At 46.3% G+C, this 49,929-nt stretch carries 42 protein-coding genes; 24 read left to right on the top strand and 18 right to left on the bottom strand.

Annotation, left to right across the window (positions count from 1 at the left end; all coding sequences use genetic code 11):
• Positions 1-980: 980 nt before the first annotated feature.
• Both L5M10_RS14670 and L5M10_RS14665 read right to left on the bottom strand, forming a co-directional pair.
• Complete coding sequence (locus L5M10_RS14670; protein ID WP_006083558.1) at positions 981-1,886, bottom strand: helix-turn-helix transcriptional regulator; 906 nt, start codon at positions 1,884-1,886, stop codon at positions 981-983.
• Between the two features lie 69 nt (positions 1,887-1,955).
• Positions 1,956-2,828 carry a formate dehydrogenase accessory sulfurtransferase FdhD gene (locus tag L5M10_RS14665; RefSeq protein ID WP_113940335.1) on the bottom strand — a complete coding sequence of 291 codons (873 nt, stop codon included), beginning with the start codon at positions 2,826-2,828 and terminating at the stop codon, positions 1,956-1,958.
• A 337-nt stretch (positions 2,829-3,165) separates the two neighbouring features.
• On the opposite strand from L5M10_RS14665, the gene L5M10_RS14660 reads away from it, so the two are divergent.
• From L5M10_RS14660 to L5M10_RS14595, 14 genes are all read left to right on the top strand, one after another.
• Positions 3,166-3,630, top strand: coding sequence for a DUF3305 domain-containing protein (locus L5M10_RS14660; protein ID WP_105250549.1), 465 nt, complete (start codon positions 3,166-3,168; stop codon positions 3,628-3,630).
• Entirely contained in the window at positions 3,630-4,307 is a 678-nt protein-coding gene (locus L5M10_RS14655) for a DUF3306 domain-containing protein (RefSeq protein ID WP_263162295.1), read from the top strand. Before L5M10_RS14660 ends, L5M10_RS14655 begins: the two co-directional genes overlap by 1 nt.
• 185 nt (positions 4,308-4,492) lie before the next feature.
• Positions 4,493-6,154 (top strand): 4Fe-4S binding protein, encoded by a 1,662-nt coding sequence (locus tag L5M10_RS14650; protein WP_263255477.1) that lies wholly within the window; start codon positions 4,493-4,495, stop codon positions 6,152-6,154.
• Between the two features lie 10 nt (positions 6,155-6,164).
• Entirely contained in the window at positions 6,165-6,842 is a 678-nt protein-coding gene (locus L5M10_RS14645; RefSeq protein ID WP_263182587.1) for a molecular chaperone, read from the top strand.
• Between the two features lie 177 nt (positions 6,843-7,019).
• Positions 7,020-7,211: a twin-arginine translocation signal domain-containing protein gene (locus L5M10_RS14640; protein WP_113940320.1), complete on the top strand. Its 192-nt coding sequence runs from the start codon at positions 7,020-7,022 to the stop codon at positions 7,209-7,211.
• A 24-nt stretch (positions 7,212-7,235) separates the two neighbouring features.
• The gene (locus L5M10_RS14635; protein ID WP_113940319.1) at positions 7,236-10,088 is read left to right on the top strand and encodes a formate dehydrogenase subunit alpha; all 2,853 of its coding nucleotides are present in this window, start codon (positions 7,236-7,238) and stop codon (positions 10,086-10,088) included.
• 26 nt (positions 10,089-10,114) lie between these two features.
• The gene (fdh3B, locus tag L5M10_RS14630) at positions 10,115-10,711 is read left to right on the top strand and encodes a formate dehydrogenase FDH3 subunit beta (RefSeq protein WP_006083566.1); all 597 of its coding nucleotides are present in this window, start codon (positions 10,115-10,117) and stop codon (positions 10,709-10,711) included.
• A 49-nt stretch (positions 10,712-10,760) separates the two neighbouring features.
• On the top strand, positions 10,761-11,789 hold the full coding sequence (locus L5M10_RS14625; protein WP_113940318.1) for a formate dehydrogenase subunit gamma: 1,029 nt from the start codon (positions 10,761-10,763) through the stop codon (positions 11,787-11,789).
• Positions 11,790-12,185: 396 nt separating this feature from the next.
• Positions 12,186-12,386 (top strand): twin-arginine translocation signal domain-containing protein, encoded by a 201-nt coding sequence (locus tag L5M10_RS14620; RefSeq protein ID WP_105250556.1) that lies wholly within the window; start codon positions 12,186-12,188, stop codon positions 12,384-12,386.
• Between the two features lie 17 nt (positions 12,387-12,403).
• Complete coding sequence (locus L5M10_RS14615; RefSeq protein WP_263162299.1) at positions 12,404-15,256, top strand: molybdopterin-dependent oxidoreductase; 2,853 nt, start codon at positions 12,404-12,406, stop codon at positions 15,254-15,256.
• 29 nt (positions 15,257-15,285) lie between these two features.
• Positions 15,286-15,855 carry a formate dehydrogenase FDH3 subunit beta gene (fdh3B, locus tag L5M10_RS14610; protein ID WP_105250558.1) on the top strand — a complete coding sequence of 190 codons (570 nt, stop codon included), beginning with the start codon at positions 15,286-15,288 and terminating at the stop codon, positions 15,853-15,855.
• 79 nt (positions 15,856-15,934) lie between these two features.
• On the top strand, positions 15,935-16,918 hold the full coding sequence (locus tag L5M10_RS14605; protein ID WP_263255476.1) for a formate dehydrogenase subunit gamma: 984 nt from the start codon (positions 15,935-15,937) through the stop codon (positions 16,916-16,918).
• A gap of 449 nt (positions 16,919-17,367) precedes the next feature.
• Complete coding sequence (locus L5M10_RS14600; RefSeq protein WP_263237326.1) at positions 17,368-18,951, top strand: methyl-accepting chemotaxis protein; 1,584 nt, start codon at positions 17,368-17,370, stop codon at positions 18,949-18,951.
• Between the two features lie 493 nt (positions 18,952-19,444).
• Positions 19,445-20,836 carry a tetratricopeptide repeat protein gene (locus L5M10_RS14595; RefSeq protein ID WP_263162308.1) on the top strand — a complete coding sequence of 464 codons (1,392 nt, stop codon included), beginning with the start codon at positions 19,445-19,447 and terminating at the stop codon, positions 20,834-20,836.
• Between the two features lie 72 nt (positions 20,837-20,908).
• Here L5M10_RS14595 and L5M10_RS14590 read toward each other — a convergent pair whose 3' ends face one another.
• A complete protein-coding gene (locus tag L5M10_RS14590; RefSeq protein WP_263162311.1) occupies positions 20,909-21,820 on the bottom strand; it encodes a bile acid:sodium symporter family protein in 912 nt (303 codons plus the stop codon).
• A gap of 380 nt (positions 21,821-22,200) precedes the next feature.
• On the opposite strand from L5M10_RS14590, the gene L5M10_RS14585 reads away from it, so the two are divergent.
• From L5M10_RS14585 to L5M10_RS14575, 3 genes are all read left to right on the top strand, one after another.
• Positions 22,201-23,538 (top strand): coproporphyrinogen III oxidase family protein, encoded by a 1,338-nt coding sequence (locus tag L5M10_RS14585; RefSeq protein ID WP_263162313.1) that lies wholly within the window; start codon positions 22,201-22,203, stop codon positions 23,536-23,538.
• 132 nt (positions 23,539-23,670) lie between these two features.
• Positions 23,671-23,904 (top strand): hypothetical protein, encoded by a 234-nt coding sequence (locus L5M10_RS14580; RefSeq protein WP_011787794.1) that lies wholly within the window; start codon positions 23,671-23,673, stop codon positions 23,902-23,904.
• A gap of 46 nt (positions 23,905-23,950) precedes the next feature.
• A complete protein-coding gene (locus tag L5M10_RS14575) occupies positions 23,951-24,892 on the top strand; it encodes a DUF4424 domain-containing protein (protein ID WP_263162316.1) in 942 nt (313 codons plus the stop codon).
• 53 nt (positions 24,893-24,945) lie between these two features.
• On the opposite strand, the gene L5M10_RS14570 is transcribed toward L5M10_RS14575, so the two are convergent.
• On the bottom strand, positions 24,946-26,946 hold the full coding sequence (locus L5M10_RS14570) for a ligand-gated channel protein (protein WP_263162318.1): 2,001 nt from the start codon (positions 26,944-26,946) through the stop codon (positions 24,946-24,948).
• Positions 26,947-27,070: 124 nt separating this feature from the next.
• Between L5M10_RS14570 and L5M10_RS14565 the strand changes: the two genes are divergently transcribed.
• On the top strand, positions 27,071-28,084 hold the full coding sequence (locus L5M10_RS14565) for a LysR family transcriptional regulator (protein ID WP_263255474.1): 1,014 nt from the start codon (positions 27,071-27,073) through the stop codon (positions 28,082-28,084).
• Positions 28,085-28,161: 77 nt separating this feature from the next.
• A complete protein-coding gene (locus L5M10_RS14560; protein ID WP_263255473.1) occupies positions 28,162-29,043 on the top strand; it encodes a patatin family protein in 882 nt (293 codons plus the stop codon).
• Here L5M10_RS14560 and L5M10_RS14555 read toward each other — a convergent pair.
• Positions 29,027-29,968: a LysR family transcriptional regulator gene (locus tag L5M10_RS14555; RefSeq protein WP_198572366.1), complete on the bottom strand. Its 942-nt coding sequence runs from the start codon at positions 29,966-29,968 to the stop codon at positions 29,027-29,029. The genes L5M10_RS14560 and L5M10_RS14555 overlap by 17 nt on opposite strands.
• A 28-nt stretch (positions 29,969-29,996) precedes the next feature.
• On the bottom strand, positions 29,997-30,854 hold the full coding sequence (locus tag L5M10_RS14550; protein ID WP_131525530.1) for a DMT family transporter: 858 nt from the start codon (positions 30,852-30,854) through the stop codon (positions 29,997-29,999).
• A 193-nt stretch (positions 30,855-31,047) separates the two neighbouring features.
• Between L5M10_RS14550 and trmL the strand changes: the two genes are divergently transcribed.
• Positions 31,048-31,512 carry a tRNA (uridine(34)/cytosine(34)/5-carboxymethylaminomethyluridine(34)-2'-O)-methyltransferase TrmL gene (gene trmL, locus L5M10_RS14545; protein WP_263255472.1) on the top strand — a complete coding sequence of 155 codons (465 nt, stop codon included), beginning with the start codon at positions 31,048-31,050 and terminating at the stop codon, positions 31,510-31,512.
• 31 nt (positions 31,513-31,543) lie between these two features.
• On the opposite strand, the gene L5M10_RS14540 is transcribed toward trmL, so the two are convergent.
• Positions 31,544-32,095: a hypothetical protein gene (locus tag L5M10_RS14540; protein ID WP_263255471.1), complete on the bottom strand. Its 552-nt coding sequence runs from the start codon at positions 32,093-32,095 to the stop codon at positions 31,544-31,546.
• Positions 32,096-32,307: 212 nt separating this feature from the next.
• Between L5M10_RS14540 and L5M10_RS14535 the strand changes: the two genes are divergently transcribed.
• On the top strand, positions 32,308-34,335 hold the full coding sequence (locus L5M10_RS14535) for an alpha/beta hydrolase family protein (RefSeq protein ID WP_263255470.1): 2,028 nt from the start codon (positions 32,308-32,310) through the stop codon (positions 34,333-34,335).
• Between the two features lie 75 nt (positions 34,336-34,410).
• Here the strand turns inward: L5M10_RS14535 and L5M10_RS14530 are convergent, their stop codons facing one another.
• The 8 genes from L5M10_RS14530 to L5M10_RS14495 form a co-directional block, all read right to left on the bottom strand.
• Positions 34,411-35,889 (bottom strand): M16 family metallopeptidase, encoded by a 1,479-nt coding sequence (locus tag L5M10_RS14530; protein WP_263255475.1) that lies wholly within the window; start codon positions 35,887-35,889, stop codon positions 34,411-34,413.
• Between the two features lie 11 nt (positions 35,890-35,900).
• Entirely contained in the window at positions 35,901-37,232 is a 1,332-nt protein-coding gene (locus tag L5M10_RS14525) for a M16 family metallopeptidase (RefSeq protein WP_263255469.1), read from the bottom strand.
• A gap of 137 nt (positions 37,233-37,369) precedes the next feature.
• Complete coding sequence (locus tag L5M10_RS14520) at positions 37,370-38,767, bottom strand: amidohydrolase (protein ID WP_263147488.1); 1,398 nt, start codon at positions 38,765-38,767, stop codon at positions 37,370-37,372.
• 258 nt (positions 38,768-39,025) lie between these two features.
• Positions 39,026-39,442 (bottom strand): hypothetical protein, encoded by a 417-nt coding sequence (locus L5M10_RS14515; RefSeq protein ID WP_113940298.1) that lies wholly within the window; start codon positions 39,440-39,442, stop codon positions 39,026-39,028.
• A gap of 311 nt (positions 39,443-39,753) precedes the next feature.
• Entirely contained in the window at positions 39,754-40,200 is a 447-nt protein-coding gene (locus tag L5M10_RS14510; RefSeq protein ID WP_263143266.1) for a DUF6985 domain-containing protein, read from the bottom strand.
• Between the two features lie 11 nt (positions 40,201-40,211).
• A complete protein-coding gene (locus L5M10_RS14505; protein WP_212599568.1) occupies positions 40,212-40,763 on the bottom strand; it encodes an SMI1/KNR4 family protein in 552 nt (183 codons plus the stop codon).
• Between the two features lie 108 nt (positions 40,764-40,871).
• Complete coding sequence (locus L5M10_RS14500; protein ID WP_263162347.1) at positions 40,872-41,540, bottom strand: class I SAM-dependent methyltransferase; 669 nt, start codon at positions 41,538-41,540, stop codon at positions 40,872-40,874.
• 105 nt (positions 41,541-41,645) lie between these two features.
• Complete coding sequence (locus tag L5M10_RS14495) at positions 41,646-42,017, bottom strand: hypothetical protein (RefSeq protein ID WP_173497729.1); 372 nt, start codon at positions 42,015-42,017, stop codon at positions 41,646-41,648.
• A 292-nt stretch (positions 42,018-42,309) separates the two neighbouring features.
• On the opposite strand from L5M10_RS14495, the gene L5M10_RS14490 reads away from it, so the two are divergent.
• On the top strand, positions 42,310-44,430 hold the full coding sequence (locus L5M10_RS14490) for a putative bifunctional diguanylate cyclase/phosphodiesterase (protein ID WP_173497730.1): 2,121 nt from the start codon (positions 42,310-42,312) through the stop codon (positions 44,428-44,430).
• A gap of 558 nt (positions 44,431-44,988) precedes the next feature.
• Here the strand turns inward: L5M10_RS14490 and L5M10_RS14485 are convergent.
• Positions 44,989-45,609, bottom strand: coding sequence for a tRNA-uridine aminocarboxypropyltransferase (locus L5M10_RS14485; RefSeq protein WP_263162354.1), 621 nt, complete (start codon positions 45,607-45,609; stop codon positions 44,989-44,991).
• 226 nt (positions 45,610-45,835) lie between these two features.
• Here L5M10_RS14485 and L5M10_RS14480 point away from each other — a divergent pair, with 226 nt between their 5' ends.
• Positions 45,836-46,669, top strand: a complete 834-nt coding sequence (locus L5M10_RS14480; RefSeq protein WP_263162358.1) for a hypothetical protein — start codon at positions 45,836-45,838, stop codon at positions 46,667-46,669.
• 170 nt (positions 46,670-46,839) lie between these two features.
• Here the strand turns inward: L5M10_RS14480 and L5M10_RS14475 are convergent, their stop codons facing one another.
• The gene (locus L5M10_RS14475) at positions 46,840-48,048 is read right to left on the bottom strand and encodes a multidrug effflux MFS transporter (RefSeq protein WP_113940291.1); all 1,209 of its coding nucleotides are present in this window, start codon (positions 48,046-48,048) and stop codon (positions 46,840-46,842) included.
• 113 nt (positions 48,049-48,161) lie between these two features.
• Between L5M10_RS14475 and L5M10_RS14470 the strand changes: the two genes are divergently transcribed.
• Positions 48,162-49,151, top strand: a complete 990-nt coding sequence (locus L5M10_RS14470; protein WP_263255468.1) for a LysR family transcriptional regulator — start codon at positions 48,162-48,164, stop codon at positions 49,149-49,151.
• On the opposite strand, the gene L5M10_RS14465 is transcribed toward L5M10_RS14470, so the two are convergent.
• A partial coding sequence (locus tag L5M10_RS14465) for a methyl-accepting chemotaxis protein (protein WP_263255467.1) occupies positions 49,075-49,929 on the bottom strand: 855 nt, incomplete at its 5' end. The two genes, L5M10_RS14470 and L5M10_RS14465, sit on opposite strands and share 77 nt — an antisense overlap.

Here is a 49,929-nt window from a genome sequence, read left to right as displayed (position 1 = left end):
CAATCTGAGCCATGATCAAACTCTTCAATTAAAGTTTTGTTGCTTCCGTCTTGCGACTTCAGCGGCTCAATGAATTCTGATTTTTTGTTTCTAACTAAAGAAACAAACTGTACATATTACTATGAACACTCATTGTTACATTGATTTAAATTTTTGACTGCCAACCCGAAGGTTAAGCAGTTTCGATTAACTCAACACCTGTGAGTGTCCACACAGATTTCTTGTTTTATCTTGTTAAAGAGCAACTCARTATTCGTAAGAGAACTTGAGTACCACACTGAGCGTCGAACGCTTCCAGTTGGCTAGGGCTGCGTATTCTACGCATTTCCCGTTTCGCGTCAAGGAGTTTTTTACAACTTCTTGCTGCGCTTGAATTAAGTGCTTAAAAGCGACTCAATTCAACCTAACTCGTCAGCCTGCTTTCGCTGTCTGCCGTGTCAGTGGATGCGCATTATAGGCAGCAGAGAATTTTGTGCAACCCCTATTTTAAGGAAATTTGCAGTTAATTCTAATTATCTAATCTAGCCACAAGATACACACCACTTACCCCCAAAGTTATCCACAAAATAGCGCTTTATCTGTAATTTGGCCTAATTGATTGCCAGCGTACAGTATCAAGACAAAGGGATCATGAGCATGAATGCTATCAGATTTAAATGAGAATAACGGCTGCTCGAACCGGAATATCTCACCTCCACTTTTATATAGAGTCGTTAATGGGAGAATGACGGGGAACAACAGAAGAAGATGACACTCTGAGTGTATTTGGCGATAAAGATACTTTACCTATATATAGTAGTTGCCTCCCACCAACCCACCATAGAAAGTCGAAACGACGTAATCCGCAATAGAAAGAGGGTCTCTTTGATACTTATTCGTTAGTAGCTGACTACATTAGATATCAGCATGTAGTAGCAGTAATAAGTAGTTCAGAGGCCATTCAACTCTATTCACCTTAATCCATTATCGAGTTGAGTGGATTAGCTCGCACTCCATAGCAGTTGTCCACAGTCTGTAAGATCATAGCCACCAAGTAGTGCCGCCATTTGCCTCGAGTGACCGCTCGCCAACATAGTAAAAAGTTGTTGAAGTTGACGACGGAAGTAAATACTTTGCGGCATAACGAAATCGAAAGACTCTTTAATCAGCGGCACGAAACTTAAACCACTTTCCAAAGCCACAGATTGACAACCAAAACCAATATCGGCATCCCCCCTAGCGATATAACCCGCCAACTCGCGTTCACTATAGGCAGTTAGCACGACATTAAGTTGATCTAAGCGAGCACCTTGCTTTAACAACCAATGCTCTAAGTGCTGTTGGCTACCTGCGCCCCCCTGACGACTCACCCAACGCCAAGGCAAGTTCACGACTTTATCTTCTTCTTGGCATCTGTGGTGCATATCGGCACGCATGATCAACCCTTGCTGACGGGAGTAACCATGCACCATGATCCATTGCTGATGATTGTTATAACCTTTAAGTAAAGCTGGGTGGCGAATATTTCTATCCTCCATGCTACCCCAGTGTAAGGTGCACACATCGGCATAACCTTTAGCAAGCAACTCTAACCCTAAGCGTGAACCTGTTGCGCTGTAGCTTATCAACTCACGGCTACCAACTTGCGCCATCAAACGCGCCACCAGCATAGATAATAGTGGATCGTCACTACCAGTGATCAATAAACGGTCGGTCAGCATGCCACTGTGGCAAGAATCCATTACCCAACGGTCGATTAACACTTTCGGAAATAGCCATTTACCGGTGATTTTAGTGGCGGGGAGAATTCTGTCATTAGCCATGGCGTAGACTTTTTTCTCATTAAGATCTAAATACTCGGCCACTTGCTTCGCGCTCATGTAGACCAATTCACTGGCAGACGTCATCTTGTTTCCTTGTCTTATTCTTCGTTACTGCATGTAAGTTTTAGCATTACTGTCTTGGCTAACTTGGGGCTAAGGAGCCGTATTGGCATCAAACTGCAGATTTTCACTACCGTGGTACACCAAAAAGTGACGACCTTTGGCGCGGGCAATAATAGTAATACCCAACTGCTGCGCTAGTGCTAAGCCCATCTGAGTCACGCCACTGCGTGATAGCAAAATAGGGATCCCCATTTTGGCGACTTTAATCACCATTTCCGAAGTTAAGCGGCCAGTGGTATAAAATATCTTATTATCGCCGCGATCCTGAGTCAGCCACATATCCCCAGCCAAAGTATCTACGGCATTATGACGGCCAACATCCTCGACGAAAGCCATAATTTTATCGTCTTCGCACAAGCCACAACCGTGTACAGCACCCGCATTTTTATAGGTTTCATTATATTCGTTGATATTTTTCAATAAGCTATAAAGGGTGCTTTGCTTAAGACTTGGCGTTGGTAAATTGATGCCGTCTAAATCTTGCATAAAACTGCCATAAACCGTGCCTTGACCACAGCCTGATGTCACCGTTTTTTCGGAGAGTTTCTCATCCAGATCGGCGGTTTGTTCACGGGTAACCACGGCTGCAGAACTCACATCCCAATCGACAATAACCGAGTCCAATAGACTGACATCCGAAATAAAGCCTTGGTTCTTAAGATAACCTAACGCCAGTGACTCAGGTTTCGCCCCTAGGGTCATAAGTGTCACTATTGGTCGCCAGTTCAAATACACGGTAAGCGGACGTTCGCAGGCGACAAATTTATCCAACACTTCCCCGGCTTCATTCACTGCTTTTACAGCAATGGTTAGCGGTACTTCCACTTGAGTTCTCACAAAAGAACACTGATGCTGAGTTTTTTGAGAAGGATTGGCTGCCGCTATTTCGCTATCTGTGCTCATGTTGTTATCAGGAATAGTGATATTTTCAGAGATCATAATGTTACCGCTTAACGAGTCATGGCCAGAGCATAGCAATATTTATACCTAGACATAAAAATTGGGGTTAAATGCGTGATCTGCCGCAATGCTGATTTTTCATTAGCCCTTTTATGTCCCAAACAAAATCCTGTACTGGACAAAATGTCCAATTTATAGGGTGTTTTTGATGATCTAGCTCAAACTAATCCACTATGTTTACTGGCACCAATATTGCAGTGACCTTTTATCGCAATTTGTTGGTAAAACCGAACCGTTCACTCTACGGTTTGTCCATCAACACGGCTGAGACGGAGAGACAATGCAACATACAACTAGTGTTTGGCCTATGTACGTTTCACTCAAGAAAGTAGAGAAGCAAGTTGGCCGCTGGACCTCAGTACAATGGGAAATTGATCACCTACTTCCCGCCACCCATCAAGCCCCAGACGATGCAACCTTAGTGCTACTCGAACTGCACAAAGACGAACGCGCCAGCTATCGCCTCAATCTCGATTTAGATAACGCCATGCTGTATTTAGTATGTGATGAAACGGCCGATGGCACTTGGATACCGGCGGCATTATCGGCGGATCAGAATGTCGCGGCGGGTTGTCTTGAGGGCAATACCCCTGTCCTCAACTTATTGATGCCAAAAGCTATCGCTTGTTGGATTGAAGCCTTTATCACCCAATATGGTGAAGTCGAAATTGCCGCTCATCGCCGTAAACATGTCGATGGCCGTAATAATCAAGGCCCAAGTCACGATCCATTGCGGAGGGACTAATGGCTGAATCCATACAAAAAACAGGCGGGCTACTGAGTCGCTGGAACCAACGGCGCGAACAAGTTGCAGCAGAGGAAGCGCGAGCTGACGGGGAAATCACACCTCAGGAGACCATCGTAGCCGAGCCCACTATGGCAGTTGAGCAGCTTCAACCCACAGAGTCAGCCATTGAACCTAATACTACAGAGCATGACGATCCTAATCGCATCCTCACTGCAGCGGATTTACCCAATCCCGACGAAATTGAAATAGGCGGCAGCTTTGCGAGTTTTATGGGTGCTAATGTTGACCCTGCGGCTAAATCAGCAGCGCTACGTGCATTGTGGAAACAACCGCATTTCAACGAGATAGATGGGCTTTTGGAATATGCACTCGATTACAGTAATCAACCGAAACTCAGTGCAGAAGTCTCAGCTGAATTGATGCAAAAAGTCTTCCGTTACATAGCCGAAGACAGCGAGACCTCGGATGAAGAATCAGCTGCTTTAGCCAAACAAACTGAAGAAAGCAATCCATCCGTGAGTCTTGATGTAAGCGAAACAACAACTCATGAGACTAATGAAGTCGAAATCGAATGGGCAGTTGAGCCGATAACGGACAATTTGGATGGGGAGACTGATGACCTACCCCAAAATGCACCAGAGCCCTTAGCTCAGGCACATACCCGAGTTGTTTAACGTCAGTTTAGCTAATTTTAATGTCCGTAACTTTGGTATGTGAATTGCTGTACTAAGTAAAAAGCTTAGATAAAAGCAGAAAAGGCAATGACTTACTTATTACCAGCCGCCTAAATCTGCCCAGATACAGTAAAACAAGAAACAGCCAAAGTACTGTTCAGGAACGCAATGTGAGCACTTATTTGATGACCAATCAAACCCAAGAAGCGTTAAAACAAGCGCGACAACAGGTATTAACGCAAACTCAGATGTTGCAGAATCTGATCCCGCCAACTGTCAGCTATACCACCGAAGGCAATGTTCTTATTATTGGCCCAGAAGATCTGGCTCGCCTCGCCGCGGACAAATTGTCCACTATGGCCCATCGGGTGATTTTAGCCAACGAAGCCATTACCAGCCAAGATGAAGCACACCTAGAACGTGTCATGGCGGCGGCAACTGATATCGAAAGCTATTACAACAAACTCATTGGTGTAAAAGGCTTTTTAGGCCAATTTCAAGTCAGTGTTGAACATCAAGATGGTGCTGCCGAACTCAGTTTAGTGTCAATCCGTAAACCCCATTTCGATATCGTGCTCGATTTGAGCAGCGCAGCTTGTTTGAACTTAGAAATGCTGCCACCCGGCTATTTTTACGTAGGCCAAGACGCTGAAAAACTCGAAGATGCCCTTGCGCAAATTCCCGATCTCATCGGCCAATTTGATAAGCCGCGCTACGTCAAAATTAACCCAGATATCTGTGCCCACGACCGCAATGGCATCAATGGTTGTAATCGTTGCCTCAACTTCTGCCCGGCAGATGCGATCAGCAGTGTCGCAAAGAAAATTGAAATCGATCCATATCTTTGCCATGGCGCAGGCAGTTGTACCAGTGCTTGCCCAACTGGTGCCATCAGTTACGATTTACCTACGCCGCAAGCTTTGCATTCATACCTGAACAAAGTCGTTAGCCGTTTCCGCGAACAAGCCCAAACCGCACCGGTGATTTTGTTCCACGATAATGCCGTCGGCGCCGACTTTGTCACCGACGATCTAGCGGGTGATGTTATCCCCGTCGCCTTAGAAGAAATTACCGTTGCTAGCGTAGATCATTGGTTGTCAGTACTCGCTTGGGGCGCGCGCCAAGTGCTGATCCTCAACACAGACGCAACAGCGCCAACCCTAACGCAAATGCTTAAAGGCGAACTGTCGTTAGCCAATAGCATTTTAGATGAAATGGGCCAGCCACAACGCATTAGCCTCATCGACCCGAGCATGCTTGCCGATTTACATTCGATGCTCGATATCAGCTTAGATTGGCCCGTGATCGTGCCCGCTGCATTTGCCTCGACCACTAAACGCAACACGCTATTTGAAGCGATAGATCACCTCAATAGCCAAGCGGGTGAAATCGATACTTGCCTCAGCCTCAACAATATTCCCTTTGGCAAAGTCAGTGTAAATGTAGAAAAGTGCACTATGTGTATGTCCTGCGTGGCAATTTGTCCCACGATGGCATTACAAGATGGTGGCGACAAACCTGCACTACACTTCATCGAGCAAAACTGCGTGCAATGTGGTTTATGTGAGGCAGCGTGTCCTGAAAAGGTTATCAGCCTTACCCCGCAAATTAACTTTAATAAAGCTGCCCGTCAGCAACAACACACCCTGAAAGAAGAAGCCCCCTTCGAATGTATTCGCTGCGGCTCTCCTTTTGCGACCCAATCTATGGTGCATCGGATGCTGGATATGGTCGGCGCGCACAGCGCATTTTCTGCCAATATTGAACGCTTGAAAATGTGTGGCGACTGCCGGGTAAAAGACATGTTTGAAGACATTCTTCAAGATCCTGAAAAGCAACTGCGATAAGAGATCCGCTATGACCGAATCAGTAAGACAAGTTTCAGAAAACGATCAGTTGAGAGCCGATATCTATCAACTGTTAGCCGCCCTATTGCGCCGTCAGCCAAGCCCTGAACTGCTACAGTTTTTGGCCAATCTTGAAATTGATGCCAATGAAGACAACGAGATGACTAAAGCTTGGTTATCACTCCAACTCGCCGCACAGCAGTTCAACAGTGCACAACTAGAAGACGAGTATTTTGCCCTGTTCCTCGGTGTAGGTTGCGGTGAGATCCTGCCCTACGGCAGCTGGTTTATGACGGGCTCATTGATGGATAAACCACTGGCATTGCTACGCCAAGACTTAATGCAACTGGGGTTTGAACGCGAAGACAACGTCAAGGAACCCGAAGATCACGTTGCTGCCCTGTGTGAAGTGATGGGTACCCTGATTTTAGAAGCGCCAAGTTATCGCCAATTGGCTTTTTACCAACGCCATATCGGCAGCTGGATTGGCCGTTTTTGCGACAATTTAGCCAAAGCGCCAAGTGCGGCGTTTTACGCCACGGTTGCACAGCTAGCAAAAGCTTTTTTTGCAATGGAAGCCAGTGCTTTTGAGCAATTAAGCTTAGATATTCCAGTCAATTGCCCAGGCAGCGCAGACTTACAGCCAGCCACCAGCGATTTAGCAAAACCAGTAGAGTTAATGAACTAAGACTAAACTGAGTGATAGCGCGGCATGTGCGTGCTAAATGTAAATGTTAGAGATGAGTTCAAACTGCGAAGGTGAGATTAATGTTCACCTTCGCAACAATAACTGAAGCTTAGGCTTCCACAATAACCGAGGTGGTAGCCGTTTGTACCACCTTATCCAGTAACACAAGGAGACACTATGAAGAAGCCAGCTTCCGACATGGGCCGTCGTCAATTGCTTAAAGCATTGGCACTCGGCAGTGCGGCAGGCGCAGTGGTCACTGTGAGTAGTCAAGCGTTAGCTTCGACAAAAACGGCAGCAACCACAGAGCCTAAAAGTGAGAACTACCGCGAAACCGACCATATTCGTAGCTATTATGCGTCGCTTTAAAACTAAAATAGAGGAGAGTGTGTGATGCGATTAACCCGCAAAACAGACCAGGTTGTCGAAGCTAAAGCGCCAGCACTGGGTCTCAATCGTCGTCAATTCTTAAAATCGGCAAGTCTTGCCACAGGAGGGATCGCTGCGGCGTCCATGCTGGGCACAGGCATGATGCGTAAAGCACAGGCCCAAGAAGATATTGGCCACAATGTTCCCACCGAAGTCAAACGTACCATCTGTTCTCACTGTGCCGTAGGTTGTGGTGTGTATGCAGAAGTACAAAATGGTGTATGGACGGGTCAAGAACCCGCATTCGATCACCCGTTCAACGCTGGCGGTCACTGCGCGAAAGGTGCTGCACTGCGTGAACATGGTCACGGCGAAAAACGCCTGAAATACCCCATGAAGTTAGAAGGCGGAAAATGGAAAAAGATCTCTTGGGATCAAGCGATTAATGAAGTCGGCGATAAAATGGCTTCAATTCGTCAAGAGTCAGGCCCAGATTCAGTCTACTTTATGGGTAGCGCTAAGTTCTCTAACGAACAAGCTTATTTATATCGCAAATTTGCGGCATTGTGGGGTACGAACAACGTCGACCATTCTGCCCGTATTTGTCACTCTACCACGGTAGCCGGTGTTGCTAACACTTGGGGCTACGGTGCGCAAACCAACTCAATCAACGATATTCGCAACTCTAAGTGCATCATGTTTATTGGGGCAAACCCCAGTGAAGCGCATCCTGTTGCCATGCAGCATATTTTGATTGGTAAAGAACGCGGTGCCAAAATCATCGTTGTTGATCCACGTTTCACCCGTACTGCAGCGAAATCTGACGAGTACGTGCATATCCGTCCTGGCACAGACATCCCCTTCATTTATGGCCTGTTATGGCACATATTTGAAAACGGCTGGGAAGATAAAGAGTTTATCAAACACCGTGTCTATGGCATGGATCGTATCCGCGAGGAAGTGAAGAAGTATACCCCTGAAGAAGTTGAGTTAGTTGCGGGTGTACCAAAGGCGCAGATGTACCGCGTCGCCAAAATGATGGCTGAAACCAAACCCGGCACCATTATTTGGTGTATGGGTGGAACTCAGCACCACGTGGGTAACTCGAACACTCGCTCCTACTGTCTTTTACAGTTAGCACTGGGCAACATGGGTGTACCTGGCGGCGGCACTAACATTTTCCGTGGCCATGATAACGTGCAAGGCGCAACCGACTTTGGTTTGTTATTTGATAACTTACCGGGTTACTACGGTTTAACGACTGGCGCTTGGGCCCATTGGAATAATGTGTGGGATCTCGACCCTAATTGGGTAGCGAGCCGTTTCGATCAAGGCGAATATCTAGGACAAAAACCGCAAACCTCTGCGGGTATTCCTTGTTCGCGATGGCACGATGGCGTGTTAGAAGATAAAACCAAGATAGCGCAAAAAGACAATATTCGTCTGGCGTTCTTCTGGGGACAATCGGTCAACACTGAAACCCGTGGCCGTGAAGTGCGTGAAGCCTTAAACAAAATGGACACCGTCGTCGTTGTCGATCCATTCCCAACCATGGCGGGTGTTATGCACCAACGTCAAGATGGGGTTTATTTACTTCCTGCGGCAACCCAGTTTGAAACCTACGGTTCAATCTCTGCGACTAACCGCTCAGTACAATGGCGTTCTAAGGTCATAGAACCCCTGTTCGAATCCCTGCCTGATCATGTGATCATGTACAAACTCGCCAAAAAAGTGGGTATAGATAAAGAGCTATTCAAGCATATTAAAGTCAATGGTGAAGAGCCTTTGATTGAAGATATCACCCGCGAATTTAACACAGGTATGTGGACTATCGGTTATACCGGACAAAGCCCAGAGCGTTTAAAAATGCACCAAGAAAACTGGGGTACTTTTGATGCTGACAGCTTAGAAGCCCCCGGTGGTCCTGCCAAAGGCGAAACCTACGGCTTACCTTGGCCTTGTTGGGGCACACCAGAGATGAAACATCCTGGTACCCAAATTCTGTATAACGAAGCCAAACATGTGAAAGACGGTGGCGGTAACTTCCGTGCTCGCTATGGTGTGGAACATGAAGGCAATAATATTCTTGCCGAAGGTACTTACTCTAAAGGCAGTGAGATCCAAGATGGCTATCCTGAATTTACCGCCGATATGCTTAAGCAATTAGGTTGGTGGGATGACCTGACCGAAAACGAGAAAAAACACGCCGAAGGCAAAAACTGGAAAACTGACATTTCCGGCGGTATCCAACGTGTTGCTATCAAGCACGGCTGTATCCCTTACGGTAACGCTAAAGCTCGTTGTATTGTATGGACATTCCCAGACGATATTCCACGCCACCGCGAACCACTTTACACGCCTCGTCGTGACTTAGTCGCTAAATACCCCACCTACGAAGATCGTATGGTTGCTCGTTTACCGACACTGTATAAGTCAATTCAAGACAAGGATTTTGCTAAAGACTTCCCATTGGCACTCACATCAGGCCGCCTAGTGGAATATGAAGGTGGTGGTGAAGAATCCCGTTCTAACCCTTGGTTAGCTGAACTACAACAAGAAATGTTCATCGAAATGAACCCTGCAGATGCAGCGGATCGCGGTATTCGCGACGGTGACAATGTTTTTGTTCATGGTCCAGAAGGCGCCAAAATCACGGTTAAGGCTATGGTGACACCGCGCGTTATTGCCGGTGAATGTTTTATGCCATACCACTTTGCTGGGGTGTTTGAAGGCGAAAGCCTAGCGAAAAACTATCCAGAAGGCACAGTGCCTTACGTGATAGGCGAATCTGCAAACACCATTTTAACTTATGGCTACGACGTTGTGACTCAGATGCAAGAAACTAAGTCCAGCCTATGCCAAATCAGCAAAGCCTAACCTACTTGATGAGGAGATAAGCCATTATGGCAGTCATGAAATTTCTGTGTGACACCAAGCGCTGCATCGAGTGTAACGGTTGCGTCACTGCATGTAAGAACGAAAACGACTCCGCTCTCGAGTGGGGAATTCAACGTCGCCGCGTGGTGACGATCAACGATGGTCTACCTGGCGAAGCCTCAATCTCAGTGGCATGTATGCACTGTACTGACGCTCCCTGCATGGCCGTATGTCCGGCAGATTGTTTCTACCGTACCGAAGACGGCATAGTGCTGCACAACAAAGATACTTGTATCGGTTGTGGTTATTGCTTCTATGCTTGTCCATTTGGTGCACCGCAATTCCCGAAAAAGACTGCCTTTGGTAGTCGTGGCAAGATGGACAAGTGTACTTTCTGTGCCGGTGGCCCAGAAGAAACCTTCTCCGAAGCTGAGCGTAAAAAATACGGTGCTAACCGTATTGCTGAGGGCAAGTTACCTATGTGTGCTGAGCTTTGTTCTACTAAAGCGCTGCTCGCAGGTGATGCGGAAGTGGTGTCAAACATTTACCGTCAACGTATGGCCTCTCGAGGCAATCCTAACGTGATTTGGGGTTACAACCCCAAGACAGGTGAGATTAACTAAGCAGAGCGAGGGTTAGGGAGAAATCCCTAACCTCTGGCAAGGAGTGAAAATGTTAAACAAACAGTTAAACAAATCACTGCGCAGTCTGTTTGCTCTGTTGGTGCTCGTCATGGGATTGGGATTAGGTTCAGTCATGAGCTCAAACCCAGTACACGCAAGTGATCAGCAATCGAGTCAACAACAGGCGAAAGCGCAAACCAGCGATGCCGATCTTTGGCGAGCGGTAAAAGCAGGCGATGCCGGCTATACCACTGCGAAAGGGATAGATACTGGGGTGTTGATTAACGTTGCCGGTAACCAAGGTAAAGAACTGAGAAATGAATACTTAACCCCCGTAATGGCGCTAGCCGTGGTAGGTGTGTTTGGTGCTTTCTTATTGTTTTATCTGGTGAATGGTCCATCAAAACTGAGTCATGGCTTTTCAGGCAAGATGGTTTCGCGCTGGTCCAAGGCGGATCTGTGGATCCATTGGATCATGGCGAGCAGCTGTCTGGCACTGATGTTTACCGGTCTAACCATAATGTTAGGTAAGCATGTCATACAGCCAATGTTAGGCCCCGACCTTTGGGCGCCATTGATCTATGGCAGCAAAACAATCCACGATTGGGCAGGTCCCATTTTTATCGCGGCTTGGGCTGTATGTGTGGTGAAATGGATGCCGTTACAAACCTTCAAGATGTATGATTTGAAATGGTTTTTAGTGGTAGGTGGTTATATCAACTTTGGCCCGTTCAAAGGTAAGCACCCTGACAGTGGTTTCGCTAACGCCGGTGAAAAAATGTGGTTCTGGACCCTGATGTTGTTTGGTTTATTCATCAGCGTATCTGGCATCATGTTGGTATTGCCAGGCTTGGATTTACCCCGCGAAGCCTCTATGGGCGCGCTGCTGATCCACTCTATCAGCGCCATTATCTTGATTGCCTTTACTATAGTGCATATTTGGATGGCGACCGTACTGAGCGAAGGCGGTATGGAGTGTATGAAGTCAGGCTATTGTGATGAAAACTGGGCAATCCAGCACCATAATCTCTGGTATGACGAAATCAAAGCCAACGGCAGCTTAAAGTATAAAGACTAAGTTAAACCGCAGCTTTTACATCCTCAAAACACCCCGCATCGCGGGGTGTTTTTTATTCGCACTGATACCCATCGCATTAATTCAAAAGCACAAAAAATTAACAACTGAAACAGCGAGATACAAAAATCCGCCAACGCCATCCTCCCCAGTAGTTCACTAAACTATGAGCGAGTTAACGCTTTAAGAGAACGGCCGCAGATTTCAGGGCTGCAAACTGTCCTAGATCAATTCCTACTCAACCCTTTCCTACTATATTGCCGTCACGCGCGATGATTGATGGTAAACAAGATGATTTCATTATCTTTTCCGCCGCTAATCTTCACTTTTTGATAACAAGATGAACCCCACAAAAAGCCGTGCGATCTCAAAAACTAAACCCTAATTTCAGGAGTCAGCATGAAGCAGCAACCCAGCGATTTATCTCGCCGATCTTTGCTCAAAGCGCTCACCGTCGGCAGCGTAGCGGGTGCCGCCATTGCCGCAACCGGCATGAGCGTGGCACAGGTCAGCGAGAGCAGCAAGGTAACCACTAAAGAGTCAAAGGGTTACCACGAAACTGCGCATATCAGCAGCTATTACGATAGCTTGCGCAGCTAATCTAGGAGAAGTCAGCGATGAAGTTAACTCGCAAGTCCAATGTTGCCACAGTGGCAGACAAACCGGCGTTAGGCATCAGCCGTCGTCAATTTATGAAGCACGCAGGTATCGCTACTGGTGGTATTGCCGCAGCATCTCTGATGGGCACAGGCATGATGCGTCGTGTCGAAGCCAAAGAAGTGCCGCATGATGCGCCAATCGAAATCAAACGTACTATTTGTAGTGCCTGCGCCGTCGGTTGTGGCCTGTATGCCGAAGTACAAAATGGTGTGTGGACGGGCCAAGAACCCGCATTCGACCATCCATTCAACGCTGGTGGTCACTGCGCGAAAGGTGCTGCACTGCGTGAGCATGGTCATGGTGAAAAACGCCTGAAATATCCAATGAAATTGGTTGATGGCAAGTGGAAAAAAATCTCTTGGGAAGATGCTATTAACGAAGTGGGCGACCAAATGCTCAACATTCGTAAAGAATCTGGCCCAGACTCAGTGTACTTCATGGGTAGCGCTAAGTTTTCTAACGAAGGTTGTTACATGTACCGCAAATTGGCGGCTATGTGGGGCACAAACAACGTCGACCATTCAGCTCGTATTTGTCACTCTACCACTGTAGCCGGTGTTGCTAACACTTGGGGCTACGGTGCGCAAACAAACTCTTTCAACGATATCCAGAATGCTCATGCCATCTTCCTGATCGGGGCAAACCCAGCAGAAGCGCATCCCGTTTCGATGCAACATATTCTGATCGCTAAAGAAAGAAACAACGCCAAAATCATCGTCGTTGACCCACGTTTCTCTCGCACTGCAGCGCATTCAGACTTGCATTGTGCAATTCGCCCAGGCACTGATATTCCGTTTATTTACGGTATGTTATGGCACATTTTTGAAAATGGTTGGGAAGATAAAACCTTTATCAAGCACCGCGTTTTCGAGATGGAAAGTATCCGTGCTGAAGTGAAGAAGTTCCCACCTAAAGAAGTCGAAAACATCACTGGCGTGAGCGAAGCCGAGGTTTATCAAGCGGCTAAATTAATGGCTGATAACCGTCCTGGCACTGTGATTTGGTGTATGGGTGGAACTCAACACCACGTGGGTAATGCCAACACTCGCGCTTATTGTATTCTGCAATTAGCACTGGGCAACATGGGCGTTTCAGGTGGCGGCACTAACATTTTCCGTGGCCACGATAACGTACAAGGCGCAACTGACTTAGGTTTGTTATTTGATAACTTACCCGGTTACTACGGTTTGACCTCTGCAGCATGGAGTCACTGGACCCATGTTTGGGATCTGGACATGGAATGGGTGAAAGGTCGTTTCGATCAAACAGCCTACCTTGGCAAAGATCCAATGACGACACCGGGTATCCCTTGTTCTCGTTGGCACGATGGTGTGTTAGAAGATAAGAGCAAGTTAGCGCAGAAAGATAATATCCGTATGGCGTTTTTCTGGGGACAATCGGTCAACACTGAAACCCGTCAGCGTGAAGTGCGTGATGCCTTAGACAAGATGGACACAGTCGTCGTTGTCGACCCATTCCCAACGATGGCAGGTGTTATGCACCGTCGTAAGAATGGCGTATATCTGCTGCCTGCGGCAACTCAGTTTGAGACTCACGGTTCAGTATCTAACTCAGGCCGTTCTATCCAGTGGCGTGAGCAAGTCATCGAGCCACTGTTCGAGTCTAAAACCGACATCGAAATCATGTACCGTTTAGCCCAAAAACTGGGTATTGCCGAGCAGTACACTAAACGCATCGCGATTGAAAATGGTTTACCTGTGATTGAAGAAATCACCCGTGAAATCAACCGCGGTATGTGGACTATCGGTATGACAGGTCAAAGCCCTGAGCGTATCAAGTTACACACCCAAAACTGGGGCACTTTCAGCAACAAGACGTTGGAAGCCGCAGGCGGCCCAGCTAAAGGCGAAACCTACGGTTTACCTTGGCCATGTTGGGGCACGCCAGAGGCTAAACACCCTGGCACTCAGATCCTCTATAACCAAGCCAAACACGTTAAAGACGGCGGTGGTAACTTCCGTGCCCGTTACGGTGTTGAATATAAGGGTCAAAGCATTTTAGCCGATGGCACTTATTCTAAAGGCGCTGAAATTCAAGACGGTTACCCAGAATTTACTGCCGATATGCTCAAACAATTGGGTTGGTGGGATGATCTGACGGCGGAAGAAAAAGCGGAAGCCGAAGGTAAAAACTGGAAAACAGATTTGTCAGGCGGCATAGTGCGCGTGGCAATCAAGCACGGTTGTATCCCCTTTGGTAATGCTAAAGCTCGTTGTATTGTATGGACTTTCCCTGACCAAGTCCCTGTACACCGTGAACCGTTATACACAGCACGTCGTGACTTAGTGGCAAAATACCCAACCTATGACGACATGCAAGTACACCGTCTCCCTACGCTGTATAAGTCTATCCAAGACAAAGACATGAGCGGCAAGTACCCGTTGGTACTGACATCGGGTCGTCTGGTTGAATACGAAGGTGGTGGTGAAGAATCTCGCTCCAACCCTTGGCTGGCTGAACTTCAACAGGAAATGTTCGTTGAGATAAGCCCTGCCGACGCTGCCGATCGCGGCATTCGTAACGGTGAAGACGTCTGGTTAGAAGGCGCCGAAGGTGGCCGTATTAAGGTGCAAGCCATGGTTACCCCAAGGGTAAAACCCGGCGTTACCTTTATGCCATACCACTTTGCGGGTGTGATGCACGGAGAAAGTTTAGCGCCTAATTATCCAGAGGGAACAGTGCCTTACGTTATTGGTGAATCTTGTAACACTGCGCTGACCTATGGTTATGACCCTGTGACACAAATGCAGGAAACCAAGGCATCACTCTGTCAGATTGTTAAAGCGTAAGTGCAGCTTAAGCTAGGAGAATTGCCATTATGGCTACAATGAAATTTTTGTGTGATACCAAGCGCTGCATCGAATGTAACGGTTGTGTCACTGCCTGTAAAAACGAAAACGACTCCGCTCTCGAGTGGGGGATCCAACGCCGCCGCGTAGTGACAATCAACGATGGTCAACGTGGTGAAGCCTCAATCTCTGTCGCCTGTATGCATTGCTCAGATGCACCTTGTATGGCGGTTTGCCCAGCAAACTGCTTCTACAGAACCGACGACGGCATAGTGCTACACGACAAAGATGCCTGTATTGGTTGCGGTTACTGCCTGTACGCCTGTCCATTTGGCGCACCTCAGTTCCCGAAAAAAGGTGCCTTTGGTAGCCGCGGTAAGATGGATAAATGTACCTTCTGTGCCGGTGGCCCAGAAGAAAACCACTCAGATGCAGAACGCCAAAAATACGGTTCAAACCGTATTGCCGAAGGCAAACTGCCTATGTGTGCAGAACTGTGCGCGACTAAAGCCCTGTTAGCGGGGGATGCCGAAGTGGTTTCAAGCATCTTCCGTGAGCGTGTGGCTTATCGTGGTGCTAAAAACGCGGCTTGGAATTAATTCAGGTCAACAGGATCTGTCCACAGACTTAGCTTAGCGCCTATCTAGGTGGGCGCGACTAAGTGAGAGAGGATGTATGATGAACAAATGGTTCAAACACATAGGTTTCGCCATAGCACTGTTATTTAGTGCTGTGTGTATAGCCAATGGTGGTGATGAACTGGCGAATCAAGTTCAACAGTCTGATGCCCAAATTTGGGCGCAACTGAAGGATGGTGCCACGGGATACACTACCTCCCAAAGTGAGTTTCATGCTCAGCCGATCAATACCTACGATTTACGGGTATTAGCGCTGCGTAGCGACTGGTTAGCGCCCGCCTTAATGGCAGCACTATTCGGTATGATCATTATCTTTGTCCTATTTATCAAGGTGAATGGCATCTCCAAGCTGCACCATGGTTTTTCAGGCAAGTTAGTGCATCGCTGGTCTAAGTTTGATGTTTCAATCCACTGGTTAGGCGCTATTCCATGCTTACTGTTGATTTTAACAGGCTTAACCTTGCTGGCGGGTCGCTTCTTCTTCCAACCTTGGTTGGGTGAAGGCATCTGGGAAGCAATCGTCTATGGCGCGAAGCAAATCCATGACGTGATGGCGATTCCCTTCATGATAGGTTGGGCATTGATGACCACCCTATGGGCGAAAAACCAGCAGCCAAAAATGTACGACGTAAAGTGGTTCATGGTAGTAGGCGGTTACATTAACTTTGGTCCGTTCAAAGGTAAGCACCCAGATGCAGGTTTTGCTAACGCGGGTGAGAAAATGTGGTTCTGGGCATTTGCCCTGTTTGGATTAATCATTTCAGCCTCGGGCATGTTATTACTCTTCCCTAACCTGTTCGAGCCAAGCCGTACATTAAGCTTGATCGCCCTGGTACTGCATTCAGTGAGCGCTATCGTGATCTGTGCTTTCTCTATCGTACACATCTTCATGGCAACTGTGATGTCAGAAGGTGGTATGGAATGTATGGTGTCAGGCTACTGTGATGAAAACTGGGCAAGCCAACATCACAACCTATGGTTTGATGAAATCAAAGCCAACGGCACGCTTAAATATAAAGAATAAGACTGAAATCTAGTTGTAGGTATTCAAAAAATACTTAGCCACTAGCAAACGTAGAGCCCCCGTCAATCACTACTGGCGGGGGCTTTTATTTCAGCATGAGTCATCGGCTTTAAGTATATGTCTGAATTACATTTTGAATCATTTGTAGCATTTGAGTACGAGATCACAAAGACCAATTTAAATGCTAAATCACTGTAAAAAAATTGCATGTATCATAGTTATTTAATAATAAAAACAATCATCTAGATAAAAGTTGAATTTAAACAACACAACATTTCGTAACTTAGCAACCAACCAGATGCAACACCAATAAAACAATTCAATTAAAAACAGTATCTTAGTAGACATTTCCATAAAATACTCTCTTGCTGGCTAGCTCACGCGCACGCTAAAATTACCTATAGCGTAATTAAATTACGCATTGCTGCTTTTTATCCTAGAAGGTCACCATGTTTAAAAATGCCAAAACCAGTACATTGACGGCATTGCCATCAGTGTTTACAAGTATCTTACTGATCATCATAGGTATTTCGTGCTATCGCAGTTTTAACGAACTCGGTGAGACCAGTAAAAGCCTAGTCGACAACACTCAGCTCGCAGAAACTTTCACTACAGTACGAGAATCCTTTTTTGAGTTGCGCTTAGCCACCTTAGTCCACAACGGTAAAGCTATCGCCGAACAACAACATAAGGTTGCACAACTCGTCTCTCAACTGACCAAATTTAATACCGACTTCATGGGCGCTGATGCTCAAGCTATTCACACTCTTTTACCACAAACAGAACATTATGTTCGTCTCTACCAAGAAGAACTGGCACTCGCTAAACAAACTGGAGCAGTACCTGAGCTAACCAATGAGCGTGCTGCGCTCGGGCCTAAGGTCAGTAATCAAATCAACCAATTAGTCGCGCTGATCACTCTGCGAAATCATGAGTTAGGCAAACAAGCTGAAGATAAAGTCACCTCAACAGAAAGTATCCTACTGGGATTGATCTTGTTCGCGATTGTAGCGTCACTCTTCAGCGCCCTCATTATGAGTAAACAACTCGTCCACATAATCAATGAGATAAAACGGGTAATGGAACGTCTTGCCCATGGCGACCTAACTCATAAAACAAATATTAAAGGACAAAATGAGCTCTGCTCACTCGCAGAAGATCTCGACAGTGTGATAGGTTATCTACGTGAAATTATGTCTGAAATTGCCCAAGCCTCGGATCATATGTCCGACCAAATAGGGCAATTGAATGTACAGTCAAATGCCAATAATCATGCACTGCAAATCCACGCCGTCGAAACCGACCAAGTCGTGACAGCCATGACTGAAATGAGCGCCACAGCCCATAATGTCGCGGGTGATGCTGCATCTGCAGCCCAGTTTACTCAACAAGCAAATGCGCAAGCGGATAAATCGAAGAAAGCCGTTGAACAAGCTGCCAACACTGTGATTGCCTTGGTCGCTAAAGTCGATGTCGCCGCTGATGCGATTAATGATATGAACGAAAATACCCGTCATATCGCCGCGATTTTGAATGTAATAGGTGAAATTGCCGATCAAACCAATCTGCTAGCGCTTAATGCAGCCATCGAAGCCGCCCGTGCAGGTGAACAAGGTCGAGGCTTTGCTGTTGTCGCCGATGAAGTTCGCTCACTGGCCGCACGCACTCAAGCAAGTACCGCAGAAATCAACCAGATGCTGGAACAACTTTATCTTGGTGCCAATGCCGCCGTAACCGCAATGGAGCAAACCAAACACAGTTGCCAACAAGCCGCCGATACCACCAATCTAGTGACGGAAAACCTTGATACCCTGACCACTTATGTGTTCGATATTAATGGGCTCAGTAATCAAATCGCCACCGCAGCAGAAGAGCAAAGTGCTGTGACCGAAGAGATAAACCGTAATCTGACCACCATTCGTGAAATGGTCGATGAACTGAATCAAAGCGGTAAAGCCACCCTCAATAGCGCAACCTCTTTGGCCGCGACGAAGGAACAACTCGTCGGTGTGGTCTCGCATTTTAAGCTTTAGGTTTAGGCTCCCTAAAAAAAGCTTTTAAATCTGCGGCCTAATAACAAAAATTATTGGGCTGTCAGATTTTTAGATGAGATATAAAGCGAAACACACACCTGCAATATAAATCGCAGCCAAGAAAACTAACCTATTATTAATACTATATTTTTATAAAAATTATTTACCAAAAAATGATTAAATTGATTCAGTGTCAACTGTACTAAAGCAATAATAAGAGCGTGAAGCCTATAGTTCAGGAATGAAGATACGTATTGCCCATCTCCCACAATATTGAATATCACTAAAAAACTTCGGACTCAGCTAATCAACGATTAGCTATCGTCGGCTTCCATGTAACGCCAACACCCGGCAGTGCTACCGCTGCAATTCATCCGCCTGTCCATAACACAGTGGTAAACCGCAAGGCTTGCTTGTAGCATAACAAGCCTCTACGTTAAACAACTTCACTAGCACTACCGCTTACAAGTACCCGCTTAACGACAAGGATGTTATGAAGATATTCACTATTGCGACTCTCCTATTACTGTTGACCGTAAGCTTTGCAGCAACTGCAGAAAAGTCCGCGCTGGAACAGCTATTTGAGCAACAACAATACGACGCTTTCTTGCAACAAGCACAGCAGCAAGCAGCAGAGAACAATGCTGAGGCGTTATTCTTACTGGGTAAAGCCTACCATCTCGGCCGTGGCGTCACGCAAGACAATGCCACCGCCAGCCAATACTATGAACAAGCCAGAGCCTTAGGTTCGGCCCATGCCAGCCATAATCTAGGCAGCATGGCGCTGGATAATGATCGAAAAACGCAGGCCATCCCCTTGTTAGAAGAAGCGCTGGCGCGGGGTCTTAAACTACCGACCTTATATAACCTAGGACGAGCACACAGTCCGGCAGATCCCAGCTCAAGGTTCTATCTAGCGAAAGCAATCACTGCGGCGCAGCAAGCGGGGAGTTACTTTGGGCAAGCCTTTGAACTCCAGCCCGATAACCTCTATCAGGATAATGTCTCACGCGAGTATCTGCGCGCGTACTTAATGGCGATGCAAAGTGTCGGCAGCGAAAGAGAAAGCCTCAACATCCCGCAGTTACGCCAGCAAGCCATAAAGTGGCTAGAATTGGGTATGGCAGCAGATGACGGTACGGCGTGGACAAACTACGGCGCTCTGCTGTTGAATGAAAATGACTACAGCGGTGCGAAAGCCGCATTTTTACAAGGTGCTAAGCGTCAAGTTGCCATCGCTAACTATCATTTAGGCAGCATGGAAGAGCACGGTTTGGGCGCAGAAGCCGATAAAGTGCAAGCACTGGCATACTACGAGAAAGCGGCATTAGCCGGCATGGAACAAGCTAAAACGCCCGCATATAATCTGCTTAAGGCACAACTGGAATATGAAGACGATCTCACTAAATTGGAACAGGGCATTGCCCGCTTTAATGCACTAAAACAGCAAGATCAGTATGTTCCCATCTCACTTGACTCAGTTATTCATCGCCTGACGTGGGGTAAGTTTCTGGCACAGCAGCGACAACAGATTATTTCGTTGCCAACAGCGGCCAAAACCCAATTAAGCTTGCAGGCCTGTGGTTTAGGCTACAACCAACTACATGGCAGCACATACAATATTGGAGAAAACTCTCACTGGCGTATGGCGGCGTATCTAACCTTAGCTGACAAAATCGCCTTACCACTAGAAGGCAGAGTCGATGAACATGGCTGCGCCAGTTTAACGATTACCATGACAGATCAGCTGTATCACTTGTTACAACAAGGTGCCGTATTCGGATTACGCATTCCCAACTACACACTGCCACTGGCATTAAGCCGGCAAGAAAATATCTTGCAGCTAACACTCATGCCTGTCGAGACCCCATTACCGGTTAATTAGTCACAGCATTTTAAGCCTGTGGCCTCGCTTGCTAGGCAACAGGAATTATCTATTTTCGACAGCAACATCTTATTAATCTTGCGATTCTCTCGCCCAATATCCTGCCAACATGGCGCCAGACAAATTATGCCATATCGAGAATATCGCGCTGGGAATGGCAGAAATGGGGCTAAAGAATTTAATACATAAAGCAGTGGCGAGACCGGAGTTTTGTAGGCCAACTTCGATAGAGATAGTTTTACAAACTGTGTGGTTAAAGCCTAATAAACGGCAACAGAAATAGCCTAAGGCGAGACCAAGACCATTATGCAAGAACACGGCAAGCAGAATAATCGGGCCAACTTTACCAAACTGATTGGCATTTAACGCCACGATAATCGTAATCGCCATCACAATTGCCAAGATAGAAATCAGTGGCAATGCAGGAGCGACTTTAGCCACCAGCGATTTAAAAAAATGATTGATAATCACACCAACGCTGACAGGGATCAGCACAATTTTCACTAAACTCAGCAGCATATCAGCGAAGGGTATATCGATCATCTCACCAATCAACAGCTTAATAATCAGTGGTGTTAACACCACGCCCGCTAAGGTTGACAGTGCCGTCATGGTTATCGATAAAGCCACGTCGCCTTTTGCTAAATAACAGACCACGTTTGAGGCGGTGCCGCCTGCAACACTGCCCACTAACACCATGCCTATGGTGAGTTCCCTATCTAATCCTAATAACAGGCTAATTAGTAATGCACTGAGCGGCATGACAGAAAATTGCAGCACGAGTCCTGCGAGTACAGCACGTTTCTGTTTGAATGCATTAGCAAAATCCTGAAGATCTAAGGTGAGCCCCATAGATAGCATGATTATCACCAACAGCGGCACTATGGCGGATTTAAGCTCAGTAAACCAACTCGGTATCAGATAAGCTGTCATTGCGCCTATCAGTGCCAACAGCGGGAAGAAGCGGTTTACGTTTGCCAACATAGTGGGCCCTTTACATCAAGAGGTTATTTTTATCGTTCGGATGATGACAGCCGACCCTTGGATAGACAAGCGCTAATCCGCCAGCAACAAAATGCCTAGAATGGTGATTTTCAATCTCAGCATTTAGACTGACACGGCAAGCTAACCCCGCAAATCTACAATAAATTCCGCTAAAAAATGCATGATAAAAATGCATTCTCAATCGCTAAAACATGATCTGCTTAACAAAAAGCCCGTGATTTCCTTGTTAGGAAACCGTAACTTATAACCAGTTCACGTTTTAACAATTACATACGAGGTAGTCTTATTGCGCTAGGTGGTCGTGAATTACCTAAAGCAATTTCGGTGTTTACGGTTAGCACTCTCAGATAGGAATCGTTATGTCATCAGTTATTCAAACGCTCAGCGGCGCTATCGCAACGCCTTATCAAGCGAATATTACCGTCCCTAACTGGATGCTCGGCTCGATGGAACGGGTCATGCAGTACTATGTCGATAAGAATCTTCGCCTCGATACGCTTTCAGCAGAAATGATGCCAGCACCGGTTGAAGGCAAAAAATATATGCTATACGCACATATTCCCTTCTGCCATACCCTGTGCTCTTACTGTACCTTCCACCGTTTTATGTTTAAGGAAGACAAGGCGCGTGCCTACTTCATCTCATTACGTAAAGAGATGGAAATGGTCAAGGCCCTCGGCTATGACTTTGAATCTATGTACATTGGTGGTGGTACCACCACGGTATTAGAAGACGAATTAGCCCGTACCATAGAACACGCTAAAACCCTATTTCCTAGCATTAAAGAAGTCTCCTGCGAGTCCGATCCGCAGCATTTAGACAGCCCAGGCTTTAAACAGCTCAAAGGCTTAGTGGATCGCATGTCTATCGGCGTACAAAGCTTTAATGACGATATTTTAAAAATGACCGACCGACTCGATAAATTCGGCACGGGTCAGCAAACCTTCGACAAGATCATGGGTGCCAAAGAGTTGTTCCCTATTATCAACGTCGACCTGATTTTTGGTTTCCGCGGCCAAACCGATGAAGTGATCCAACACGACCTCGACATGGCATCGCGCTTAGACCCAAGACAAATTACCACCTATCCGCTGATGATCACTCATCAAACCCGTAAGAGTGTTAAAGGCAAATTAGCGGCGCCGCAAGCGGATATGGCAAACCAATATCGCCAAATATTAAATAGCCTTAATGGTCAATATAATCAATTGTCTGCATGGGCATTTGGTAAAACCGATGACGAAGGATTTGATGAATACGTTATCGATTACGACGAATACTTAGGGGTAGGTTCGGGCTCATTTAGTTTCTTAAATGACACGCTTTATGTGAACACTTTCTCGCTACGTAAGTACCAAGAACGCATCGCAGCGGGTCAAATGGGTGTCGAGCAACAAAAGAACTACAGCAAAAAAGACGTGATGCAATATCGCTTTTTGCTGGGCATGTTCTCCGGCCGTTTATCGCGTAAATATTTCCGCGAAACCTTTGGCGTCAATTTAGATACCGCCTTATTTAAAGAAATGACCTCGATGAAACTGATTGGTGCGATTAAAAATGACCCAACAGATCCCGACAATCTGATCGTCACCGATAACGGCAAGATGATGGGTCTATTGATGATGAAAGAGTTTTACGCCGGCATGGACAACGTGCGCGCTCAATTGCGTAAGCCACTCAAACCCTGTGATATGTAACACTTATTGATGATTGTTGATTCATAAAGACTAAACAGGCCCTTCGAGGGCCTTTTTGTTAACTCGGTTTAAAGGTAATCTTGCCCAGTACTATTAATTGAGCACAATCCCAACAATAAAGGAGTATTCGTTATGGGTTTTAATGAACAAGAAAAACAAGCCTTATTAGCACTCAAAGGCGTTGGCCCGACGGTAATTAAACGCTTCGAAGAAATTGGTATCAGCTCACTACAACAACTCGCCCAACACGAAGTGGATGATATTGCTAACTTAGTCGCCAGCATGCTGCGCACCACTTGCTGGAAAAATAGCCCACAAGCGCGAAATGCGATAAGTGCGGCCATCGACCTCGCCCGCGCGCAATAATAGTTCCCCATTGATACTAAAACATCCAACTAGAGTTAAGAAGTACATGTCAGCACACTTAGCCATACCCCTTTTTGCTATAATTTTACTCGTCTACGGAGAAACTGCCTCTGCCAACGATAGCAGTTTTGGGGATGCTAATGGCTCTATTACCTTGAAATATCAGCCTAATATCAGTATGGATAAAGAGTCCCTCTTCATCAGCGAGACCGAAGTCAGGGTCGATTATGTGTTTACCAACACCAGTTCGCAGGATCTTATCGTCCCCATCGCCTTCCCCATGCCACCAATGTTTTTTGGCTCCGCCGATCACAGCAGCATTGATAACTTCACCCTTAAAGTGAATGGCAAAACCCAGCCAACTCAGCACAGGCTTGTTGCCCAACTTGCCGATAAAACCGATATTTCAACCGAGCTGAAACAGCTTGGCTGGGGTGTAGATGAAGTCGCTTACTTTGCCGAATATGCCGAAGTCCCCAAGGGTAAACCCGCACTCCCCAAGCAATGGTTGGATGAGGACCAACAAATCGCCTTTACCCTAAGCGATTACTTTGTGTGGGAACAAACCTTTCCCGCGGGCCAATCTGTCTCCATCAGCCACAGTTACACGCCAAGCCTCTCAACGGGCATCCCCGATACTGCCAATAGTATTATCGATACTTACACTGAACTGGCCTGTTTAGATGAAAGCGCCAAGCAAGGTATTCGGAAGCGTAATCTCGTTGTCAAACAAGACGGTGAAGATCAGGAGATTGGCGTCGAATGGAGCCATCTTAGCTATATTTTGGTCACAGCTAATAACTGGCAAGGGTCGATTAAGGACTTCAAACTCACCCTAAAAAAATCCCAGCCCACAGATCTTATTAGTTTGTGTTTTGATGGCGAGCTTAAAAAAACTGACCCACTCACCTTTGAGTTCCAGCAAAAACAGTTCACGCCAAAGCAAGATCTCAGCGTCCTGTTTATTCGTAAACCGAATTTTGAATAATCAAAAAAGAAGCCAGCTAAGTGCTGGCTTCTTTATAACTCGCTATTTTTAATTTAAAAACTATAAGTCATACCTAACCAGTAACGTCGGCCATCTTCGATATAACCGTATTCCTCTTGGGTAATTTCCTTATCGAAGGCGTTATAAATGCCCACACTAAATTTCAAGCTATCGTTCAACTGGTAGTTAGCCCCCAAATCCAGCAGAGTATAAGAAGGGGCGATTAAACTGCTCGATGAAGGTCCTGTCGTCGGTTGGCTCTCTTCGCCACGGTAGTTCACCCTTAACCAAGTGCTTAAATTATCAATAGGCTCGTAGTTGAAAGACGCTTGGATCAAATGCTTAGGCAATTGATTCAATGGGCTACCTTTATAAACACCTGTCTTTTGCTCCGAATCCGTATAGGTATAGTTACCCGTCAAACTCAAGTTTGAGCGAATGCGATAGTCGAAACTCAGTTCAATCCCTTGGGTCACAGCTTCGTCGACGTTCACATAAGTCGTTGGATTAGAACCAAATTGATTTGGGCCATCAGTACATTGAGTCGCAGGACAGGCAACGCGGGTGATCTTGTCATTAAACTCGTTATAGAACACACCCGCGCTGGCGGTAATGCTCTCGGTCAGATCAGAATACAAACCTAACTCGTAGTTAACTGAAGTTTCAGGTTGTAAATCTGGATTACCGTACATGTTGCCACCACGGCTGACTTGTCCCCAGTCGGGCACTGTCTGACGTAAACTCGGCGCCCTAAACCCTGTTGATACACCGCCCTTTAAGGTGGTGCTATCGGTTAATCCCCACACGCCATAAACGCGCGGACTGACATGATTACCAAAGTTTTCATCATCATCCAAACGCAGCCCCATGGTCAGAGCAAAGCTATCGACAATGCGCCATTCATCCTCGGAAAACACCGACCATTGTTTGCGACTAATATCAGTTAAGTCACTCACTTGGTTACCTGTTTCGTCGGTTAAATCTTGATGGTTGAATGCTGCGCCAAAGGTCGCTGTATGACTTTGGCCTAACGTAGTGATAAGGCTAGATTGCGCATCCGTGTTAGTGATTTTCATCTTACGGGTTTTATTATCAAACACTTCATGCTTGATATAGCTATCCGAAGTACCAAAGTCCCAACGACCTGTATGTGAAAGGGAGAAGGAGCTGTTTTCATATTCTGTCGTTGAAGATTCAGGGCAACCGCGACGACCACAGGCTTCGCCCGGTGCTAACGGTGTGACGGTTTTACCTAAACTGCTGTCGAGTTCTTGGTTAGAAGTGCCAACTTCAAACATGATATCGTGATTTTCATTAGGCGTGAGCGCAAATCTCGCTGTCAGATTAGTCGCATCGCGACCTCGGTAACCACCATAGATTTGATCTTCTTCACGCTGGGTATATTGACCATAAAGTTGCATCCCTAGCAGATCTTTGATCAAACCACCGTTGACGAAAAAGTTGCCTTGATACACATTTCCCGAGTCAGACTTTTCCTGCAAAGTGCTGTCGAGTCGCACCTCACCCTGCCACTCGTTTGGCACTTTGCGAGTGATAATGTTAATTACCCCACCAATGGCATCCGAACCATAAAGTGATGACATAGGCCCGCGAACAATTTCAATTCTATCGATGGCCGCCAATGGTGGCGTCCAAGCGCCTTCAACGCCTGGGCCGTCACTGTTGGTCCGTGTCTCGCGCGAGGATTGGCGTTTACCATCCACTAAAATTAACGTGTATTGGCTGCCCATGCCCCGCAGACTGATATCCTGACGGTCTGCACCGCCCGTAATCACTACGCCGGGCACTTCTAACATGGCATCGGTTAAGTCGCGGTAAAAGCGGTTATCCAGATCCTCACGGGTGATCACGCTGATAGAAGCCGGCGCATCGCGAATTTGCTGTTCAAATCCCGATGCAGTCACCACGATTCTTTCCATCATCTTTTCTTTATCTGACGCGGTATCCGCAAGGGCATTAGTTACTGGTACTGTGGGCAACAAACATAAAGCGGTGATCACTTGAGCAAGGTACTTCTTACGACTTAACAACATAACCGACAAGTCTCCATTGAGCAAAGATTGTAAATGAGAACAATTTTCAATACGGCAATGTATCTCTATGTTACAATCAGCTCAAGTTAGACTTTAGGTATTCACTTGTAAGAGTTACTTAAAAATGAATAAAAACATGATCAAAGGGATGATCGTTTTTGCGACAATCGCAGAAAAGGGCTCAATGAGTGCCGCAGCGCATCAATTAAATCTCAGCTCGTCGGCGGTAAGTCAGCAAGTGACCAAGCTCGAAATGGACATGGGGATCAGCCTATTCCACCGCAATACCCGCAACCTCACACTCACCGAAGCGGGCAGTTTGTTCTATGAGAATTGCCGCAAGGTCATAGCGATAGTCGAAAGCACAGAGCAGAAACTTAATAACTTGAAAGGTATTCCATCAGGGGAATTAAAGATTGCCGCGCCTATAGGATTTGGCGGCGGCCTGTTAAGCGAACCTTTTAATTACCTGTTGGCAGCACATCCACAGATAAGTTTGAATTTACTGCTGCAAGATGGCCCGATAGATATAGTCAACGACGGTATCGATCTGGCGATTTGCATCGGCCCCTTATCGGATTCCAACCTAATTGCTCGCCATTTAGCCGATTGGCGTATGTTACTGTGCGCCTCACCTAATTATCTGCCAATGCATAAAAACCTTAGCCACCCAACGGAGTTAACTGAATTAAATCGGATCTATCACACTTATGCTAAAGGCGATATCTTAACCCACGCCTTCAGCCAAGAGTGTTTTGAACTGACAAGCCCGCGAATTAGCGTCAACAATATGCAGGCGTTAATTCAACTCACACTCGATGGTCTAGGATTTGCCGCCCTGCCCGAACCTGAAGTACACAAATACCTCGAAAGCGGCCAACTGGTCACCCTATTACCCGAATGGTCACTCAATACCTACAGTGTTTATAGCGTAACGTCGGCGCGAGATAAGCAGCCCGCAAAAGTGAAAGAAGCGCTCAATGCACTTAGCCAATACTTTAGTCAGGCAGATTTTCACCAAGCCTATCATGTTAATCTGGGCCATCAAAAAGATAGCGTAAACGATAACGTAACCAATATCTTACCAATTAAAACTAAGAAAAAGTCACATCATCTTGATGTTGGTCACGCATCTTGAGGATACCTTACACGCATTCATTTCTGCGCTAAGCTGGGGTATTCTGCGGTGATAAACCGATAAAAAGATGTAACTCGATGAAAGATGTGGCCTTAGTGTTGGAAGGTGGTGGCCTCAGGGCCATTTATACCGCAGGTGTATTAGACGCGTTTTTACAGCAGTCACTTCACTTCAACTATGTAATTGGGGTATCTGCAGGTGCCATTTATCCCGCGTCCTATGTATCCCGCCAATTTGGTCGCAATCTCCACATTCAGCAGCAATATCTCAATGACAAACGCTATATGGGCATTCGCCATTGGCTGGCAACGGGTAATTATGTCAATACAGACTTTACCTACCGTCGCATGGCTTATGAGTTGCTGCCATTTGATTTTGATACATTTTTAAATAGTAATACCGAATTCAAGGTCGGCGCCTTTAACTGCAATACAGGAAACACCGATTACTTTGGGATGGCCGATTTTAATGAACACGATAAATTGCTCGACGTGCTCATTGCCTCCTCTAGCCTGCCTTTTATGTCTAAACCCAGCGTGATTAACCAACACCATTACCTCGATGGTGGCATCGGCGAACCGATACCGTTAGCGCAATCACGCAAAGATGGTTATGCACGCCAAGTGGTGATCTTGACTCAAGATCAGCATTACCAAAAATCCGCGATGAAAATGAATTGGTTAGCCCGCAAAACCTATAAACGCTACCCCGCAGTTGCCCATGCGTTAAGTGAGCGCCACCGAGTTTATAATCAAGCATTAACCGAGTTAGACCAAGCCGTTGCAGCGAAGAACGCCTTTGTGATCCGTCCAGCACAACCACTTAACCTATCGCGGCTCGATCGCAACATCGGGAAAGTAACCGCCGTCTATCAGCAAGGCTTAGCAGATGGGCAAAATATTTTGCCCGCATTAATCACTTGGTTAGCAGCACCAAAACTGCCTAAATCTGAAGTGTAATCGAACGCAGCACTTGACTAATAATCAACTCTCGCAGCCATTTATGGCTCAAGTCGTGTTCGAAGTGTTTGTGCCACATCAATAAATACGCACCGGGGATCAGCTTGATGGGTGATGGTAAAGACTGAAGCTCAAAAGACTTCATCACAGCCAAGGCATAGCGCGAAGGTGCACAGAGGATCAAATCGCTCTGTTCACACAGGGTGAGAGCACTCTGAAAGTCGGTCATATTCACGGCAATATCCCGTTTACGGCCCTCGAGTTGCAACACATCATCCAGCAACCAATGCTCTAAACCGCCAAAGGCCACTTGCAGATGGCGATAACTCAAGAAGGTATCTAAATTCCATTCTTGTGTTAACGCCGGATGATCACGACGCATCAAACACACTGGATAATCCTGCACTAACTCAACATGGCATAAGTCATCGGGAATGTTATTCACATGCATGGGTGAACGCTCATCCCACTCGCGACAACCTATGGCTAAGTCGATGTCGCAACGCAGTAATCTGTCCATGGTATCGAGTCGCCACGTTTGGCAATTGAGACTCACACCGGGCGCTTGAGTGAGCAACATGGGCATAAAATGGGGAAAGGTCAGTGAATAGGTGGTTTCGACCAAATGCATTCTAAACTGTCGTTGGCTCAAGGCGGGTTCGAAGGTGTCCGGCCGAGTAAATTGCGCCAATTGCTGTAAGCATTGGCGCAACTCAGGTGCGAGTGACAAAGCCTTGGGTGTCGGTTTTAGGCCGTAGGCGGTACGTTCAAATAAAGGATCATCAAACACTTCCCTCAGACGTGTGAGCTGTTTACTCACCGCCGACTGGCTCAAATGCAACCGCGCAGCAGCGGCGGTCACGCTTTGCTCCTCAAGTAGAATTTCGAGTACGGGCAGTAAATTCAGATCCAAACGTTTTAGCATCTATGCCTCATTCACCCCAAAATAATGACTAGGGTTGCACTTTTTTAAATGGATTTAACCTTAAATTCTGCGGCAATTTCATCAATAACAGTGACAATAAAATCACCGCTATTCCCATCCATTGGCGCATATCTAAAGTTTCCCCCACAATCATGACCCCTAATGATACGGCAACCACAGGGTTGACTAAAGCGACCATACCCATGATTTCTGGCCCTAAGTTTCTCATAGACCACAGCCAAGCCCAATAGGCAACGGCGGTGTTGGCAATCACTAACCATATCAGTGAAGGTACAAGCGTCATACTCGGTAGCTGCGGTGGCCCTGCCATAAACCAAGCCAGTGGGATCAGCATCAAACCGCCCAATAATAGCTGCCACGCGGTCAGCACTAAAAAGTCGCCCACATCCCACTTTTGCATCCAGCGAGAAGAAAAGGCAATTAACGTAGTGGCGCTCAACATGCACAACACGCCGATAGGATCGAGATCCGCCGAAGGGTTAAGCAGTAAAATGACCCCACCTAATCCCATCAAACCTAATAATAACCACTTCATTCCTGGGCGTTTTTTATCAATGAGCCAAGCCAGTATTAAGAAGATGAGCGGCAGAGTGGCCCCTAAGGTTCCCGCCACTGCGCCCGGCAAACGGTAAGCGCCGATAAATAGCAAGGCGAAGAAGGCACCAATATTACAAAAAGCGAGCAAACCAAGCTTTGACCAAACCAAAGTTGGCAAACGAGGACGCAGCATCAGCATTAATATCCCCGCAGGCAAGGCACGCCACACGGCTACCCAGTAGGGCGACATGTCATGTAAGTAGAGACTCACTAACGCATAGGTAGTCCCCCAAAATACAGGAGCGAGTAACGCAATAATAAAGGGCATAATGACTTCTAAAAAAGTATCTTGATATTGAGATATATTACTTTGAGATAATAAAACAGGCAAGCCTTGAGATAACAATTCCACCGATTACAACCTCTATTGCATGAACTTAGCCAAATCCACCCACAACAGACACTGCGCTTGGGCACCGTTTGCCGTATAATCGGCCGTCATTTTCTACAGGCGGGCCAGTATGTTCCATATCGCACTCTATGAGCCAGAAATCGCACCTAACACAGGTAATATCATTCGCCTTTGCGCAAACAATGGCTGCCAGCTGCATTTGATTGAGCCATTAGGTTTTGATCTAGAAGAGAAAAAGCTACGCCGCGCGGGTTTGGACTATGCCGACTTAACCAATGTGACTCGCCATAAAGACTTCGATACTTTCCTCGAAGCCATGACGGGCAAGCGCATTATGGCCTGCACCACTAAGGGGAGTCGCCCGCATACTGAGCTGAGTTTTGCCGAAGACGATGTGCTGCTATTCGGTCCAGAAACCCGAGGTTTACCGATGGCGATTATCGAATCCATCCCCACTGAGCAGAGACTACGCATCCCCATGGCGGCCACCAGCCGTAGCCTCAATCTCTCCAATGCAGTGGCGATTATCAGCTATGAAGCGTGGCGCCAACTGGATTTTGCTGGCGCACTTTAAGCGCTATCGAAGGTAAATCGCGGATTTGCGGCTAAGGAGATGGCGCGACTGGCGTCATCTCTATCCCACGAAATAGCTGGTAGCGATCAACATCATCGTCTAAATATTGAATATTCTGCGTCCATTGCCATGCGTTAGCTTGAGCACCCGCTCCCTTTGCCTCAAACAGTAATTGAATTAACGCAGACCGAGCAGTCACCACGCCCTCACCCAGCAAAGAATAATCGCCATTTTGACGATATAAGCTAAAGACCTGCTGCTTCTCTTGGGACACGCCATCGTAATAGGTCAACAACACTTGCTCGCCCTGCTCCCTAAACCACCAGGTTTCACTATAGGGCGCACGCGTGCCAACACTCACAGACAATAACAGCTGCCGCTTATCATGGGAGCAAAATCCGGTGACTGTCACTTTTCGTGGCGCTTCCCCCACTTTGGCGGCATCGCCTCCCCATTGACCAGTAAACTGAGGGCAAAACTCACTAAAACTTACCCTAGCCGCGTGCGCAGCCAGAGGAATAGCAGCACTCAGTGCAATTGCCACTCCCCATAATAGTCTTAATCGGTTGATTTTATTCTGCATCTACCTAGTCCTCAGCCGAAATATCACCCTAGATTAGCCTGTAATTCCGCCATCAACAAATCACAATTAGCCGACAACCATTCACAGATGCTTACACAAAGCGTCCCGCTATGGGTTATCACTCAGTTTGCTTTCATGCTCGGTTTCTATACTCTCGAATCTGCACCACAAATAAAATCATTATAACTATATGTATGATAAGGAGACTCACAGTGAAGAAGACAGGAATCTTATTGCTCTGTCTGTTGATGCCATTCGGCTCAGCATTTGCGGAGCAGAGTAAACCGCTCTCGGTGGAATTGCTCTGGCAACTTAAGCGTATTGGTAGCCCAGTCGTATCGCCCTCTGGTGAGCATATTATTGCGCCAGTCACAGAATATGATCTGAAGGAAGATAAAGGTTCGACCCAGTTATGGCGTTTTGATGGCGAAGGTAAAAATAATCGTGCTATTACAGTCAAAGGGTTAAAGGTGAGCGAGCCCGTGTTTTCGCCCGACGGCAAAACCTTAGCCTTTGTGAGTGAGCGAAATGAAGACGACGCAGGCCAAATCTACCTATTGCCTATGGACGGTCCGGGTGAAGCGCAGCGCTTAACCGACATACCTACTGGCGTAAATGGTATTAAATGGATTGGCAAGCATTTGTATTTCATCAGCAATGTATTCCAAAATCAAACATGGGACGAGATGAAAACCCAACTAAAAGCCGACGAGGACAATAAGGTCTCCGCTCGCCAGTGGAACGCTTTGCCCTACGCTCAGTTTGATCACTGGTTAGATGAACGTCGCCAAGCCCATGTATTTAGGCTCCCCGCTTCAGGCGGCGAAGTCGAATCCGTGACGCAAGCACTCGGCCATGAGTTACCACGCTCGAGCCAAAGCAGTTCAAGTTACGATATTTCGCCTAATGAACGCTTAATTGCCTTCAGTACTTATGGCTCAGACAACCGTGTCGACCCTAAACTGGATATTTTCCTTGCGACGATTGGCAGTGGTAAAGCAGAGAATATCACCCCAGAAAATCAAGCCGCAGATGCTGATCCCAGCTTTAGCCCCAATGGCAAAACGCTGGCTTTTACCCGTCAGAAAATCCCCGGTTTCTATGCCGATACTTCAAGGCTGATGTTACTGGATATCGATAGCCGTAAACTTAATACGCTAACACCAGAGTGGGATCGTTCGGTCAGCCAATTTAATTGGACCCCCGACAGTAAAGGCTTTTATGCCACCATCGAAGATGCCGCCACTAACCGCATTTATCATATCGATGCCAAAAACGGTAAAGTCAAAGCCATTACAGAGGCAACTGACTTTAGCCAACCCGCCATAGGTAAAGACGGTGAACTGATTGCCACCAACGAGAGCTTTTTGCACCCAGCGCGCTTGGTCAGCATTAATCCCCGCAATGGTAAGACGGTACGCCTAGAGAATTTTAATGACGATATTCTCAAAGATGTTGATTTAGGCACTTACGAATCAGTGACCTACAAGGGATATCAAGATCAAGATATTCAAATGTGGGTTCACTATCCCCCCGGATTCGATCGCAGTAAAAAATATCCACTCTTTATGCTAGTTCACGGCGGGCCACACAACGCCATTACTAACGGTTTCCATTACCGTTGGAACGCACAAACCTTCGCCTCTTGGGGATATGTCACTGCTTGGCCAAACTTCCATGGTTCTAGCGGCTTCGGACAAGCGTTTGCCGATGCGATTAACCCAGATTGGAAGAATAAATCCCTCGAAGATGTGCTCAAGGCTGCCGACTGGTTTAAACAGCAAAGCTGGATAGACAGCGACCGCATGGTGGCGGGTGGCGCAAGTTACGGTGGTTATCTGACCTCAATTATTTTAGGCCAACCACATCCCTTTAAAGCCTTGTTGATCCACGCTGCGGTTTACGACATGTATTCACAAATGGCGTCGGATTTTGCCGTGCACAGCACCCGATTTGGCAACTACTGGGATAATCCTGAGCTGTATAAAGCCATTTCTCCGCATTACTTTGCAGCTAACTTTAACACTCCGACCTTAGTCAGCCACGGTCAGCTCGACTACCGGGTACCTGTGGGACAAGGATTTGAACTGTTCCGCACCCTGCAAACTCGCAATGTGGAATCACGGATGATTTACTTCCCCGATGAAAATCATTGGGTTATGAAACCCAATAACTCTATCTATTGGTATAATCAAGTGAAGGATTGGATGACCCATTATGCTAAGCCGGGCGCGCAATAGCACCTAGAACAGAAAAGCAAAAGGTCTGCACTATGCAGACCTTTTCTTTATTGAATCAAGCCTCGCAATAATAGCTTATTGGCCAAATCCTGTGGCGTTAATATCGACAGTTTGCACTTTGCCGTACTTAGCAGCAATCGGTGCAATCTTAGCCGCATTGCCAATCAGCACAAATTGCAGATCTTTTTGCGGGAAGTAAGTTTTCACTAACCTTTGGGTTTCTTCTAAGGTCAAACCATCCACCTTAGCTTGGAACTCATTGATAAACTTATCATCGAAACCGTATAGATACATGCCAGATAAGAGCCCCGCCAGCTGCCCTGAGGTTTCAAACTGAGGCGGGAACTGGCCCTTAACGTAGGCTTTAGCCGAATCTAAGGTCGCTTGATCTACACCTTTTTCCCATAAACGTGCATAGGTTTTTAAGGCTAGATCCATCGCTTCTTGAGTGGTTTCCGTCTTAGTGAAAGTGCTGATTGTGAATACGCCCGAATCGGTATAAGGGCTAAAACCTGAGCGTGCGCCATAGGTTAAGCCTGCGTTCACCCGCAGCTCGTCGTTAAGCCAAGAGGTAAAACGACCACCTAAAATAGTGTTCACTACCGTTAAACCTACATAGTCTGGATTGTCACGACTAATACCTAAACCGCCGATCACAAAGGTGGTTTCGATAGCATCGGGTTTATCCACCAACAAGACTTTGGCCTCGGTCAACTGAGGCAAACCTCGGTTTAAATCAGGCTGCACCAGTTTTTCGCTGCCCTGCCACTGACCAAAGGTTTGCGTCAGCTTGGCTTTCATCGACGCCACATCAAAGTCACCCACGACAGTTATCGCGGTATTGGAAGGTTGATAGTAACTCTTATGGAAGGCGCGCAACTGCGACACTGTCACTTGCTCCAGTGAATCACGGTTACCCGAAGCCGCATTGCCATAAGGATGGGCACCGAATACGAGCTTATCGAAGTAGCGACCAATCACCGCCCGCGGGCTTTCTTTATCCTGCTGCAGCCCAGCAATCGCGCGCTGTTTGAGTTTATCGAACTCGGCGGCATCAAAATCAGGCGTTAACATCGCCGCGCTAAATAAGCCCAGCATCAAGTCAATGTCCTTCGCCATAAAGTCAGCACTCAGATAACTGCCTTCCTTATCCGCTTCGGCCACTAAACTTGCACCGAGAAAATCCACTTGCTGCTCGATATCCGCCTTAGATTTCCCCGCCGCACCTAACAACAAACCTTCTGCTGTCATTTGTGCCACGCCTGCGGTGGTGTCATTCACTGCACCGGCGCGTACCACGGCATTTAAGGTAATTAACGGCACTTCGCGCTGCGGCATTAAGTACACAGTTAAGCCGTTATCTAACACAAACTTATCGTAACTTGGCATCGCAAAGCTGCCAGTATCGACCCGCTTTGGTGCCGATGTCGCCGCGCAGCCCGCTAAGACTAAGCTTGTGCCTAAAGCCAATGCTGCCATTAACTTAGAAGGTTTTCCGAGTGATACCATCTTAAGTGATTTCATTGCTGTCGATTTCATTGCTGTCGATTTCATTGTCATCGATTTCATTGAGAGGACTCCTCGTTTGCCGCCAGCACAGCTACAGTACGATTCGATTTACGTAAATAGGTTTGGGCAACACGTTGAATATCCGCTGGCGTCACCTTGTTATAGGCTTCAGGTGCATTAAATAACTTGTCGTAACTGCCAAAATACATCTCATAGGTGCCTATGGTATTAGCCTTACCATTAATGGTTTCCATCGAGCGATAAAAATCCATCAACTTAATATTTTTAACTTTATCCAGTTCTTGCTGGGTAACACCCGTTGTCGCAATCGCATCGATTTGTTCAATCAACGCATGCTCCAGCGTCGAGGCTTTCACCTCAGGTGTAGCAACGCCCATCACATAGAAGAGGTTAGGATCGACCGACATCGGCATGTAGGTTTGCGCTTCTAAGGCCACTTGTTTATCAACCAATGATTGATATAAACGCGAGCTATTACCTTGGCTTAGAATCGAGCTTAATAAGTCCAGCGCATAAAAATCCGCATGAGTTGCCGCTGGAATGTGATACGCCAACATCACATTAGGTGTGCTGACCGATGCCTTTTGCACAAAGGTGCGACGCTCACCCTTTTGCTCAGGTTCGACAGTGCGAATCGCTTTAGGCGGAGTCTGTGCCGGAATAGGCGCAAAGTACTTGTCTGCCAAGGCTTTTACTTGGGCAAGCTTTACATCACCGGCAATCACGACCACGGCATTGTTCGGCGCGTAATAGGTTTTATGGTACTGGACTAAATCTTCCAGCGACCAAGCGGCGATATCCGACTCATGGCCGATCACCGACCACGAATAAGGGTGGGCTAAAAACGCCACACCTTTGATTTCGCCTTCGAGGGCATTCCAGTTAGAGTTTTCTAAGCCAGTGGAACGCTCCGACTGCACTACGCCACGTTCGCTATCGACCATGGCTTGGTTGATATCTAAGTTAGCGATGCGGTCAGCTTCGAGATCGAACATAGTTTCGAGCGCATTGGCGGGGAACCAATCGGTATAAACCGTCATGTCTTCAGTGGTATACGCATTGTTCGCGCCACCTGCGGCTTCCATAGTACGGTCGAACATTTTTGGGCCGTACTTTTTCGAACCGTTGAACATCATGTGTTCGAAAAAGTGCGAAATACCGGTAATGCCGGGCACTTCGTTACGTGAACCGACCTTCCAAAATAAATACATGTTGGCATTGGGAATTGAGGCATCTTCTAGCACCATGATTTTCATGCCGTTATCTAGCGTGAAACTCTTAATGTCTTCTGCCGTGGTGGCCTGTACTTGGCTTAGGGGAGTCAAAAGTCCCATGGCCAACACAAGAGCCGATAGCGTGCGCTTCATTTGGTTTGCTCCTTGCTGTAAATATCCACATATAGAGGTAAATTGTTTAACAAATCAAGCGCAGAAAGCGTATCCAGCGCCGATTTTTTGTAAGCTCAAGTTATACCGAAGAGCTTACGGAATAACGTCTGTCCGACTTATTGCGCATTTAGCGCAGTCAACGCCACTTTAGTCATGGCCTCAACTCCCACTTTTAGCGCGCTTTCATCTACATAAAAAGCCGGAGAATGATTGCTGGCCGCGGTTTCTGGATCCGTTCCCTTTGGTGTCACCCCGAGGAAGAAAAACATCCCAGGAGACTCTAAGGCATAGAAGGAAAAGTCCTCGGCACCTGTGATTAACCCAGGTTCAATCAGCATCTTATCGCCCACCACACTGGCAAGCACAGGCCTCATACTAGCGACTAACTCGGGATTATTGACCACTACAGGGTAACCTGGCTGGATCTCTGTGGTCGCGGTCGCACCAAGGGTTTTCGCCGACAGCTCGGCCATTTCAGCTAAACGCACTTTAATATCGGCGCGCATGGGCTGGTCGAAGGTGCGAATAGTACCAATCAGCTCGACTTCATCGGGAATAATATTAGAGCGTATGCCACCATTAACCGCACCAAAACTCACCACGGCAGGGGCTTTAGTGATATCCACCTGACGGCTGACGATCGTTTGCACATTGGTAATAATTTGCGCCGCAGCGACAATAGGGTCGACCCCATTCCAAGGGCGCGAACCGTGGGTTTGGCGGCCTTTCACTTTGATGGTAAAAGAATCCTCACTCGCCATCGCAGGGCCACTGCGTAGGCCAATCATGCCACTCGGCATGCTCGAGGTCACATGCATACCAAACACTTGGGCAGGTTTACGCTTAGCAAACAGCCCTTCCTTTAGCATCAATTCTGCGCCGCCTTCTTCCCCGTCTGGCGCGCCTTCTTCGGCAGGTTGGAAGATAAACATCACATCACCCGCGAGGCTGTCTTTCACTTTCACGAGGTTTTCAGCCACGCCCATCAACATTGCCACATGGGTATCGTGCCCACAGGCATGCATCACCCCCACTTTTTGATCACGATAGGTATCGGTCGCTTTAGAGGCAAAGGGCAAATCAACCACCTCAGTCACAGGCAAGGCATCCATATCCGCCCGAATCGCAATCAAGGGACCGGGCTTGCCGCCTTTCAGCTTCCCGCCTTTCAAAATGGCCACCACGCCCGTATGCGCCACCCCCGTTTGTACTTCTAATCCTAAGGATTTCAGATGTTTTTCAATAATCTTGCTGGTGCGAAACTCACGGTTAGACAACTCAGGATGTTGATGCAAATCACGACGCCAGTCGATCACCTTTTGCTCCACACCCGCCGCCAACTTAGCCGCATCCGGCATAGCACTGGTCGCCGCTTGTACCGAATTAAAACCCGTGCCCATAAAACTCAAGGCTAAGGCCGACGCGAGTAAGGTCTTGGAAAAACGGGATTTATTTACTAGGGGCTTAAATTCAAATGATGTTGATGCAGCAAGTGATACAGAGGGTAAAGTCATAGCGATAGCCTATTGTTGTTTTTATAAGCTACCTAAACTACACGGACAAGGAGGAATTGTTAATAGATTTAGTGATAAAGGTAAAAGAGACTGTGCTTCATTAGAGGCTGTCTTTAACCGTCATTCCCGCAATGCTTGTGGGCGGGAATCCAGCTTTTAGATAAATCAACCTGAAAAAAGATAGGGATGGCGGAGCTCAGTTAAAGAAACTCAAGGCAACGGAAAAGCTGTCCTAATGCTTGGCATCGTTAGCTTTAGTCACAAAACAACAAATTCACGATTTTCTTTAAAACCACATGGCCATCGGCCTTGGCTATACAACTCAGCCACCTCACTCCATACGCCCTTTTGTCTGAGAGCGGCCTCTCTCGCTGCCATTTTGAAGGCAAAGAGTGCGCCGCCTCTAAAGCTCTCAGTAAAATCATGAGGACCATACACAAGCAAAGGATGTGACCGGCCAATTTTTCTCAGAGATCTGAGCGCCGATTTATACACAAGCATCTCCGCGTCTTTTGTTTCCTCACATTTTTTCGGACCATTCAAAGGATCCTCTTGATCTCTGCTTGTAGGCAGCCACTCCCATCCATATGTAGAACCCAATACGCCTTCAATGGGACTTGCAGCCGAGAGCCAGTCAATAAATTCAACTTGTTTGGCTAGATATTCAGGTGTCATAAGAAGTTAACTCCGTGTTAAAGGAGTTTCAAACTGAAGCAGTAGTTTGAACTTCCAGTGAGTAAAGCGAAGGATTTTAAACGCTTTGTTACGTTTTGGCTCCTTAGCTTGGTTTACCCGCCAAAGTCTAGCCACCCATTTTAAATCAACAACATAATGCACTTTCGGTTTCTCTACCACCTATACTGGCTAAAATTACTTGAACAAGAGCCATCATATGTAGATGTCTGGCTAAAATGCTTAGCTAAAATTGCCTTTCTGAGTAACACAGTATTGCGCGGGAATAATAGTAGTAAAATTTAGTCAGCAACTCATAGAAAATTAAGCTCTTCATCTTGAAGGGATAAAGCACTATCAATGGAGGCTAATAACACACCATAGGTGTAACCGCAGTTGCCCACAAAAATCACTTGATTACCATTGAGTACCATCACTTCTACCCCATGATCGGTTTCCCAGTTGCAGGCGTAATGATAACGAATTGCCCGAGTCTCCATTGTGCTGGTGTCATCCAATATAATGTACAACGGCTGGGTATTTTCTGCTATTTCATTGATTGTATTTAAAGAAACCTCCAAATCACCGCAATAATTTTCAAAATATTTATGCATTTTGAGCATAGCATTTAGAATTTGATACTTCGTCTCTTGTGTCATCAGAGAAACGTCTTCGAGCATTTTTATGCGTAACTTATCGTTGCCCTGAAGCTCACCTTCAATAATCAGTTCACTAGGTTTGTTGAATAATGGATCGTTCATTTTCGTTATCCTTAATCCTCAATTAATTCACCTGGATATAGTGCGATTTGCGCCAAGGATTGTGCAAAAAATTGGCTTAGGTTTGGGCTGATAAAGTCCATCATATCGGGGTCATGGGTGTATGCGATCACTTGTCCCATTTTACCTAATGCCGAGGGCGAATGATCTGCAATCAAGAGTAATGTGCCACCCCCAAATTGGGCAAAGGGCAGCCAACCTTCTTGATACCATCCTGATTGGATTTTGGGATCCCGCACTTCTGGCTCGTGGTAATCAACGTAGTACTGGGCCTGTTTTCTCATTCGGTCACGAAATTTAAATGATGAGGCTAGTGACAAAAAATCATACCGGCAAAAGTAATCTTTTCGGGCAAAGACTGTGCTCCACTCATTGCCGCCATTGGCATATCCCCAAAGCTCCCTTAACGGGGAAATAAGTGTAAAACCTAATTGTTTTTCGGCTTCATCTAAAACTGAGTTTGATAAGCCACGATCCAGTTCTAATGTTTGATTCATGTTGGCGTAAATAGCACTCAATGCCTGTAGATAAGTCTTAACGTCCATTGTATTTACCCCTTCATCCAGACACTTAGCAGCAGTGTTAATCCTTTTGGTTTATACCGCTCGCATATGCACTTATGGGAACTTATTTAATCGAATTAGACACATAAATTAGGGTGTTGCATTACTTTTCTCAACTTTATGCATCTCTTTATATAAGAACACTACGTCCTTATCGATAATTTCTAATCGCCAGCCATAGTGCTGGGCGAGCCATTCAAAGGTCGCTTCGGCGTAAAAATTGATATGGGTAGGGTCATTTTTATAGTGCCAACTGGCAAATGCGATTTTATCCTGCACACGCTTGGTCATAACCGCCAAAATGCCATTAGGTTTTAATAACCTATCAAGCTGGGCAAGTAACCCTGCGGCACCACTCACGTGTTCAATGACTTCGGTTAAGGTAATAAAGTCGTATTGGCGGGCTAACGTTTCGGGATTATTAGCGTAATAAAGGTCGTAATTATCTATCTGATAACCGCGCGCCTTTGCCATTAGACTCAATGCCTTACCTTCTCCGCAGCCAAAATCGAGCCCTTGGGCCGAAGTGCTAACACGGCTAAGTAGTGGCTTGAGTGTGCGATTTAAAAATGTTTGATAGCCGAGATCATCGGCATGATTCTCGTGCTTATCGTACTCGGCTTTTTCTGCCTCGGCCGAAAGATAAAACTCAGAAGGCACGCTCACCAGTTGGCAGGTTTGGCATTGCTGGTAACTGCGCTTCCTATCTTGATGATAAGCGAGTAATTCAACGCCATGACATAAGGGGCAGATATTCAACAACAATTCCTAGTGATAGTAAGGTGCATAGTAATGAGAATAGCCGTAATGCCCACAAATAATGCTAGCACTGACTAGCTGAAATCGACTATGTCGATGGCCTAATTAAGGCTTAGGGATTTTACGCTCTTTTGCGGCAGCTTCTTTTGCTTCCCGTAAATATTTTTGCTCGCGACTTTCTCTTTCGTCGAACTGTTTTTGTGCCTTAAGTTTTTGCTGCGCTTCCCAATCGTTGGTTTGGGATTGTTGCTTAATTTTATCTTCCCGCTCTGTCGTCTCTTTAGTGGCTTGACGGGCCTTTTCTAATTGAGCCTGTTCTAATCGCTGTGAGTCGATGCGTGCCTTATCGGCTTTTTGCTCTAGGGTCAATCTAGGCTTTGGCGCCTCGGTGGCATTTGCTAACGCGAGATGAAAACTAAAGATGAGGACTAGCGATATTAATATTTTAGAGATTAACACTTTAAATAAATACGCCATTTCCTGTCTCCTTTATTCGATAATTGAATGAATCAATGATAAAAGCTAATTCACGCAAGATGTGCAAAACATAGCATAAAATCTGCCTAAGCTTAAAATATGCAGCAGGTGTTCTTAAAAAATATGCTTGAATACAAGTCTTAAACTACACTTTTTAAGTTTCTATTTGAGTGAAACAACAATTAGGTTTATTTTTAACCCCATTGGAATGATGTACTATTGGGCAACTTCGTGTTCAACGAAGACCTAAAAATGGGATGTGACTATTTTGCGTCACAAGGGAGTATCCTGAATGATCAGATGGCAACACTTACTTAAGAAACTCAGTACAGATGATCCTGTACTGCAAGAAAAGCTGTCTCTCTGGCAAGCACATCCCCATAGAACCCCCTTAGCCTTAATTCAAGGCTTTAGCTTTATTAGTGCCAACCAAGCCACCCTCAGTTATTTTGAGACTGAATACGATGCTTTTGTGAATGCAACTCCCTATGATTTTTCTCCGAGGATCCAATCTTCAGGCCGCAATAGTGTTGAATTTGCGCGGGAAATGATCCTTGAAGCCATTGCAGGCAATAATGTTGAATTCAACTGGCTGCACATGAGCCAACAAGGCAATGAACTGCCGACTCGAATTAATCTCTATCGCTGTTATCTGCAACAACAGCCCGTTGTACTCGTTGAATTACAAGCTCTTAATCGCCGCAATCAAATGCGCGAAACGATTTCTGATGGTTTTGCTCATATTCCCAAAGAGATTTTATCGACCACGCTCGAAGAAAGTGCCGAAGCTGTGTATATCACTGACACTGATAATCAAATTTTGGCTGTCAATAAAGCCATGTGCCGTATTTGCGGCTATAGCGCAGAGCAGCTCATCAGTAAAACCCCTGAATTTTTAGAGGTAAGAACCCATAATATGGGGGAAGAAACCGAATGCCAAATCGCCTTGAAACAAAGGGGATTTTGGCAGGGCGAAACGTGGAAAAGACGTTCAGATGGCAGTAACTTCCCTGCTTGGCAGAGCAGTCGTAAAATCGTCACTGAAGATGATGCTCATTATAATGTGAATATTTTCAGTGATATTAGTACTAAAAAACTATTAGAAACCCAGCTAACAACTCGGGCTATGTACGATACCTTGACTGGATTACCTAACAGGTTCCATCTCAAACAGATCCTCAATAGTGCCCTCGAAAAACTTAAAACTGATCCCCTCGCACTGGGGGCGTTGATGTTTTTAGATCTCAATGGTTTCAAGAATATCAATGACAGCTTCGGTCACTCCATGGGCGATAGAGTATTACAACTCGTCGCCGCCCGTCTCGAGGCGGGTTGTATCGAAAAAGCCGATATAGCCCGTATGGGAGGAGATGAGTTTACCTTAGTGCTGCAAGACTGTAGCTGCAAAGATGAAATCCAACTGTTTGCAGAACAGATTCTCAGCTTATTTGAGAGCCCCTTTGAAATTGAAGGCCAAAAGTTCTTCCTCGGCACCAGCATAGGCATTGCGCTATTTCCTACCCACAGTAACCAAGCGGGACAACTGATTAGTCTTGCCGATACTGCCATGTATTGCGCTAAAAAGAGCTTACCGCATCTCGTGTTTTACGATAAGGAAATGAGCCTAGCAGCCGAGTTAAAATTACAGTTAATCAATAACCTAAGGCATGCGCATAGCCTAAAACAATTCACTCTCGCTTATCAAGCCATAGTCGATTTACACACAAATCAAACTATTGCTGCCGAAGCCCTGCTCCGCTGGCAGAAGTCACCGACAGAATATTATGAAGCTGCCGACTTTGTGCCATTGCTTGAGGAAACAGGATTAATTGTCAGCATTGGCCAATGGGTATTAGAACAGGCCTGTGTACAAGCGGCCCTCTGGCGAGCACATTATCAACCCGACTTTAGAATTTCAGTCAATGTGTCACCACTGCAATTAGAACACTTAGATTTTATCGACCAAGTGATAAATGCCTTAGAAATGGCGAAATTACCCGCCGAAGCACTGATTTTAGAAATTACCGAATCGGCATTGTTACGACAACCGGAGCAAGCACGACTCACACTCAATCGTATCAAAGCGTTAGGTGTCAGTATTGCCATCGATGATTTTGGGACTGGGTTATCGTCACTCAGTCGCTTAGGGACTTTGCCAATAGACAGCGTCAAAATTGATGCCGAGTTTGCCTTGCGCTTAAACGAAGTCTCAGGACAAAAGCTCTGCAATGCTATAGTGCAACTCGCACAAGCACTCGACATTCACTTCGTCGCAGAAGGTATTGAAACTCAACAACAAAAAGACATAATGACTGACATGGGCCAAGGTTTCGCCCAAGGATTTCTATTTGGCTACCCGAGTTCAGTCGAAAACTTCACCCAAGCCTTTCTTGCGGAAAAACGCTTAGCCTAGAACAGATTTAGGACTGCCGATGTTCGCATCGGCTCGATAATCCGACCGACGTACCGAATTAACGCTCTCAACATTTACAACGGAAAACGAAAGATTCCGCTAAGGTTTTATCGAAATATTTTGATGGGTCGCGAACTAAGGGGAAAGATTTTCTTGCAGAAAACATACGATTTAAGCTCGATAGCCCTGCCAGCACGCTATTTACTAATAGTAATGAATGGAATCTACTCCCCTGCAAAACCAATGATGGCCTGGCAAAGCGCTCTCATCATTATCAATAAAAAAAACCATATTTAAAGCTCGATAGCCCTGCCAGCACGCCATTTACTAATAGTAATGAATGGAATTACTCCCCTGCAAAGCAATTGGCTGGCAAAGCTATCTCATCATTTGCTGCGCAAATGAATCCCAGTTATTAAACCGTATTTCACATTACGTTAGCGTGATCTGAATAAGATTTTGACTATTTTAATTCGTACGGAGTCTCAAAACTCAATAACTTAAAAGCACTAATTCATACTTAAAAAATCTAAGACTCAATAGCCTTAACCTCATCAACTATACCTTACCATTGGATTCATTTGAGTTCTGATAACGAGCCTGCACTGTACTCGGCATCGCCTTAATCCGCAGTTCCACCATAGTATCAAATGCCATCATTAACGGCTGAACATCAAGGGTAGGATCGAGGGCGCTTAACATATAAGCGCAAGCTTCTAAGGTCGATAAACTATCGCTACGACTCGATTTACGGATCCGATAGCGCGATTCATAACCTTCAGCCAAATGCACCGCAGGATACTGGGTTAACCAAGGATTCAGCTGCAGCATTTTGAATGCCTTACGCCAAGTGCCATCGAGCAACAGCAATATACAATCAGGATTAATACGTTGCTGTTCAACACTTACACTTAACGCAGAGGGATAGACGAGATAAATAGGCTTATTACACACCGCTAAATATTCCCGTAAGCCTTTGAAATCAGACTCGCTTTCACCCACATAAACTTGCGTTTTAGGTACAGCAAGACTCAATACCCGCACACTATTCTTCTTATGTTCGACTTCACTCGGGTGCTGTAAAACCACCAACTGAGTCATTGGAGAGATAGGCTGAACACTCGCACATAAGCAAGCATTTTGCGGATAACGACAGATAGAACAATAAAAACGCGACAAAGGCGCAGTCCTCTTAACTTTAGCCTAAAAACTCACACTGCTCACTCAAATTCAATATGCAAGACGGTTTAAGGCTCTATTTTTCAAACTGTTTTTTTGTTGAACTTTTGTGACGACATCGTATAGTGACACCAGCAAGAACGCTAAGGTCAATAAGTTAAAACTGCTAACACTTAGCATTTATTATACTTTTCTTGCTTTCAGTACCCACAACAAGGACGATAAAATGGACAAAAGACTGATCAGTATTGCGGTTGTATTCGGATTATTGAGTACAAATACATTTGCAGCCACAGACAAAGCCTACCAACATGATGTCAATATTAACTATGGCGCCTCAAGTGAAGCATTTAGTGATGGCGGCTGGAGTGCTGACTATCGCTACTATTCTACCCCAGTTAGTCAAGATTCTGCGCCCTACGCAATAAGTGGCTTTTTAGCACAAACATCTAATATTGGTGGTAATTATAGTTTTAATGATGATTTAGACTCTTATGCTGTCAATGGAGAATATGTTTTCGCATCTAAATGGTTTGTTGGTGCAAATTACTTCAATCTAGATAATGATTTCTATAATGCTAATACTTATGGAATCAACTTAGGTTATTACTTTAACGCTACCTCGGCTGTTTATGCTAGCTACTCCAGTAGTGACGGTGATTATGATGCTGGATTTGGATCAAAAGGAAATTCTGACAATGATGCGTTCGGCATAGGAATACGCAGTTTTATTCCTATGCAATCTACAGCAGGTATTGATTTGCAAGCAAACATCTACTACAGCCAGTCTGATAATACGCTAACTAACGGCCCTAACGGCCAATATAACAATAGCAATAACAGTACAATCGTAAACTTAACTGCTGATTGGTACATGACTCGCGCTTGGTCTATCGGCGCAAACTACAGTATTCAAGACGATAAGGACCCTTACAGTATTAATACTGCTTATCACTGGCGTATTACAGACTTAATATCCGCTCGAGCTGGTATTGCCAAGTCATTTGAACCCGATTGGGATGGCGTTGATATTTCACTTAGTCTCAACGGCCGCTTTTAAATAAAAAATGCCCGCAGCTTGTGGTTAGCAAGACTGCGGGCAAAGGGTTTACAGAATATACTCAGCAGCACTGATTTCACAAACAGCCCTGTTTACTCTTGAAGCATCGTCATCACAATCGATCATATGATGGGTCTAATCCCGCTTTATCGCTCCTGAACTCAATACTACTAATGCTCGCCAACTAACTGCTCTTGGTGCCAGTGGTCGAATCGACTCAGCGCCATCATCAACAATAAACCGATAGAAAACACGCCCATGACGAGTGCCACTGCATAAGGTGCAGTTAAATTCGTTTGCTGTATAAGTCCAGCTAAAACGGATGCACCACTCATCTGAATAAAACCTAGCATAGCCGCGGCAGTCCCCGCTCGCTCACCGAAAGCTGACAGCGCCATACTAGTCGCGGGGCCGAGTAAGAAGGCAAATCCCACACATAACAACATCATAGGTAACATGAAGTTAAAAGCTGCTGCCATCCCTGTATTTGGACCAAACTGTTGGCCCGCCACTGTCGCCACTGAAGACAGAACGAGTAAGGATAGAGCCAAAATAACCGTTGGACGATTACCCAGTTTGCGAATGACGATCGGTGCCGCAAAACAGGCCACGATATTGAACACAGCATTGAGTCCGAATAAGCCACTAAACGCCAGCTCAGAAACCCCTAAATGCCCAATCAACCACACAGGCGCATAAGACACATAACTCAAAATAGCCGCCATAGCCGACATACAAGCAAAGGCATAAAACAAAAAGTGGGTGTTACCGAGTACAGGTTTGAATCTGCCCCAACGGTAAAGTGGGCCAGTAGTAACAGTGTTAGCTGGACGAGTCTCAGGTAAGCGATAACCAACAACGAGCATCATCAACATGGCATATAACGTCATGAAAACGAAGGTTGAACGCCAGCCGAATTGCATCGCTAACAAGCCACCTAAGGTTGGTGCTAAAGCTGGGATCACGCAAATCGCACCATTTAAGTAACTGTAAATTTTAGCGCCTTCTTTTTGCGAGTAGCAGTCGCGCACCGCACTAAACACCACGATAGAAGTTGAACAGGCGGCTAAACCTTGCAGCACACGAGCAATCTGTAACCAATGAAACTCGATGGCCGCGGCAGCGAGAAGACTACTTGCGCCGTAGAGTAAGACCCCGAAAATGGCCACAGGACGGCGGCCATAACGGTCGGCTAATGGCCCAATCAACACTTGGCCTAAGCCCATGGCGAATAAAAACAATACGAGCGTGGATTGCACATCACTGGCAGATACGGCGAATTCTGTCGCCATAGTTGGCATTGAAGGTAAATAAATATCGATGGCTAATGGGCTGAGCAGCACCATAGACATCAGGATAGGTAACAGATTGCGCCGCATAAATAATCTCAGTTGTTCAGGGAAAGGTATTTCAGTGGGCGCTATTTTAATTAACTCAAGGTATGAACAGAAATGGTATAATTTCCAAAGTAAATTTCCTTTGAGGAATATCTGTGAATATCGACAACTTAGCCAGAATCGATTTGAACTTGCTGGTCATACTCAAAGTACTGCTAGAGGAGCAGAGTGTCACTCGCGCCGCCAGCCGATTACATATAAGCCAGTCAGCACTCAGTAAGAGCTTAAATCGACTCAGAGAAACCTTAGATGATCCCCTATTTCAGCGCACGGCGCATGGCTTAAAACCCACCGCGCATGCCCTCATTCTTGGGCAAAAACTACCGAATATATTGCAAGACTTGTATCAACTCACTCAGCCTCCGACCTTTAATCCTGCCAGTAGCAATCGACAATTTTCTTTTGCCATGGTGGAAAGCGCCTATGAAACCTTAATCCCATATTTTATCGGCCCTATGCTGACCACGGCACCCAACGTCAAACTCGACTCCTATGTCTGGACCGAAAAATCGATGCAGGATTTGCAGCAAGGGCAAATCGACTTTGGCATTTCAGGGCGGGATTTGCATCCACTGTCAGATTTTCAAGTAGATCGCTTGCCCGAAGGGATTGCATATCAAACATTATTTACCGATCAACAAGTCTGCTTAGTGCGAGAGGATCACCCGCTGATGGCGGCGCTCACCTCAGAACAATGGAATTTACCCCTTTACCTCGATATGGCCCATGTGCAGGTTCGTTGTGAAGGTAGTGATTGGTGGGCACTGGATTACTTTCTTGCCGATCTTGGGCATAGACGCCGGATCAGCACGACTGTACCCGACTTTTATGGTGCCGCCAGCGTTTGCGCCCACAGCAATTTAATCTTCACTCTGCCGTCGAGCTTTGCCCGTCACGCCTGCCAACTTTATCCGCTCAAACAACTGCCACTGCCTTTCGAATTTATGCCAATGGCCTATGTGCTGTTATGGCATCAAAGAAATGATGAAGATCAAGGGCATAAATGGATTAGAGAAACCATTTGTCAAAGTGTGGCGCTTTTAAGCCCCTCGCCTGTGCCAAATCTGCCATGGCCGATGCGGTAATCTCATCGGTCACATCTTTAATCGCAACCGTATTCTGGGTTATTTCACCCGTCACTTGAGTCTGTTCTTCCGCTGCGGTAGCAATTTGGCCTGCCATATCTGAAATCACGTTGACCGCTTGCGTAATCTCTTCAAGGGCTTTCGCCGCCGCATTGGCATCCTCTACGCTATGACCCGCTAATGCTTGGCTGCTTTCCATCAAGCTGACTGCTCKAGCGGTAGTGCGTTGTAGCGTTTCAATCGTGGTATGTACTTCCTGAGTCGAATCCTGTGTACGACGTGACAGTACTCGAACTTCATCGGCAACGACCGCAAAACCACGGCCTTGCTCGCCAGCACGCGCCGCTTCAATGGCTGCGTTAAGCGCCAACAGGTTAGTTTGCTCGGCAATTCCTTGAATTGTCGCCAGGATGCTCGAAATGGATTTAGCATGACGGCTCAAGTCTTCAATGACATCCGTTGCTTGAGTCACTTCATCGGCGAGGGAATTAATCGAGTTACGAGTTTTATTCACTAACTCTTTGCCCTGTAAACTGCTCGCTGCAGACTGTTGAGCCGCTGTTGCCGTGTTCTCAGCATTGGCTGCAATCTCATTAGTCGCACTCGCCATTTCAGTTACCGCAGTCGCGACCATAGCGACTTCTTGCTGCTGACGTTGTAACTCCGCAACTGAAGTTTGCGTGGTGGCAAGACTACGTTCAGCATCGGCATCTAACTCATTCGCTAATTGGCGAATATGGCTGATCAGCTGATGTTGACTGCCCACAAAGCGGTTAAA

The sequence above is a fragment of the Shewanella sp. SM32 genome, assembly GCF_025654235.1.
In the GTDB taxonomy this organism is placed as follows: domain Bacteria; phylum Pseudomonadota; class Gammaproteobacteria; order Enterobacterales; family Shewanellaceae; genus Shewanella; species Shewanella oncorhynchi.
This window is presented reverse-complemented; position numbering and strand designations above follow the sequence as displayed.

What these genes read in the sequence shown, in the direction of transcription:
- L5M10_RS14580 (WP_011787794.1), top strand. Translation starts at nt 23,671, where the DNA reads ATGGGTTTTAATGAACAAGAAAAACAAGCCTTATTAGCACTCAAAGGC.
- L5M10_RS14475 (WP_113940291.1), bottom strand. Translation starts at nt 48,048, where the DNA reads ATGCGGCGCAATCTGTTACCTATCCTGATGTCTATGGTGCTGCTCAGC.
- trmL (WP_263255472.1), top strand. Translation starts at nt 31,048, where the DNA reads ATGTTCCATATCGCACTCTATGAGCCAGAAATCGCACCTAACACAGGT.
- L5M10_RS14640 (WP_113940320.1), top strand. Translation starts at nt 7,020, where the DNA reads ATGAAGAAGCCAGCTTCCGACATGGGCCGTCGTCAATTGCTTAAAGCA.
- L5M10_RS14540 (WP_263255471.1), bottom strand. Translation starts at nt 32,095, where the DNA reads ATGCAGAATAAAATCAACCGATTAAGACTATTATGGGGAGTGGCAATT.
- L5M10_RS14585 (WP_263162313.1), top strand. Translation starts at nt 22,201, where the DNA reads ATGTCATCAGTTATTCAAACGCTCAGCGGCGCTATCGCAACGCCTTAT.
- L5M10_RS14605 (WP_263255476.1), top strand. Translation starts at nt 15,935, where the DNA reads ATGAACAAATGGTTCAAACACATAGGTTTCGCCATAGCACTGTTATTT.
- L5M10_RS14635 (WP_113940319.1), top strand. Translation starts at nt 7,236, where the DNA reads ATGCGATTAACCCGCAAAACAGACCAGGTTGTCGAAGCTAAAGCGCCA.
- L5M10_RS14525 (WP_263255469.1), bottom strand. Translation starts at nt 37,232, where the DNA reads ATGAAGCGCACGCTATCGGCTCTTGTGTTGGCCATGGGACTTTTGACT.
- L5M10_RS14560 (WP_263255473.1), top strand. Translation starts at nt 28,162, where the DNA reads ATGAAAGATGTGGCCTTAGTGTTGGAAGGTGGTGGCCTCAGGGCCATT.
- L5M10_RS14670 (WP_006083558.1), bottom strand. Translation starts at nt 1,886, where the DNA reads ATGACGTCTGCCAGTGAATTGGTCTACATGAGCGCGAAGCAAGTGGCC.
- L5M10_RS14615 (WP_263162299.1), top strand. Translation starts at nt 12,404, where the DNA reads ATGAAGTTAACTCGCAAGTCCAATGTTGCCACAGTGGCAGACAAACCG.
- L5M10_RS14565 (WP_263255474.1), top strand. Translation starts at nt 27,071, where the DNA reads ATGAATAAAAACATGATCAAAGGGATGATCGTTTTTGCGACAATCGCA.
- L5M10_RS14590 (WP_263162311.1), bottom strand. Translation starts at nt 21,820, where the DNA reads ATGTTGGCAAACGTAAACCGCTTCTTCCCGCTGTTGGCACTGATAGGC.
- L5M10_RS14495 (WP_173497729.1), bottom strand. Translation starts at nt 42,017, where the DNA reads ATGGCGTATTTATTTAAAGTGTTAATCTCTAAAATATTAATATCGCTA.
- L5M10_RS14530 (WP_263255475.1), bottom strand. Translation starts at nt 35,889, where the DNA reads ATGAAATCGACAGCAATGAAATCGACAGCAATGAAATCACTTAAGATG.
- L5M10_RS14655 (WP_263162295.1), top strand. Translation starts at nt 3,630, where the DNA reads ATGGCTGAATCCATACAAAAAACAGGCGGGCTACTGAGTCGCTGGAAC.
- L5M10_RS14510 (WP_263143266.1), bottom strand. Translation starts at nt 40,200, where the DNA reads ATGAACGATCCATTATTCAACAAACCTAGTGAACTGATTATTGAAGGT.
- L5M10_RS14570 (WP_263162318.1), bottom strand. Translation starts at nt 26,946, where the DNA reads ATGTTGTTAAGTCGTAAGAAGTACCTTGCTCAAGTGATCACCGCTTTA.
- L5M10_RS14520 (WP_263147488.1), bottom strand. Translation starts at nt 38,767, where the DNA reads ATGACTTTACCCTCTGTATCACTTGCTGCATCAACATCATTTGAATTT.
- L5M10_RS14505 (WP_212599568.1), bottom strand. Translation starts at nt 40,763, where the DNA reads ATGGACGTTAAGACTTATCTACAGGCATTGAGTGCTATTTACGCCAAC.
- L5M10_RS14645 (WP_263182587.1), top strand. Translation starts at nt 6,165, where the DNA reads ATGACCGAATCAGTAAGACAAGTTTCAGAAAACGATCAGTTGAGAGCC.
- L5M10_RS14490 (WP_173497730.1), top strand. Translation starts at nt 42,310, where the DNA reads ATGATCAGATGGCAACACTTACTTAAGAAACTCAGTACAGATGATCCT.
- L5M10_RS14575 (WP_263162316.1), top strand. Translation starts at nt 23,951, where the DNA reads ATGTCAGCACACTTAGCCATACCCCTTTTTGCTATAATTTTACTCGTC.
- L5M10_RS14620 (WP_105250556.1), top strand. Translation starts at nt 12,186, where the DNA reads ATGAAGCAGCAACCCAGCGATTTATCTCGCCGATCTTTGCTCAAAGCG.
- L5M10_RS14650 (WP_263255477.1), top strand. Translation starts at nt 4,493, where the DNA reads ATGACCAATCAAACCCAAGAAGCGTTAAAACAAGCGCGACAACAGGTA.
- L5M10_RS14660 (WP_105250549.1), top strand. Translation starts at nt 3,166, where the DNA reads ATGCAACATACAACTAGTGTTTGGCCTATGTACGTTTCACTCAAGAAA.
- L5M10_RS14665 (WP_113940335.1), bottom strand. Translation starts at nt 2,828, where the DNA reads ATGAGCACAGATAGCGAAATAGCGGCAGCCAATCCTTCTCAAAAAACT.
- fdh3B (WP_006083566.1), top strand. Translation starts at nt 10,115, where the DNA reads ATGGCAGTCATGAAATTTCTGTGTGACACCAAGCGCTGCATCGAGTGT.
- L5M10_RS14480 (WP_263162358.1), top strand. Translation starts at nt 45,836, where the DNA reads ATGGACAAAAGACTGATCAGTATTGCGGTTGTATTCGGATTATTGAGT.
- L5M10_RS14555 (WP_198572366.1), bottom strand. Translation starts at nt 29,968, where the DNA reads ATGCTAAAACGTTTGGATCTGAATTTACTGCCCGTACTCGAAATTCTA.
- L5M10_RS14625 (WP_113940318.1), top strand. Translation starts at nt 10,761, where the DNA reads ATGTTAAACAAACAGTTAAACAAATCACTGCGCAGTCTGTTTGCTCTG.
- L5M10_RS14550 (WP_131525530.1), bottom strand. Translation starts at nt 30,854, where the DNA reads ATGCCCTTTATTATTGCGTTACTCGCTCCTGTATTTTGGGGGACTACC.
- L5M10_RS14515 (WP_113940298.1), bottom strand. Translation starts at nt 39,442, where the DNA reads ATGACACCTGAATATCTAGCCAAACAAGTTGAATTTATTGACTGGCTC.
- L5M10_RS14595 (WP_263162308.1), top strand. Translation starts at nt 19,445, where the DNA reads ATGAAGATATTCACTATTGCGACTCTCCTATTACTGTTGACCGTAAGC.
- L5M10_RS14600 (WP_263237326.1), top strand. Translation starts at nt 17,368, where the DNA reads ATGTTTAAAAATGCCAAAACCAGTACATTGACGGCATTGCCATCAGTG.
- fdh3B (WP_105250558.1), top strand. Translation starts at nt 15,286, where the DNA reads ATGGCTACAATGAAATTTTTGTGTGATACCAAGCGCTGCATCGAATGT.